Source organism: Methylobacterium sp. C33D (assembly GCF_053345825.1).
Genome location: NZ_JBKFAV010000014.1, coordinates 109,269 through 159,163, shown reverse-complemented (window position 1 = coordinate 159,163; position 49,895 = coordinate 109,269). Strand labels below are relative to the sequence as shown.

The window sequence follows — 49,895 nt, the reverse complement described above, 5'->3', positions numbered from 1 at the left end:
GTGCCCGAGGCGGTGAAGCCCAGCGCCGTCTGGCTGCCGGAGTTCTGGAATTCGACGTCGGCCTGGGCGTTCAGGACGATCTTGGTGCCGGTGCTGTCGACCGAGAAGATCGCGCCGGCGCCGAAGGAGCCGCTGGACGAGGTCGAGGCCGAGCTGACCGCCGAGTTCAGGGCCGCGACGGTGGCGCTGATGCTCGAGGAGGCGGCGACCGTGGCGGAGACCGAGGTGCCGTTGATGGTCAGCAGGACCGTCTGGGAGGCGGTGCTGGCGCTGTAGGCGTTGGCGGCGGTGCCGGTGGTGGAGAGCTGGGTCGAGAGCGCCTGGCTGGCGATCGACTTCGCCTGGCTGACCAGCTTCTGGATCGAGGTGATGCCCTGGTTGGCGGCCTGGATCGACTGGATGCCGTTGGACACGCCGTCGAGGAGGGTGTTCAGGCTCGAGGAGCGTGCGTCGAGGGCCTGGGAGGTGAAGAAGTTGGTCGGGTTGTCGAGGGCGGAGTTGACCGTCTTGCCAGTCGCGAGCCGGTTCTGGGTGGTCGACATCAGCTGGGCGGTGTCCTGCAGCGAGAGCAGGTTCTGGCGCGTCGCAGCCGACAGGGTGATCGAAGACATGATTTGCTATCTTTCTGAGTCAACACGCCGCTTCTGCGGCAATCTCATGAGCAATAATGACGATGTTCGATCAAGCTCAATCTAGAAACAATTCAGAAATTGAATTAACAAAGTAAACAGGTCAATAACGAGTGCCGATATATTAATTTTTCTCCTGGTAGAATACGCTCTGCATTGATCGACCAGTGGTTGATATTTTGCAACCCGAGCCGGGGCAAGCGCAACGAAACCAACCCTACGTGAAGTCAGCAGCGCCTGTGAGCTATGTGGATTTGCTGCATCAGGTAGATGCTCACTCGGCGGACCGCTCAGCCGCGATATGGGACGGCATTCGTTGAGCTGCCGTCGGAAAAGCCAGAGCCGCCTCGCCGAAAGCCGGATCAAGCATTCTTCTTGCTCGGTGCCTGGATGTGAGGCGGTCACTGAAGGTAATGAGTGGCCTTCGACAGTTGGGATATTTGAGACCAAGACCAAAGAGCGAAGCTTGGTTTGCTGCAGCTGTCGCTCAAAAGCAGACCAGCGGGAATCCACCCATCAGAGACGTTCGCCGGGGCGCGGGTCGGCGGCCAACGATGGCCGAAAGCGGAACGACTGCTTCGGAGAAGGGCGGCTGCAAAGACCGACAAACCTCTGCTCACCCAAGGCTGCCACAAAGGTTGACGTTGGCGCATCCACGAAGCGCCGCTTCGTGAGATGCCGGCCGAGTCGAGCGCGCCGAGCGCTGGCCGCTCGGCAAGATCTCGTCTGGTCAGCCCGCGTCGGGGCCCTCTTCTTCGCGCGCTGTCGTGACGGCCTCTAGCGGCTCGACGTGCTCGTCGGGCCGCAGTACCACGACCTTGGTGTTCACAGGCACGCGCTCGTAGAGGTTGATGACGTCCTGGTTGAACATCCGGATGCAACCGGACGAGACGTTCGTGCCGATGGTATGCGGCTCGGTCGTGCGGTGAATGCGGTAGAGGGTGTCCCGGTCTCCGTCGAACAGGTAGAGCGCGCGTGGGCCGAGCGGGTTCGTTAGGCCCGGCGCCATGCCGTTGCGCCAAGGGCCGTTGCGCTCGGGCTCGCGCCGGATCATGTCAGCAGTCGGCGTCCAGCGCGGCCATTCCGCTTTGCGCCTGATCTCGGCGGTCCCGTTCCAGGCGAGACCGGCCTTGCCGACACCGACGCCGTAACGCAGGGCCCGGCCGTTCTCTCGTACGAGGTAGAGAAACTTGTTGCCCGGATCGACGACCACGGTACCCGGCGGCTCGCTGCGCGGGTATGCGACCTCCTGGCGGAAGTAGCGCGGATTGACCTCGCGGATGTCGGTCGCCGGCAGCGGGAAGCGCTCGGTGGGGTTCGCCCCGTACATGGCGAGAAAACTCGGGTGCATCGGCGCGACGCTGGCGATTGCCCCAGCGTCACGATCGGTCGCCATACAACCCGCCGCCAGCAGCGTGAGCGACAGCACGGAAACGCCGCGCAGCGCTCGGGCACGGGACGGGTGCAGGCCGTCGGAGAGGTGCTTCGTCATGGCTCTGTACTCATGTCCAGTCATAGCTTCGCGCTTATTCAACGGCCGTCACATTTTTTGCTGTTCCGATGTCGGGCACAAAGATATTCAGATAATATCCAGAGTAAATTATTTACATAACTCGATCATTTATTTAGCATGAAGGCTGCATCGACAGTGCGTCGACCTTGATAGCTTAGACGAGACGGAGATCTCGCGTTTACCTCTGAAGACGTCCGCGCCGCTTACGCGTGAACCGGCCGCTTCGAGCAAGCGACGGGCATGCTCGGCGACGGGCGGGTCATCGTGGCCCCGACGGCCGACATCGAGGCCCGCTGCAGTCTTCAGCCTTCGTACCAACGGAGAGCAGAGGGTCGAGAGGTGGCGAGCAAGACGGGGGCGACGAGCTCGGGGCCGGGTTGGCGGCCCTTGTGCTGCGCTGTTGTCTGCCCCAACCGTCACACGAGGCGCCCACCAGCTCACAAAGTGACGGTGCTTTACCGGTAGTGGGCTGCCGAGGGCCAAACTCGCCGGCCGGGCTCCCGGCGTTTTTACCGCGGACACGCAGGCCGTGGCTTGAGGCGCGGAACGCCGCGACCTTCCTGGGCGAACCCCAGGATCGATGCGCGCGTCGCTTCAACGAGTCCGGGATCGCGGAAGCCTTCCTGGTGCAAACCGCTTGTCTCCTACTTAATCCTCGTCCTGCCATCTGCGCAGATCAGTTTGGTCATGATAGGCCATTGGGTCCGGCGTTGTGATGAACTCCACCGTCGTGCCCCAGGGCATGCGGCAGTAGCAGACCTTGTTTCCCGGCCCTTTCTCGGTTGCATAGGGAATGGCGCGTGGCGCGGTGAGGGGGGTACCGCCGGCCTTTGCGAAGCGCTCGACCGAGGCGTCGATGTCGTCGGTGTAGAGACCGAAGTGGGTGATGCCGAAATCGCTCGCTCGGACCGGCTGGGCCTGTTCGGGGCCGTGCATCTCGAAGAGCTCGATATCGGGTCCGATTCCGATCCTGACCATCGCCTGCCCACGCACGACTGTTCCAGGGAATGCGCCGACGGCCCGCTCGAATTCGGGCCCCTGCCGCGGCGAGTCCTGCGGTCCGAAGGACTGATAGAGCACTTGGCCGCCCAAAGCTTCCACCAGGAACGATTTTGCTGCTTCGATGTCGGGCACCGTGATGCCGATATGATTGACCCCGCGAGGGACGGGTGCGGTCATGTTGGCTTTCCTTTCGTGATCGATCGCGATCCGCCCGGCCGACGACGACATGGGCGTGGAGTTTCAATTGGTCTTGAGGAAATCGATCAGGGCGGCCGCGACTTCGTCCGGCCGCTCATCCGCGACATAGTGGCTGCACCGCGCAATCGAGCCGCCCGTCACGTTGATCGCGAATTCCTTGAGCATCGGCACCATCTGCGCACCAAATCGCTGGTCTCCGCCGAGGCCGAGAACCGGCATTTCGAGCGGCTGCTTCTTGTACTCGAGCGCAGCCGCATGGTCGGCGCCGAGGGTGCGATACCATTCCATGCCGCCGCGGGTGCGGCCGGGAAGCGCCATCGCTTTCGCGTAGATCTCGATGTCCGCCGGATTGAAGGTGCTGTGATCGTAGAACCGCTCAGCCATGAATGTCGAAACATAGTCGTACTCGCGGCTATGGATCAGACGCTCGGGCAGATCCCGGTTCATATGAAAGCTGAAATGCCAGAGCCTCGCGATCGTCGCCTCCCACCCGGTCCAGCCGGGAAGCGGAACGTCGAGGACAGCGAGATGCGTGACAGCCTCTCGATGACGGGCTGCCTGCGACAAGGCCACCATGCCGCCGATGTCGTGTCCGCACACGGCGTAGCGGTCGTGGCCGAGGGCAACCATGACCTCGTACGCGTCCCGCGCCATCGTCGCCTTGTCATAGCCGTCGCGCGGGCAGGCGGAAAAGCCCGCGCCGCGCAGATCCATGGCCACCACGCTGAAATGCTCGGCCAGCAGCGGCATCACGTGGTGCCATTCCCACCATGTTTCCGGCCAACCATGAAGGAGCAGGATCGGCGGCCCTGAGCCTCCGGTAACGGCGTTGATCGTGATGCCATTCACTGGCACCAGCTGCTGGGTAAACCCTTTCAGAGTTGCGATCATGATCGCTCCCCAATCGATGGTGACGGTCCAGCAAAGCTCACTTTCAGCGCTCAGTGCTCGCTAGAAGCGGCGGCGAACGCGATGTTACGAATCGTCATATCGGCCATGATCGACCAGTCCTTCTCTCCAAGGCCCGCCAAGACAGCTCTGGTAAGTCCCTCGCGGACAGCTTCAAGCATCGGGAGCGTGCGCCCGGTCTGGTTGCCGGCCTCGATTGCCAGGCGCATGTCTTTGAGCGCGAGCTTGGCTTTGAAACCGGGCTCAAATGATCGGTTCGTGATCTGCGCGCTGTAGCTCTCATAGGCGCGGCCCGAGAAAAGCGTGCCCAGGATGAGTTCAAAGAAGTCCGCGCGGTCCAAGCCGACGCTCTCCGTCAGCACGACACCCTCAGCCATCACCTCGATAGCCATGGCAATCATCGCGTTGCAGGCGATCTTGGCAGCGTTCGCGCGCGCGGGATCCTCCCCCAACTTCCAGACCTTCTTGCTGATCGAAGCGAGCAACGGCTCGACCGCGGCAATCGCATCGGCCTTCCCAGCTGCCAGGATGTTGAGCTGGCCGTGCGCCGCTACGTTCGGTCGCCCGAGCACCGGCGCGGACACATAGCCGAGGGCCGCTTTTTCGTGCAGCAACTCCAGTTCTCGCGCGAAAGCGATAGAAATCGTCGATGTGATGACATGGGTCAGCCCCGGTCGCGCCCTTGCGAGCAGCCCGGCATCGAGGATGACCTCCCGAATGGCAGGATCGTCGGACAGCATCGTGAAGACTGCGTCGGCCTGGAATGCATCCGCCGCGAGCGGGACCAGCGTTATCCCGTGAACGCGATCCTGGGCGATCCTGCTACGGTTCCAGGCTCGCACCTCATGGCCTGCCTTCGCCAAGTTCAGGGCCATGGCTGAACCCATGCTGCCGAGACCGATAAACCCGATCTGCATGATCCATCTCTTGCCGTTCAGATGACAGCTGTGCGCGGGATCGGACGCAGGCCATTGAGCCAGCATCAGGCGGAGACCTGCGCCTTCAAATCTCGGCAGGAACCTATACGGTCAGATTTGTTCTTGTAGTGACGAAACTGTATTCCTCGCGTTCAGTTTTGTGCGGGTGTCGCGATGGAATGGAGTGACGTCAGGGTCTTTCTCGCTGTCGCGCGATCCGGCACGCTCGGCGGCGCCGCGCGTTCCCTTCAGACAAGCCATCCGACTGTCGGCAGGCGTCTGCGCGCGCTTGAGCAGGCGATCGGACACACGCTCTTTCAGCGGACTGCGGACGGTCTCGTCCTGACCGAAGAGGGGCACGGGATCATCGCGCTGGCGGAGCAGATGGAAGAAGGCGCGCTGGCCATGGAGCGCCGGCTCGCGGGGCAGGAGCAGAACCTCAAGGGCAGTCTGCGCATCTCATCGGCGGACTGGTTCGGGGCCTATGTCCTGCCTCCCATCTTGGCGGATTTCTCGAAGGCCTACCCCAATGTCGACGTCGAAATCCTGACTGGCACGCGCCTGTTCAACCTCGCACAGCGAGAGGCCGACGTCGCTTTTCGTATCGTGCCGTTCAACACTGCCGATGTCGTACAGCGTCGGCTCTTCAGGCTCGAATACGGCGTCTACATCGCCGAGGAGGCGCCAGACCCCGGATACGGCGATGGGACGGGTTTCCGGCTGATCACCCATGAGACATCGACGGGGCACTTCCCGGACATCGCGTGGCTCATCGAGAGTTTCCCCAACGCGAGACCGGTCCTGCGATCGAATAACCGCAACGTCCAAGGGCGCATGTGTAAGCAAGGCGTTGGCATCGCGGTCTTGCCGCGAGTCGTCGGCACTCAGATCCCTGGTATCCGCAGGCTGGAAATGCCGACGCAACCGCCCGCGCGAGATATCTGGATGGGATATCACCGAGATTTGCGGCGTCTTCGGCGTCTTCGTGCGTTCATTTCGACCGTATCGGACCATCTCGTGAACGCGACCGTATGATGTGCTGCCGCGGTCGGTTATCAGATAGCCGATGCGTGTCGGCGTCGAGCCATGACCACGGTGGATTCCCGCTAGTTATTTGCTAGAACACGAACATATGTATTCTCGATGGGGTCACGATCGGCGCCGATCGTGACCCCATATATCGGCGCGTTTCAAGTGATGCTGCAATGACTTAAGCGGGTTTGTGGGAGGGGCATCATTCGGCGCCGATCCACAAAGGATCGGACGGAGGCCGATGCGAAGTTCCGGAACCACATCTCCTCGGCGCAAGAGAGAGACGGTTCGCAGGGCAAGCCCGAGACCAGTTGCTGGCTGCTCGGGCCCAAGGCTGTCCAGGCCGGATCGCTCCATTGCGACTGGTGTCGCGGTAGGGCGATCGAGCTTGCGGGTCACGACTCGAATGCGGTCCACCCCGTCGACAAAAGGTGGAAAACGCACTTCGGGCAGCGGCGCTTCGCGGACAAGGCGCGGTATGCCCTGGTGATATCCTTGTCGGCGCCCGGGCATGCCGTCGATTTGTCCGCCGAGATATCGAACCTCGTCGCGCTGACGGCGGCCAAGATCCTGATCGGCAGATGATGCGTCACACGACCGTGCCGACGGGCATCCCACCAGCGGTGCGCGGAAGGCCTTCCCACCGAACGCGACAGTACGAGCTTCCGTGCGTGCGAATCGAGACCGGAGAGCGCAATCCACTCCTTCACGAAGGAATGACGGTGCCGATGGCGATCGCGGAAACGTGATTCGGCCAAGCGAGTAGTTCAGGCGTGTTGTATCAGCGTTGTATCGGCCCGCGCCGCGACCGTTGAAAGATGCGCGTCACGCCGAGCTCAAGTGATTGCTCCGGCTCGTGAAAACGGCTTGGAGCGGGTACCGGGAATCGAACCCGGGTATTCAGCTTGGAAGGCTGCTGCTCTACCATTGAGCTACACCCGCGCGGGCGGAGCGTTAGCACGCCGGGACGGCCGTGAGAAGGTGGGGCGGGATCGCCGCCGCGCCGGCGACGTCCCGAATCCGCGGCGTCGCCGGCCGGCTCACAGGCACGGATTCATGACCGGCTCGCGCGGGATGGAGAGCAGGTCGTCGACCTGGGCGCGCAGGCCCGCGGCGCCGCCGGTCCGCAGGGCCTCGTACATGGCCTCCGCGTCGCGGCCGCAGACCGCGCCGGGCCGCTGCTCCGGTTCCGTCGTCCCGTCGCGCGGCGGGACGGCCCTGTCCGGGGCGTTGTCGGCGATGAACCGATCGATGCGCGCGACGGCGGCGCGCAGTTCCTGCTGGAAGTCCGGGTCGGCGCCGTCGTGGCACGCCTGTCCGACGGCGCGCATCGCCTGCAGGATGCCGCGCATGCACAGCACCGCACCCTTGCCGGTCCGATCGACCTTCGTGACGGTGTCGCCGCGCCGGATGGTCTGGATCCCGTCCTCGAGCGCCTCCGCCGATCCCGGTCCGGCCTGCCCGGGAGCCTCCGAGGACACGGCCAGGAACGCGCAGGCCGCGGCGGCGCAGCCGACGATCAGGGATCGCGGTCGGGACGGCGTGCGTGTCGTCGGCCGCATGGATCCGGCGCCGTCTCCGCCGCGCGGCCGGGGAAACATCCGCGCCCGGTCAGCCCAGGCCCAGCGCGGCGCGCGCCTCCGCGGGCGTGGCGACGCGGCGGCCGTGGCGCGCCACCGCCGCCGCGGCGAGGCCGACGAGCTCGGCGTTGCTCGCCGCCAGCCGATCCTTCGTCACCCGGATGTTGTCCTCCAGGCCGGTGCGGACCGCGTCGGCGCCGCGGGCGAGCGCCCAGTCCATCACGGTCGCCTGGTTGCGGCCGATCCCGGCCGCCGTCCAGGTCGCCTCCGGCAGGATCCGCCGGGTCTCGGCGAGCAGGATGTCGAGGAGGTGCTCCTCGGCCGGCATCGCGTTCTGGACGCCCAGGACGAACTGCACGTGCGGGCGCGCGTCGATCAGGCCCGCCTCCACGAGGCGCTTGGCGCCGTGCAGGTGCGAGAGGTCGAAGATCTCGATCTCGGGCCTCACGCCGTACTGCTTCATCTGGCCGGCGAGGTCGGTCACGAGGCTCGCGGAATTCTCGTAGACGATCGTCGGGAAGTTCACCGAGCCAGTCGACAGGGAGGCCATGTCGGGCCTGTGCTTGAGCGAGAGGCCGCGGGCGGCCGGGTCGCGCCCGCGCCCGCCCGTCGAGAACTGGACGATCATCCCCGGGCAGTGCCGGCGCAGCCCCGCCTGCACGGCCGCGAACTTGTCCGGGTCGGAGGAGGGCGACTCGTCGTCGTTGCGCACGTGGATGTGGCAGAGCGTGGCGCCCGCCTCGAACGCCTGCTGCGTCGATTCGATCTGCTCGGGCACGGTGACCGGAACGGCCGGGTTGTCGGCCTTGCGCGGCACCGAGCCGGTGATCGCCACCGCGATGACTACGGGCGCGTCGCTCGGGGATCCTGCCATTCGCCTGTCCTCCCTGCCTCATCGGGCTTCCGCGACCGGGATAGCGCCGCGGGATCCGGATCTGAACCGCCCGGCGCGGGCGGCAGGTCCGTGCGCGGGACATCTCCGGCCGGATGACAGCCTGGACTTGAGTCTTGCGGGCGCTTGCCGCACCTCTCGACCCGCGAGGCACACGATGAACGACACCGTCCTGGTCCTGAACGGGCCGAACCTGAACCTGCTCGGCAAGCGCCAGCCGGAGATCTACGGCCGCGAGACGCTGGCCGACGTCGAGGCCCTGTGCCGCGAGACGGCCGCCGGCCTCGGCCTCGCGGTCGATTTCCGCCAGAGCAACGCCGAGCACGTGCTGATCGACGCGATCCACGAGTACCGCGTCGGCTCCGCCGGCATCGTCATCAACGCGGGCGCCTACACCCACACGTCGGTCGCCATCCTCGACGCGCTGAACACCTGCGAGGTGCCGGTGATCGAGTGCCACATCTCGAACGTCCACCGCCGCGAGGCCTTCCGCCACCACTCCTACATCTCCCTCGCCGCCACGGCCGTGCTGGCGGGGTTCGGCACGCACGGCTACGCGCTGGCGATCCGGCACCTCGCGCATCTGCGGGCCGGCAGACCTGCTTGAGGCGCGGATAGCGCCGCCGTCAGGGTTGACGCTGGCGGAGACAGGGCGGAGGAGGGCGGTCAGGCCTCATTTCCACGCACGCTCCCCGGCCGGACCGGTCCTCGCGGTCCCGGAGAGCGCCCCAAGCGGAGCCGCACGCCGCATGACCAGTCCCTTCCTGCCCCTCGACCGGAAAGTGATCGCCCGCGAGGCGGCCAAGATGTTCCTCGAGATCGAGGCCGTGCTCTTCTACAAGGACGAGCCGTTCAAGTTCACCTCCGGCTGGGCGAGCCCGGTCTACACCGACAGCCGGAAGATCATCTCGTTCCCGCGCCTGCGCTCGACGCTTATGGATTTCGCCACCGCCACGATCGTGCGCGAGATCGGCTACGAGAAGCTGACCCACATCGCGGGCGGCGAGACCGCCGGCATCCCCTTCGCGGCCTGGATCGCCGACCGGATGATGCTGCCGATGCAGTACATCCGCAAGAAGCCCAAGGGTTTCGGCCGCAACGCGCAGATCGAGGGCGAGATCGTCGAGGGCGCCCGGACCCTCCTGGTCGAGGATCTGGCCACCGACGGGCGCAGCAAGGTCAATTTCTGCAAGGCGCTGCGCGATTCCGGCGCCCAGGTCGATCACTGCTTCGTGCTGTTCTACTACGACATCTTCCCCGACAGCGCCGCGCTGATGCAGGAGATCGGCATCAAGCTCCACTATCTCACCACGTGGTGGGACGTGCTGGCGGTGGCCAAGGAGATGGGCACCTTCGACCCGAAGACGCTGGCCGAAGTCGAGAGCTTCCTCAACGCGCCGGCCGCGTGGTCGGCCGCCCATGGCGGCATCTCCGCCTTCGGCCAGTCCTGAGGAGGGATCGCGATGGGCGTCGCCGAGCTGTTCCCCGCCGAGCGCCAGGCCGCGGAGACGGTCGACCGGATCACGATCCGCCGGCCGGATGACTGGCACATCCACCTGCGCGACGGCGCGATGCTGAAGGCGGTGCTGCCCTACACGGCGGCGCAGTTCGCCCGGGGCATCATCATGCCGAATCTCGTGCCGCCGGTGACCACGGTGGCGGCCGCGCAGGCCTACCGGGAGCGCATCCTCGCCGCGTTGCCGGAGGGCCAGGATTTCACGCCGCTGATGACCTGCTACCTGCGGGACGACACCGATCCGGACGAGATCGAGCGGGGTTTCGCCGAGAAGGTCTGGGTCGCCGCCAAGCTCTACCCGGCCGGCGCGACCACGAACTCGCACGCGGGCGTCACCGACCTCCTCGGGATCGCGCCGGTGCTGGAGCGCATGGAGCGGATCGGCATGCCGCTGCTGATCCACGGCGAGGCGACCGACCCGGAGATCGACATCTTCGACCGCGAGGCCGCCTTCATGGAGGGCAGCCTGATCCCGCTGCTCGGCCGGCACCAGGGGCTCAAGGTCACCGTGGAGCACGCCACCACGGCGGAGATCCTCGACGTGGTCCGGGAGCACCGGACCCGGTGCGCGGCGACGATCACCCCGCACCACCTCGTGATCAACCGGACCCATATCTTCCAGGGGGGACTGCGCCCGCACCTGTACTGCCTGCCGGTGGCCAAGCGCGAGCGGCACCGGCTCGCCCTGCGCCGGGCCGCGACCTCCGGCGAGGCCTGCTTCTATCTCGGCACCGACACCGCCCCGCATGTCCGCGGCGCCAAGGAGGCGTCCTGCGGCTGCGCGGGCGTGTTCTGCGGCCCCTCCGCGCTCCAGACCTACGTGCAGGTCTTCGACGAGGAGGGCGCGCTGGACCGGTTCGAGGCTTTCGCCTCCCTCAACGGTGCCCGCTTCCACGGGCTGGAGCCCAATGCCGGGACCGTCACCCTGGAGCGCCGGGAGAGCCGCATCGCCGAGGCCGTCGCGGTCGACGACACGGCGGTGGTGGTGTTCCGGGGCGAGGAGACGCTGCCCTGGTCGGTGGCCTGACCGCCCAGGCTGAGGACAGCGCACCGTCATCGCGAGCGGCGCGAAGCGGCCCAGGGCAGCGCGACATCGGTGATCGTCGCGCGACACGGGATCGCTTCGCTGCGCTCGCGAAGACGGACATCGGCACTCCATCCAATCAGGCAATGCCATCTTTGCCTGGATCCAACCTCCGGTTACCGATCCTCGGTTGATCCGGAGGAGAGTACGATGCAGGACGCGCGACAGGACGGCATCACCGCCATGGGCGCGGTGGACCTCGCGGCCGCCATCCGTGGCCGGGTCGTCTCCTGCGCCGAGGTGATGCGCGCCTATCTGGAGCGGATCCACCGGATCAACCCGCAGGTGAACGCCCTCGTGGGCCTCGCCGACGACGCCGCGCTCCTGCGGGAGGCCGAGGCCGCCGACGCCGCCCTGGCGCGGGGGGATGCCGTCGGGCCGCTGCACGGCTTCCCGCTGGCCGTGAAGGATCTCGACCCGGTCCGCGGGCTGCCGTTCACGCAGGGCTCACCGATCTTCGCCGACCGGGTCGCCGAGACCGACTCGATCATGGTGACGCGCCTGCGGGCCGCCGGGGCGATCTTCATCGGCAAGACCAACATCCCCGAGTTCGGCCTCGGCTCGCACAGCTTCAACCCGGTCTACGGCGCCACCGGCAACGCCTACGATCCGGCCAAGACCGGGGGCGGGTCGAGCGGCGGCGCCGCCGTGGCGGTGGCCCTGCGGATGCAGCCGGTCGCCGACGGCAGCGACCATGCCGGCTCCCTGCGCAACCCGCCGGCCTTCAACAACTGCTACGGCCTTCGCCCGAGCTGGGGCCGGATCCCCGCCGAGGCCAAGGACGTGTTCAGCCCGAACCTCGGCGTGCTCGGGGCGATCGGGCGCACGCCCGGCGACATCGGCCTGATGCTCTCGGTGCTGGCGGGCTACGACCCGCGCTGCCCGAACGCCATCCGGCAGGACCCGTCCGCCTTCGCGAGCCCGCTCGCCCGCGACTTCCGCGGGACGCGGATCGCGTGGCTCGGGGATTGCGGCGGCCAGATCCCGTTCGATCCCGGCGTGCTCGACGTCGGGCGCGCCGCCCTGGCGACCTTCGCGGAGATCGGCTGCACCGTCGAGGAGGCGATGCCGCGCTACGACATGGAGCGGCTCTGGGCGGATTGGCTGGTGCTGCGGGCACTGACGGTCGCGGCGAATCTCCGCCCGTTCTACGACGAGCCCCGACACCGGGCCCTGCTCAAGCCGGAGGCGGCCTGGGAGGTCGAGCGGGGGCTGGCGCTCGGCGCCGACCGGATCATCGCCGCTCTGGAGGGGCGCACCCGCTGGTACGAGACCCTGCGCCGCTTCATGAAGGCCTACGACTACGTGGTCATGCCGAGCGCACAGGTCTTCCCGTTCGACAAGAGCCTGCGCTGGCCCGAGACGGTCGGCGGCCACGCGATGGACACCTATCACCGCTGGATGCAGATCACGATCCCCGCGACGATGTCGGGCCTGCCGGCCCTCGCCGTGCCGGCAGGCTTCGGCGAGGCCGGCCTGCCCACCGGCATCCAGATCGTCGGCCCGAACCACGGCGAACTCGCCTGCCTGCAACTCGGCGCCGCCTACGACGCGGCGAACAGCTGGGTCCGCCGCTACCCGCCGCCGCTGCGGTGAGCGTGCGGTTCCGGCAGGGAACCGGCGTGGAACCGGCCGGATCGCGCGCACGGATGCGTTGACCGCCTCCACGCACTCCGCTAAGAGGCCCGACGCTTCGCGCGCCGACCGTGAGTCCATTCCGGATCATGGGGCCGCCGCGGGGCGGGTTCGGATATCCGATGACCACGGTCCTTATTGTAGCGGTAGCGTCACCGACGGGGCGGCCCTGAGCTAGGGCCGCGATCCGGGCGGTGGCGCATGCAGGGTCCCTCGGGGCCCTTTTTTGTTGCCCGCGTCCGGGCGGGACGGGACTGAGACAGACGGTTATCCGAGGCGAAAGGCATCTTCGGGCGAGGCGGACACCGCCTCACCAGACGGGGGTGCGGGGAGAGAGGACGGGGCAGGGCGGCGATCGAAGGATCGCGGTGGCCCCGGAGAGCGCGAGGAGACGAGCATGGGCGGCGAGGTCATGACCGGGGCCGAGATGGTCATCCGGGCCTTCCAGGATCAGGGTGTCGACACGCTGTTCGGGTACCCGGGCGGCGCCGTACTTCCGATCTACGACGCGCTCTTCCACCAGAACGCCGTCAAGCACATCCTCGTCCGCCACGAGCAGGGCGCCGTCCACGCCGCGGAGGGCTACGCCCGCTCCTCCGGCAAGGTCGGCTGCGTCCTCGTGACCTCGGGCCCCGGCGCGACCAACATCGTCACCGGGCTGACCGACGCGATGCTGGACTCGATCCCGCTGGTCTGCATCACCGGGCAGGTCCCGACGCACCTGATCGGCACCGACGCGTTCCAGGAATGCGACACGGTCGGCATCACGCGCCACTGCACGAAGCACAATTACCTGGTCAAATCGATCGACGACCTGCCGCGCATCCTGCACGAGGCGTTCTACGTCGCGGCGAACGGCCGGCCCGGCCCGGTCGTGGTCGACCTGCCCAAAGACATCCAGTTCGCCTCGGGCCTCTACGAGCGCCCGGAGATCGCGAGCCACAAGACTTACCGCCCGGCCGTGAAGGGCGATTCCGACCGGATCCGCGCGGCCGTCGAGCTGATGGCGACCGCGCGCCGGCCGGTCTTCTACACCGGCGGCGGCGTGATCAATTCCGGCCCTGAGGCCTCGCGCCTGCTGCGCGAGCTCGTCCGCGAGACCGGCTTCCCGATCACCTCGACCCTGATGGGGCTCGGCGCCTATCCGGGCACGGACGAGAAGTTCCTGGGCATGCTCGGCATGCACGGGACCTACGAGGCCAACCTCGCGATGCACGAGTGCGACGTGATGATCTGCGTCGGTGCCCGGTTCGACGACCGGATCACCGGCCGGCTCGACGCGTTCTCGCCCTTCTCCAAGAAAATCCACATCGACGTCGACGCCTCCTCGATCAACAAGGTCGTGAAGGTCGATGTCGGGATCGTCGGCGACTGCGCCTCCGTGCTCGGCGACATGCTGGAGGCGTGGCGCGCCCTGCCGTCGCGGCCCGAGAAGTCGAACCTCGATCCGTGGTTCCAGAAGATCAACGCCTGGAAGGCGCGGGACTGCCTCGCGTACTGGCCGTCGGGCACGATCATCAAGCCGCAATACGCCGTGCAGCGCCTCTACGAGGCCTGCAAGGACCGCGAGACCTACATCACCACCGAGGTCGGCCAGCACCAGATGTGGGCGGCCCAGTACTTCAAGTACGACGAGCCGAACCGCTGGATGACCTCGGGCGGACTCGGCACGATGGGCTACGGCCTGCCGGCGGCGATCGGCACGCAGCTCGCGCACCCTAACGGGCTCGTGATCGACATTGCCGGCGAGGCCTCGATCCTGATGAACATGCAGGAGATGTCGACGGCGGTGCAGTACCGCCTGCCGATCAAGGTCTTCATCCTGAACAACGAGTACATGGGCATGGTCCGGCAGTGGCAGGAGCTGCTGCACGGCTCGCGCTACTCTCAGAGCTACTCGGAGAGCCTGCCGGACTTCGTGAAGCTCGCGGAGGCCTACGGTGCCAAGGGCATGCGCTGCGAGAAGCCGGGCGACCTTGACGCTGCCATCGCCGAGATGCTCGCCTACGACGGCCCGGTGATCTTCGACTGCATCGTCGACAAGACCGAGAACTGCTTCCCGATGATCCCGTCGGGCAAGGCGCACAACGAGATGCTCCTGTCCGACTACCTCGGCGAGACCGGCGTCGAACTCGGCGACGTGATCTCCGAGGAAGGCAAGATGCTGGTGTGAGGGCGGGCGGCCCGGCGTCACCGCCGGGTCGCGATCCGCCGCTGCGGCGGCGATGGGTCGAACGACGAGGACGAGGCCGGCCATGAACGCGATGAACACCCACTACCCCGATGCCGTCCGCGTCGAGCCGGTGAACCGGCACACGCTGGCGGTGATCGTCGACAACGAGCCCGGCGTGCTCGCCCGTATCTCGGGCCTGTTCTCCGGCCGCGGCTACAACATCGAGAGCCTGACCGTCTCCGAGACCGAGGAGGCGCGCCACATCTCGCGCATCACCATCGTGACGACGGGCACGAACGCCGTGATCGAGCAGATCAAGGCGCAGCTCGACCGGCTCGTGCCGGTGCACCGGGTCGTGGACCTGACGCTCCAGGGCAACGCCATCGAGCGCGAGATCTGCCTCGTGAAGGTGAAGGGCGAGGGCGAGCACCGCAGCGAGGCCCTGCGGCTGGCCGCCGCCTTCGGCGCCAAGACGCTGGACGCCACGCTCAACTCCTTCGTGTTCGAGCTGACCGGCGCCACCGAGGAGATCGACCGGTTCGTGCGGCTGATGAGCGTGATCGGGCTGGTGGAGATCTGCCGGACCGGCATCTCCGCGATGGGGCGCGGGGCGGAGCCGCTGTAGGTCTGGCAGGACGGTCTTGCCTGCACGTGTCGCCGTCGGACGGGCATTCGTCCCTGCGTGTACGCTCCTCAACGGCCGATCACGTCTGCTATGCTGTGTTCTCCACAAGGGAGGCATTGCGATGGAAGCCAAGGTCGTCCGATGGGGCGATGACTTCGCCATCAAGCTCACGCCTGTGGAGGCCGAAGAACTCGGCGTCCGTGAAGGCACGACCGTAGAGGTGAAAAGGGTAAGCTCGCCCGCGCCGCGCCCGGTCGTGAACGGGGAGCCCGTCATGACGCTCGCCGAGATGATCGCCGAGATGGAACGCCTCGGCCCGTCGCATCGGCCGGAACTGGTCGACTGGGGCCCAGACGTCGGTGCAGAGATCATCCGTGACGATTGATCCCGAACCGCTCGAAGCCGGCGCCCTCGTTTGGGTCGATCTCAGGCCGAGTCTCGGCCGCGAGCAGGATGGCGTCCGACCAGCCGTCGTCGTGTCGAGCATGGACTTCCACAAGCTGAACGCAACTGCGATCGTCTGCCCGATCACCGGCAACGTGAAACCGTGGCCGACCAAGGTCATCCTGCCGCCCGGCCTCGCGGTCTCCGGTGCCGTCCTGACCGATCAGATCCGGTGTCTCGATCGCGCCAAGCGCGGCTTCCGTCGTGTTGGAGCTGTAACGGACGAAGTTCTGCTCGCCATCCGTATCAAGCTTCATGAGTTGATCGGGATCGCGGTCGTCCCACCGCTCGCGCCGCACCCCAACCAGGAGTCACAGTGACCGCCCGCACCCTCTACTACGCCCCCGGCGCCTGCTCGCTCGCCGCCCACATCATCCTGGAGGAATCCGGGCTGCCCTACGAGGGCATCAAGCTCGACCTCGCCGCAGGCGACCAGCGGCGGCCGGAATACCTGTCCATCAACGATCGCGGCCGCGTGCCGGCCCTGACCGAGGACGGCTGGGTTCTCACGGAATGCGCCGCGATCCTGCGCCACGTCGCCCGTCAAGTGCCGGAGAAGGCGCTGTGGCCCACGGATCTCCGCGAGCAGGCCGCCGCCGACGAGTGGCTCGGCTGGCTCGCCTGCAACCACCACGTGACCTACGCCCATATCCGTCGCCCGGAGCGCTACACCGACGACGAGAGCGCCTTCACGGGCATCAAGGCCAAGGCGGCCAACACCTATGCGGATCTCGCCAGCATGACCGAGGTGCGCCTCTCGCACGGCGGCTGGGCGGTGGGCGACCGGTTCAGCGTGGTCGATGCCTACCTAATGGTCTTCTGGTTCTGGGCCAACGGGCCCGTGCTCCGGTTCGACATGGCCGGCCGCTTCCCGGCCTGGACCGCCCACGCCCGGCGGGTCGCCGAGCGCCCGGCCGTGCAGGCCGTCTTCGCCCGCGAGGGGCTGCCGCTCCCGCGCTGACCCGGTTCGACCGCGGCCCCCCTTGCCGCGGCCGTCGAATCGGCCTATAGCGCGTACCGTACGGTACGGTACGCCATTCGAGATGATGCAGGCCAGCGCCACAGCAGAGCAGGAAGCCCCGTCGGCCCGCCAGCAGGCGGTGCTGGACGTCGTGCTCGGCCTGATGGTCGAGGACGGCGAGCAGCTCACGATGGATGCCGTCGCGCGCCGGGCGAGTTGCTCGAAGGAGACGCTCTACAAGTGGTTCGGCGACCGGGACGGGTTGCTGACCGCGACGGTGCGCTGGCAGGCCTCCCGGGTCCATGCCGGGCACGATTCCGCGCAGGTGCTCGACGGCGCCACCCTGCGGGAGCGCCTGCAGGACTTCGCCGTGACGTGGCTGGAGGTCATCACCGGCCCGACCTCGGTGGCGCTGAACCGGATCGCCATCGCGCATGCGGGCTCGCGCAAGAGCAATCTCGGCGGCATCGTGCTCGCGAACGGGCGCTTCGCCATCGGCGAGCGGGTCAAGCCCGTGCTGGAGGCGGGGCGGGCCGCCGGCCTGCTCACTTTCGCCGACAGCGAGGCCGCCTTCCGCACCTTCTTCGGCCTCGTCGGCCGGGATATCCAGATCCGGCTTCTGCTCGGCGAGACCCTCGACCTCGACGGGGCCGGGATCCGGCGCGATGCGGGCCGCGCCGTCGAGCAGTTCCTGGCCCTCTACGGCCGGGCCAAACCCGACCCGAAACACCGAACTTAAGAGGAGACAGACATGCGGGTGTATTACGATCGCGACGCCGACCTGAACCTGATCAAGGGCAAGAAGGTCGCCATCGTCGGCTACGGCAGCCAGGGTCACGCCCACGCGCTCAACCTGCGCGATTCCGGCGTGAAGGACATCGTCATCGCCCTGCGCGAGGGCTCCGCCACCGCCAAGAAGGCGGAAGCCGAGGGCTTCAAGGTCCTGTCGGTCGCCGAGGCCGCCCGTCAAGCCGACGTGGTGATGATGCTCACCCCCGACGAGCTGCAGGGCGACATCTACCGCGAGTCCCTCGAGGGCAACATGAAGCAGGGCGCCGCGCTCCTGTTCGCCCACGGCCTCAACGTCCACTTCAACCTGATCGAGCCGCGCAAGGACCTCGACGTCCTGATGGTCGCCCCCAAGGGCCCGGGCCACACCGTGCGCTCCGAGTACCTCCGCGGCGGCGGCGTGCCGACCCTGATCGCCATCGCGCAGGACGCGTCCGGCAACGCCCACGACCTCGGCCTGTCCTACGCCTCGGCGAATGGCGGCGGCCGCGCCGGCATCATCGAGACGACCTTCAAGGAGGAGTGCGAGACCGACCTGTTCGGCGAGCAGGCCGTGCTCTGCGGCGGCCTCGTCGAGCTGATCAAGGCCGGCTTCGAGACCCTGGTCGAGGCGGGCTACGCCCCCGAGATGGCCTATTTCGAGTGCCTCCACGAGGTGAAGCTGATCGTCGACCTCATCTACGAGGGCGGCATCGCCAACATGAACTACTCGATCTCCAACACGGCCGAGTACGGCGAGTACGTCACCGGTCCGCGCATCGTCACGCCCGAGACCAAGGCCGAGATGAAGCGCGTGCTGAACGACATCCAGTCGGGCACCTTCACCCGCAACTGGATGCTGGAGAACAAGGTCAACCAGACCTCGTTCAAGGCGACCCGCGCCAAGCTCGCCGCCCACCCGATCGAGGAGGTCGGCACCAAGCTCCGCGGCATGATGCCGTGGATCTCCGAGAAGGCGCTGGTCGACAAGACCCGCAACTGATCGCTCCGGATCGCGCGGCCCGGCTCTGCCCGGCCGCACTTGGGTGGGGGGCCGGTCACGCGAAGGCGTGGCCGGCCCTTCGCGTTCTGGGTTGCCGGACATGGGGCGTCCCGGCCATAAGCCCCTCAGCGGTCCCACCCCTACGAGGACCGCGGCACGGGAGGGACCAGCCATGGCATCGCTCTATTCCGACGCGCACCGGGCGCTGCAGGAGGAATTCGGCACCACCAAGCTCGCCGTGCGCCTCGACGAGGACTGGGTCCACGAGACGGTCCAGCCGGACGAGGCCGCCTTCATCGGCTCCCGCGACATGTTCTTCCTCTCGACCGTCGATCCGGACGGTATGCCGACCGTCTCCTACAAGGGCGGCCCCACGGGCTTCGTGAAGGTTCTCGACCCGAGCACCCTGGTATTCCCGGGCTTCGACGGCAACGGCATGTTCTACTCGATGGGCAACATCGAGGGGCAGGCCAAGGTCGGCCTGCTGTTCATCGATTTCGAGACGCCGCACCGTGTCCGCGTGCAGGGCCACGCGACGCTGCTGCGCGACGACGCCCTCATGGCCGCGTACACCGAGGCCAAGTACTTGGTGAAGGTCGCGGTCACGAAGATCTGGGTCAACTGCCCGCGCTATATCCACAAGTACAAGAAGCTCGAGCAGAACAAGTACGTGCCGCGGCCCGGCCGCGAGACGCCGCTCGCCGCCTGGAAGCGCCTCGACCTCGCGGGCGACGTGATCAGCGACGCCGACAAGGCGCGCGTCGCCCAGGAGGGCAGGCTGGAGATCTCCGAGTACGAGGCGCTGATGGCCCGCGGCGAGGCCTGAGCCGCTACCGCGCCCGCGCCACGATGAACACGCGCGGGAAGGCGAGCAGGCGCCGCCCGTCGCTGCGCGGCGGGTAGGCCCCGTCGATCGCGCGCGCGTAGGCGTCCAGGAAGCCGGCCTTCGCGTCGGGGTCCAGCGGCTCGAGGAAGGGCCGCAGGCCCGTGGCGCTCACCCAGTCCACGATGGCGGCGGCGTCCGCCATGCGGTGGTGATAGGCGGTGCGCCAGACATCGACGGTGGCGGCCGACGGCGCCAGCAGGTCGTAGTACGCCGCGGGCTCCAGCATGCGCCCGAGGCGGCCGGCCACGGCCGGGTCGCCGATCGCCGCCGCCCACGGGCCGGACGCCGCGACCTCCCGCATCAGCCGGTGGGTCGGCTCGGAGAGGTTGTCGGGCATCTGCACGGCGAGCACGCCGCCCGGCGCGAGGAGGCCGAACAGCCGCGGCAGCAGGCTCGCGTGGTCCGGCAGCCATTGCAGGACGGCGTTGGCGTAGATCAGGTCCGGCGCGCGCTCGGGCTGCCAGGTCGCGGCGTCGGCCAGCGCGAAGGACAGGCCCGGGAGCCGCGCCCGGGCGCTCTCCAGCATGGCGGGCGAGGTGTCGAGCCCGACCACCTCGGCGTCCGGGAAGCGCGCCGCGATCAGCGCGGTGGAGTTGCCCGGCCCGCAGCCGAGATCGACGGCCAGATCCGGCGCGTCGAGGGGCACGCGGGCGAGGAGTTCGGCGGCGGGACGTGTCCGCTCGTCCTCGAAGCGGGTGTAGAGGGCGGGGTTCCAGTCGGCCATCACACCCTCCCGTATCGATCCGTCAGCAGCCGAGCCGGTCGGCGAGGTCGGCCAGATCCCGCGCCGCGTGGGTGACCGGCACCGTCGGCGCGGTCTCGCCGCCGGCCGGGCCGTGCTCGTGCGGGCGGGCGATGTGGGCGGTGGCGAGCCCGTGGCCCGCGGCCGCCGCGAGGTCGTTCGAGTGGGCGGCAACCATCATGGTCTCGCCGGCCGCGAAGCCGAAGGCCGCGACCGCGTCGCGGTAGAGCGCCGGCTTCGGCTTGTAGTCGCGGGAATAGCCGGCGCCGAGGATGGCGTCGAAGATCAGGCCGTTGCGGCGGGCGAGGTCGGCCATCAGCCGGACATGGCCGTTAGAATTCGGTGCCAGGAGGTGCTTCTCGCGCAGGCGCCGCAGCGCGTCCGGCACCTCGGGCCACGCGTCGAGCCGGTGCCACGCCTGGACCAGCTCGCCCTGCACGGCCTCGGACACGCCCGCGATGCCGAACTGCGCCAGCACGCCGGGCAGCGACTCGGCCTGGAGCGTGTCGAGGTCGACGTAGGGCCGGGCGCCGGAGCGTACCGTGTCCATCGAGGGATTGTACCGGGCCCGCCACGCATCCGCGAAGGCGCCGGCATCGAGGCTCGGCGCGACGGGCGCGAGCAGCCGCGCGGCCTCGCGGGCCACGCCGGCGCGCCAGTCGACCAGCGTCCCGAAGACGTCGAAGACCAGCGCGCGGACGGTCACCGCACCGCCTGGAGGCTCGGGCCGCGCCGGACGAAGCCGACGATGTCCTTGACCGCGTTGAGGGTCTGCGCCGCGATGGTCTCGGCCCGGGCGCCGCCGTCGGCCAGCACGGCGTCGATGTGGCCGGGATCGGCGGTGAGGCGGCGCATCTCCTCGGCGATCGGCGCGAGGCTCGTCACCGCGAGGTCGGCGAGCGCCGGCTTGAAGGTCGAGAACTGCGCCCCGCCGAAATCGCGCAGCACGTCCTCGCGGGTGATCCCGGCGAGTGCCGCGTAGATCCCCACGAGGTTGTCGGCCTCTGGCCGCTCCTTCAGGCCCGCCACCTCGGAGGGCAGGGGCTCGGGATCGGTCTTGGCCCGGCGGATCTTCTGGGCGATGGCGTCCGCGTCGTCCGTGAGGTTGATGCGGGCGTTGTCGGACGGGTCCGACTTCGACATCTTCTTGGTGCCGTCGCGCAGCGACATGACCCGGGCGGCCGGGCCGCCGATCAGCGGCTCCGTGATCGGGAAGAAGGCGTCGCCGTGGCCGTGCGCCGTGATCGACGCCGAGAAGTCGGTGTTGAACTTCTGGGCGATGTCCCGGGTCAGCTCCAGATGCTGCTTCTGGTCCTCGCCGACGGGGACGTGGGTCGCCCGGTAGGCGAGGATGTCGGCGGCCATCAGCACCGGGTAGTCGTAGAGGCCGATCGAGGCGTTCTCCCGGTCCTTGCCGGCCTTCTCCTTGAACTGGGTCATGCGGTTCAGCCAGCCGAGGCGGGCGACGCAGTTGAAGATCCAGGCGAGCTCGGCGTGCTGCGGCACCTGGCTCTGGTTGAACACGATCGAGCGCTTGGGATCGATGCCGGCGGCGAGGAAGGCGGCCGTGACCTCGCGGATCTGGCCGCGCAGGGCCTCGGGATCCTGCCAGACGGTGATCGCGTGCAGGTCGACCACGCAGTAGAGGCACTGCGCGTCGCGGTCCTGCATCTCCACGAAACGCTTCACGGCCCCGAGATAGTTGCCGAGATGCAGGTTGCCGGTGGGCTGGACGCCCGAGAAGACCAATTCGGTGAACGCGGCCATCGGCGCCGATCCTGAGCAAGATAAGACCGGGGCTCCGCGCCGTCCGGGCGCGGGGTTACTCGCACCCGCAGGCTGGACCGGTCAAGGATGCGCTCACGGCTCGCGCGAGGGCAGCTTCGCGCTGGGGCAGAGGTCGACCAGGACGCAGCGCCCGCAGGCCGGACGGTGATGATGGCAGACCTTCTGACCGTGCAGCATCAGGATCTCGTGATTGTCGTAGAGGTCCTGCGCGCTCCAGTCGGCGGGGAGCTGCGCCCGCAGGATCGCGTGCGACGGGCCGACATCGACCCGTTTGCCGATCAGCCCGAGGCGCTGGGCGACCCGGTGATGGTGGCTGTCGACCGGCAGAGCCGGCATCCGCAGGGTGGAGAAGGACAGGACCGCCGCGCTGGTCTTCGGCCCGATGCCCGGGATCGCCTGCAGCCATTCCCGCGCGGCCTCGACCTCCAGGTCGGCGAGGAAGGCGAGGTCGAGGCTGCCGCGCCGGTCGCGCAGCGCCCGGAGCACGTCGCGGATGCGCGGCGCCTTCAGCTCCGGCCAGGTCACGCCCGCGATGGCGGCCTCGATCTCCGGCACCTCCGCGTCGATCACGGCCGCCCAGTCCGGGAAGCGCGCCCGCAGGGCCTTGAAGGCCCGGCCGGATTCGGCGTTGCGCGTCCGGTGCGACAGGAGCGAGGAGACGAGTTCGCTGACCGGATCCAGGCTGTGGAAGTACGGGATCGGGCAGCCGTAGACCGGGCAGAGCCGGGCGTGGACGGCGAGCGCCTTCTCGGCGAGGGCCGGATCCGTGACGGCCGGGGCCGGTTTGCGGCGCGGTCGCGGGGCGGTCGCGGTTCTGAGGTCGGCGGCGGGCATGTCGGGCGAATCCGCCAGCCGATGCCCCTGTTCCTGCCGGTACGGGGCAGCGGCGATCTGTCCGCCTCGTCGGGTTCGCGCGCTTCCGGCGGAGAGCAGGGCCGGCGGCGGCGCGCGCCCTGCCCCCTTTCCCGCACGGGAGTAGGGGAGCCGCGCTCGATTCCGAGGCGGTCGTCGGGACCGAAGGGCGGCGCCGCCGGCCCGTGCTCGCCTACTTCACCAGCGCGTAGATGTTCACGTCGAGGCTGTCGTCGGTGCTGTCCTTGAGGTCGGTGGCGTACTCCTCGACGAACCGGTCCTGCACGACGATGTCCTTGGCATCGAGGTAGGCGGTCAGCGTCTCGTAGGTGCTGTCGATCGACTCGTAGGAGCCCTTGTGGGCGAAGCGCAGCGCCTTGCCGGAAGGTGTCGTGCCGAAGCGCAGGCCGTCGGTCTCGGCCGGTGCCGGGCTCGGCGCGGCCGCCACCGGGACCATCGCCTCGAACTCGAAGCCGTCGTCGTCCGTGCGGGTGAAGACCGCGAGCGGCCGGCCAGCCGGCGCGACGCCGAGCTTGGCGAGGTCGGCCTCGATCCGCGCGAAGGCCTGCTTCAGGTTCGGCACGGCCTCCTCCCACTTGGTCTTGCCGGACAGGATCGCGGCGGGCTTGGCCGGGAGGGTGACCTCGTCGACGTCGCCGGGCTCGCCGGCCTTCTCGATGAGCGTGGGCCGGCCGGGGTTCCCCGTGCCCGTGCCCGGGGGCGTTCCCGCCGCCGACTGGCCCGCGGGCGGGGGCGCCACCGACTGCTGCGGGGCCGGGGCCGCGCTCTTGTCCGGGTCGGCGACGGGGTTCGGCGCGGTCGTGGTCGGCAGCGGGTTCGTCTGGGCCGGCGCGGGTGCCGTGGAGGGCGGCGGCGCGGGCTGCTGCTGGGCGGCGATCGGGCCGGCCGACGCGAGCACGAGGGCGGCCGAGAGGGCGACGAGCGGACGAAGGCGGATCACGTAGGCGCTCCGGTCGAGGCCCGCGGATGATCGCGCGGGCTCCCGCCGTGTAACCTAGTGGCGAACGGGACCGCCCGCGAGGGCGCCGCGGACGAGAGCCGCGGGTGCGGCGCATCTGCCACGCCGCGGCACCCCTCGCGCCCGGCGGCCGCTTTTGCGATATAGCCCGCGCCTTCCTCCGATTGCGGGACCGTATGAGCGCACTCGCCCACAGACGCTTCCTGAAGATGCACGGCGCCGGCAACGCGATCGTGGTGCTGGACCTGCGCGGCTCCGCCGCGAAGGTGCGGCCCGAGGAGGCGCGGGCGATCGCGCAGGATCCCGGCTCGACCTTCGATCAGTTGATGGTCCTGCACGATCCCGTGAGCCCGGGCACGGACGCGTTCATGCGGATCTACAACACCGACGGCTCGGAATCGGGCGCCTGCGGCAACGGCACGCGCTGCGTCGCCTACGCGATGCTCGACGACCCGGCCATGGCCCGGCCGGCCGAGGGCGGCCGGCTGATCCTGGAGACCAAGGCCGGCGTGCTCGGGGTGCGGCGCGTCTCCGAGCGGGCCTTCACGGTCGACATGGGCCGGCCGCGGCTCGCCTGGGACGAGATCCCCCTGTCGGAGCCGTTCCCCGACACGCGGCGGATCGAGCTGCAGATCGGCCCGATCGACGACCCGATCCTGCACTCGCCGGGCGCCGTGAACATGGGCAACCCGCACGCGGTGTTCTTCGTGGAGAAGGATCCGGACAGCTTCGACCTCGCCCGGATCGGCCCGATGCTCGAGAACCACCCTCTGTTCCCGGAGCGCGCCAACATCTCGGTGGCGCAGGTAACGGGCCGCGAGACGATCAAGCTCCGCGTCTGGGAGCGGGGGGCCGGGCTGACGCTCGCCTGCGGCACCGCCGCCTGCGCCACCGTCGTGGCCGCCTCGCGCCTGCGGATGATCGGCCGGCAGGCCAGCGTCGCGCTGCCGGGCGGCGAGCTGTTCGTCGAGTGGCGCGCCGACGACCACGTCCTGATGACCGGCCCGGTCGCGCTCGTCGCCGAGGGGACCCTGGCGCCGGAGCTGTTCGACAGCGCGGCCTGATGGCGGTCGAGACCCTCACCTTCGGCTGCCGCCTCAACACCGTCGAGTCCGAGGCCCTGCGGGTCCACGCGGCGGTGGACGGGCGCGACCGGGTGGTGGTGAACACCTGCGCGGTGACCGCCGAGGCCGGGCGGCAGGCCCGCAAGGCGATCCGGCGGATCGCCCGCGAGCGGCCCGGCGCCGAGATCGTCGTCACCGGCTGCGGCGCCGAGGTCGAGACCGAGGCCTACGCGGCCATGCCGGAGGTCGCGCGCCTGGTCGGCAACGCCGAGAAGCTGCGGCCGGAGGGCTGGTCGGCGGCCGCGACCGGCCCGGGCGCCGTCATGGCGGCGCGGGCGGCCGAGCCGACGCGGGTCGAGGCGGTCGCCGGGCACACCCGCGCCTTCGTGCCCGTGCAGAACGGCTGCGACCACCGCTGCACCTTCTGCGTGATCCCGTTCGGGCGGGGCGTCTCCCGCTCGGTGCCGGAGGCGGACGTGATCGCGCAGGTCGAGACCCTCGTGGCGCGGGGCGGGCGCGAGGTGGTGCTGACCGGCGTCGACCTGACCGCCTACGGCCGCGACCTCCCCGGCCCGGCCCCGTCCCTCGGCAGTCTCGCGCGGGCGATCCTCCGGGCGGTGCCCGGCCTCGCGCGCCTGCGCCTGTCCTCGATCGATTCCGTCGAGGCCGACGACGCCCTGCTGGCGGCGATCGCCGAGGAGGAGCGGCTCATGCCGCACCTGCACCTGTCGCTGCAGGCCGGCGACGACCTGATCCTCAAGCGCATGAAGCGCCGGCACCTGCGGGCCGACGCGATCCGCTTCTGCGCGACCGTGCGGCGGCTGCGGCCCGACACGGTGTTCGGCGCCGACCTGATCGCGGGTTTCCCGACCGAGACGGAGGCGCAGTTCGCCCGCTCGCTCGATCTCGTGGCGGAGTGCGGCCTGACGCACCTCCACGTCTTCCCCTATTCCCCGCGCCCCGGGACGCCGGCCGCGCGCATGCCGCCGGTGCCCGCCGAGGCGGTCCGCGCGCGGGCGGCGCGGCTGAGGACGGCCGGCGCCGACGCCCTGCGCCGGCACCTCGACGCCCAGGTCGGCCGCCGCCTCATCGTGCTGGCGGAGCGCGGCGGCGTCGGGCGGAGCCCGGACTTCACCGCGGTGCGCCTGCCGGGCGCCCCCGAGGCGGGGACGTTCCACACCGTCGCCATCGCCGGCCACGACGGGGCGCGGCTCATCGGCGCCTAGCGCCGCCGGCGGCTCAGGCCGGCATCGCCGCGACGGCCTCGGCGACGTGCGGCGGCGGCGGCGCCGTCACCGTAATGGCCTCCCGTTTAGGATAAAGCGGGATCGACAGCGCCCGCGCGTGGAGGTGCAGCGCGCTCCCGCGGGGCGCGCCGCCGTAGACCGGGTCGCCCAGGATCGGCCAGCCGGAGGCCGCGCAGTGCACCCGGAGCTGGTGGGTCCGGCCGGTGACCGGCTTCAGCTCCAGCCAGGTCCGACCCCCGGCGCGGCCGAGCACCCGCCAGTGCGTCAGCGACGGGTCGCCCGCCGGGTCGGCCTTCATCCACCACGAGCGCGGATCGTCCGAGCGGCGCGCCAGCGGCAGGTCGATGCTGCCTTCCGCCTCGACGGGACCACCGGCCACGATCGCCCAGTAGGTCTTGTCGACGGCGCTGCCGGAGAACAGCTTCCCGAGCCGCGCCAGCGCCTTGGCGTGGCGGCCCAGCGCGAGGCAGCCCGAGGTGTCGCGGTCGAGCCGGTGCGCGGCCTCCGGGCGACGGGGCAGGCCGAACCGGAGGGCGTCGAGGTGGTCGGTGAGCGTCTCGCCGCCGCGGGGGCCCGGATGGACCGGCAAACCCGCCGGCTTGTCGATGACGAGCAGCAGGGCATCGCGGTAGAGGAGGCGCGCGCCTATGTCGAAGGCGTTGGACATCCGGATCGGCTAGAGGGTCGGTGTCGGCGGGGCAAGGTGGGGCGAGGACGCGATTTCATGGCGAGCGAGGAGAAGCCCGGCTGGTTCGGACGCCTGTTCGGGCGCAAAGGCCAGCCCGCGCCCGAGGAGAGAGAAGAGGATCAGGGCGAGGACAAGCCCGGGGCCGAGCTGCCGGCCGGGGCGGCCTCGCCCTCCGAGGGGCAGCCGGACTTCGCCACCGCCGCGGACGACGTCGCCCACGTCCCGCTTCCGCCCGAGGAGACCGGGGAGCCGGTCCCGGACGCGGTCGAGGGCGCGGACCTGCTGCCCGTGGAGGGCGAGCCGGAGCGCCCGCCGGCCGGCACCGCCGGCGACGATCCCGCGCACGGCGCCGACCCGGTCGATACCGGCGATATGAACCGGGAGCCGGTGGCGGAGCCGGCTGCCGAAATGCAGCCCGACGACCAACCCGACATCCAGCCGGTCGACAGCGCCGCGGCCCTCGCCCACGACGCCGGCGCCGGGCCGGACCGCGAGCCGGAGGCCAAGGGCTGGTGGAGCCGCCTCACCTCCGGGATGAAGCGGACCTCGTCGGCCCTGTCCGACCGGGTCACGGGCCTGTTCACCAAGCGCAAGCTCGACGCCACGACCCTGGAGGACCTGGAGGACGCGCTGATCCAGGCCGATTTCGGTCTGGAGACCGCGATGCGGGTCTCGGAGGCCGTCGGCAAGGGCCGCTACGAGAAGGGCATCTCGCCCGACGAGGTCCGGGCGATCCTGGCCGCGGAGGTCGAGCGGGCGCTGGAGCCCGTGGCGGTGCCGCTCGCCGTCGACGCGGGCCGGAAGCCGTACGTGATCCTGACGGTCGGGGTGAACGGCGCCGGCAAGACAACGACGCTCGGCAAGCTCGCCTCGAAGCTGCGCGCGGAGGGGCGCACCGTGATGCTCGCGGCGGGCGACACCTTCCGGGCGGCGGCGATCGACCAGCTCAAGGTCTGGGGCGCGCGCACCGGCACGCCGGTGGTGAGCGGCGCGCAGGGCGCTGACGCGGCGGGCCTCGCCTTCGACGCCCTGAAGCAGGCGGGTGCCGCCGGCACCGACGTGCTGCTGATCGACACCGCCGGCCGGCTCCAGAACAAGGCCGGCCTGATGGCCGAGCTGGAGAAGATCGTGCGGGTCCTGCGCAAGCAGGACCCGGAGGCGCCGCACGCCACGCTCCTCGTCCTCGACGCCACGGTCGGCCAGAACGCGCTCAGTCAGGTGGAGCTGTTCTCGCAGGCCGCGCCGGTCACGGGCCTGGTGATGACCAAGCTCGACGGCACCGCCCGGGGCGGCATCCTGGTGGCGCTGGCGGCGAAGTTCGGCCTGCCGGTGCACTTCATCGGCGTCGGCGAGGGCGTGGAGGATCTGGAGCCCTTCGCGGCCCGCGACTTCGCCCGGGCGATCGCCGGACTGGAGAAGGACTAGCACGCGGGCGGCCGCCGCTCCTGGGTGCGCGATGTCATGGACATCGCGCGCTCCGCGTTCCACACACCCCGGCGAATCCCGTCCGACGCCCCCGGCCTACCGTGAGCGCCGCAGCCGAGCCGACCGAGCGTATGCAGATCGAATCCGTCCCCCCGCACCGCCACCTGCCGCCGCTCGTGAAGCTGGCGCTGGAACTCGGGCCGCTGGTGCTGTTCTTCCTCGGCAACGCCTATTCCGAGAAGTTCGGCGTCGCCCCGGACCAGAAGCTGTTCGTGGCCACCGGCGTGTTCATCGCGGCGACCGTGGTGGCGCTGGCGATCCACTACGTGATGGTGCGGCGCCTGCCGATCATGCCGCTCGTGTCCGGCGTGGTGGTGGTGGTGTTCGGCGGCCTCACCCTGGCGCTGCAGGACAAGACCTTCATCATGGTCAAGCCGACCATCGTGAACGCCCTGTTCGGCACCGTGCTGCTCGGCGGCCTGGTCTTCGGGCGCTCGCTGCTGTCGGTGGTGCTCGACTCGATGTTCAGCCTCACCGACGAGGGCTGGCGCAAGCTCACCTTCCGCTGGGGCGTGTTCTTCTTCGTGCTGGCCGCGCTCAACGAGCTGGTCTGGCGGACCCAGACGGAGGATTTCTGGGTCAACTTCAAGGTGTTCGGCATCATGCCGATCACCGTGCTGTTCGCCCTCGCGCAGACGCCGCTGCTGACCCGCTACGAGCGCAAGAAGCCGCAGCCGGAGGCGTGAAGCCCTACTGCGCCGCGGCCACCTTCCCGGCGGCGCGGATCCGCGCGAGCACGCTGGAGAAATTCTCCGGCGTGAGGATGCCGACCAGCTTGTCGCGGATCACGCCGTCCGGCCCGATGATGAAGGTCTCGGGCACGCCGTAGACGCCGAAATCGATCGCCGCGCGGCCGCCGGCATCGGCTCCCACGGCGCTGAACGGCACGCCGTGCCGGCTCAGGAAGCGCTGGCCGGCCTCGGGGTTCGGCTCCTTGTAGTCGATCCCCACGAGCCGGATGCCGGGCTCCTTCGCCAGACGCATCAGCATCGGGTGCTCCACCTGGCAGGGCGCGCACCACGAGGCGAAGACGTTGAGCACCGTGATCTGGCCCTTGAGGTCCGCGCTCGACAGACCGGGCACGGGCGCGCCGTCGGCGGTCAGCCCCGGCACGGCGGGCAGGTCGAAGCGCGGGACCGGCTTGCCGATCATCGCGGAAGGGAGCGCGGCCGGGTCGGCGCCGGAGCGCAGGCGCAGGAACAGCACGGCGGCGAGCGCCGCGAAGACGAGCGCCGGCAGGATCAGCAGCAGCGAGCGGCGGACCGGCGGAGTCCGGCCGGCAGCGTCGTCGAGGGGCGCGCTCATCGCCGGTCCTCGCCGAAGCCCTTGAGGGCGCGCCGCTGCGCCCGGCGGTCGCGCAGGGCGTTGCCCACGAGGGCGACCATCACCGCCGCCGTGAACGCGTAGGCGGCCAGGATGAAGCCGCCGTGAGACCCGAGATCCATCGCGGTCCTCCTAGACCGGCTGCCCGACCGGGATCGCGGCCGGTGTCGGGGTGAGGCGCGGCTGGGCGCGGTCGAGGCCCTCGGCCTCGCGGATCGTCAGCGTCCGCACCCGGCGGCGCATGATCTCGGTGCGCATCGCGTAGAGGTGCAGCGTCATCCCGCCGAGGGTCGCGGCGCCGATCATGACCAGCAGCGGGTGGAGCATCGAGGGGTCGATGGTCGAGCCGCCCATGCGCAGGATCGAGGCCGGCTGGTGGAGGGTCGACCACCAGTTCACCGAGAACTTGATGATCGGCAGGTTCACGGCGCCGACCAGCGTCAGGATCGCCACCGCGCGGGCGGCGCGGTTCGGATCCTCCAGGGTCCGCCACAGGGCGATGATGCCGCAGTAGATCAGCAGCAGGATCAGCATGGAGGTGAGGCGCGCGTCCCAGACCCAGTAGGTGCCCCACATGGGCTTGCCCCACAGCGACCCGGTCACCAGGCAGATCAGCGTGAAGGCGGCGCCGATCGGCGCGGCCGCCCGCTGGGCGACGTCGGCGAGCGGGTGGCGCCAGACCAGGGTGCCGATCGCCGACACGCTCATCGCGCCGTAGAAGAACACGCCGAGCCACGCCGCCGGCACGTGGATGTACATGATCCGCACGGTCTCGCCCTGCTGGTAGTCGGGCGGCACCACGAAGAAGGTCTGGTACAGGCCGACGGCCAGCGTGCCGAGCGACAGGGCCGTCAGCCACGGCACGAGCGCCCCCGACCACCGCATGAAGTGGCTGGGATTCGACAGGCGGGTCCAGAGGGAAGGCGTCATCGCGGCAGCTGTCTCGGACATCGTCAGGGCGGTCTAGCCCAGGGTGCGGTGCAGCAACAATGCGGGTCGGCGGCGCAGGCGGCGGGGGCGCCGGAACGGGATCGTGCGCCGGGCTGGAACCCGAGACGGCGTCGGATCCGACGCGCTGCTGTGGACTGCGCCGACAACCGGCCGTCTTCCTGAGACGTCCGCGACGCGCCTCCTCTCCCGTGCGGAAGGGGGGCCGCGCCGCGCCCGCACGCGTCCGACGATGACGCACCTCCGGAGCCGCAGGTTCTCACCCCTGAACCTTGCGCATCGCGGGCGGATTGCGCATATAGGTGTGAACAAAAAGAGAACGAAAGAGCGTCCCCGATAATAGCTGTGGACGACGCGACCTCATCCTCTCGGAACGAGCGCCCCATGCGAACCGCCGACAAGCAGATCGCCGACATCCTCGTCCGCTACGGCGAACCCTTCGGGGGCAATGTCTGGCGCGTCCAGGGGACCGCCGTCATCTACCACAAGACCCTGGAGCGCATCGCCGCCCAGGCCGGCATCGTGTTCGAGCCGCCGACCGTCATCCGGGCCGAGCGCGACGAGGCCGTGATCCTGGTGACCGGCCGCCTGCCCGGCGCGAAGCCCGGCACCGAGCGGGTCGAGTGGTCCATGGGCGAGGCGCTGGTCAACGTGAACTACCGCGTCTCGGGCAAGCAGGCGGCCTACGTCTACGCCATGGCCGAGAAGCGCGGGAAGGACCGCGTCATCCTCAAGCTCATCGAGCTGCACGGCCTCGTCTACTCGGAGGAAGAGGCCGACGAGTTCCGGGCCCACCAAGTCCCGGTCCGGGCCGTCGACGAGGATTTCGAGGAGGCGCCCGCCTTCGACGAGGTCACCGAGGCCGAGGGCGACCTCAAGCGCCGCATCGACGAGGCCGAGACCATCAACGCGGTCACCGACCTGATGCTGGACGGCGCCACCCAGGCCGTCCTGGCGACGATGCCGCCCGGCACCCGCGACGAGGTGCGCGACTACGCCAAGGCCCGCCTCGTAGCGCTCGGATGGCCGAAGCGCGCCGGACGCCGCAGCGCCGCCTGATCCCGCTCACCCCACCGAAGGAGACCGCCATGCATCGCGCGACGAGCCGCCGCACCATGAAGGCCCGCCGGGACTCCCACCGCGGCTGGAGCATCGAGACCCTGTCGTACAGCCCGACGCGGATCGTCCGCCTCGGCGCCGAGAAGGTCGCGATCCTGTTCCCCCCGGTCGAGCCCGGCGCGGCCTGGCAGCTCTACCCGCATCCCGACACCTTCCCGGGGCTCAACTTCGAGGGGCTGCCCGAGCCGCTGCGCCCCGAATTCCTCGCCTTCCCGGACCTTCCGGAGGTCGAGCGGTTCCTGGGGATCCGCGACGCCGCGCCCGCCGCCCTCGCGGCGTGACACGGGCTCTCAGGGCGCCGGCCACGGCGCGCCGCGATGGAGCGCTCCGGCCTCGTCGGTGAAGGCGCCGTCGGGGCCGTGCAGGATCAGGGGCGGCAGCAGGCTCGGCACCGCGCGGCTGCCGCGGGTCGCCGCGATCAGCACGCGGATCGCGGGCACGTCGCCGCGGGGATGGACCGGGCGGATCGTCAACCCACCGTAGCGGCCCTCTAGGGCGTCGAGGCAGGCCGGGAGGGCGTCCGCCCGGTGGATGAGGCCGAGCTGGCCGCCGGGCCGCAGGATCGCCGTGCAGGCGCGGATCCAGGCGTCGAGATCGCCGCCCGCGAAGGTGTGGGCGGCCGCGCGGCCCGGATGCGGCGAGGCGCGGTGGCCACCGGCGGCGAAGAATGGCGGGTTGGTCAGCACCACGTCGAAACTGTCCGGACGCAGACCGGCGGCGCGGCGTTCCGCCGCGGGGGCCAGCATGTCGGCGACCACGATCTGCGCTTCGATGCCGTTGAGGGCCGCGTTGGCGCGGGCCAGCCCGGCGAGCGTCGGGTCGCGCTCGATCAGGGTCGGTCGGAGGCCCGGCACCAGGGCCGCGCAGGCGAGGCCGACGGCGCCGGTCCCGGCGCCGACGTCGCAGAGCCGGTCCCCGGCCCGCGGCGTGAGCAGCCGCGCGAGCAGCACCGCGTCGGTCCCGGCGCGGTGTGCTCCCCGCGGCGGCTGGTGCAGGCGCAGGCGGCCGCCCAGGAAGCGATCGGCGCCGCCGTCGGCCTCGGCCGTCACGGCTGGCGCAACTCGTGGGCGATGCCGGCATCCGTCAGCAGGCGGCGGGCCTGCGCCTCGCGGTCGCGCGGGACGAGAAGGCGCTGGCCGAAGACGCCGATCGACCCCTCCATCAGGCTCATGTGGCTGTCGGCCACGAGGACCGGGATCTCGGCCGCCTCGAGGATCGAGCGGGCGAACCCGATCAGCACGACGTCGTTGGCCCGGATCAGCTCGATCATCGCGGCTGGGCTCCGGAACGGGCGGGGATCGGCGGTTTCGTCGCGCGAGATCCGCGCTGGCGACACCCCATATCCGGTCGGCGACGATGTTGCGGCGCCGCGGGGCGCGTGCGAAGGGATCGCCCGCCCCCTGCGGGGCGACCGGTCTGGAGGTCACGGATCTTGGGTATGGCCCTCTCCATCGAGAATCCGAAGCCCGAGGCGGAGGCGGGGCTCAACGACCTCGTCGCGCTGGTGGCCGACGGCATGGCGCGGGTCAACACCACGATCCTGTCGCGGACGGGATCGGACGTGGCGATGATCCCCGAGGTCGCCAACCACCTGATCGCCTCCGGCGGCAAGCGCCTGCGCCCGATCCTGACCCTGGCCTGCGCCCAGCTCTGCGGCTACGCGGGCGCCACCGACGGCGACGTGAAGCTCGCCGCCAGCGTCGAGTTCATGCACACGGCGACGCTCCTCCACGACGACGTGGTCGACGAGAGCGACATGCGCCGCGGCCGCGTCGCAGCCCGGATCAAGTGGGGCAACGAGGCCTCCGTGCTGGTCGGCGACTTCCTGCTCGGCCAGGCCTTCCGGATGATGGTGGAGGTCGGCTCGCTGCGGGCGCTCGACATTCTCTCGGCCGCCGCGACGGTGATCGCCGAGGGCGAGGTGATGCAGCTCACCAACGCCAAGAACCTGGAGACCGACGAGGCCGCCTACCTCGCGGTGATCCGCGGCAAGACCGCCGAGCTGTTCGCCGCCGCCTGCGAGGTCGGGCCGGTGCTCGCCGGCCGGCCGGAGGCCGAGCAGGCCGCCGCCCGATCCTACGGGATGAATCTCGGCGTCGCCTTCCAGTTGATCGACGACGTCCTCGATTACGGCGGCACCTCCGCGGAGCTCGGCAAGAACGTCGGCGACGATTTCCGCGAGGGCAAGATCACCCTGCCGATCGTGCTGGCCTATCGCCGGGCCAGCGAGGGCGAGCGCGGCTTCTGGCGTCGCACCCTCCAGCAGGGCGAGATCGGCGAGACCGACCTGGAGACCGCCCTCGACCTCCTGCAGCGCCACGGCGCCCTGGAGGAGACTGTGGCCCGCGCCCACCATTACGGAGCCGAGGCCAGGGCCGCCCTCGCCATCTTCCCGGACGGGCCCGTCAAGGCGGCGCTCCTCGGGGCCGTGGAGTTCTGCGTGGCGCGGGCGCGCTGAGGGCGAGCGCTCTCGGCTCCCGCGTCGACGGCCATCGACCTCCGCCGGCTTGACGGCTCGCGTCGGCCTCAGCGCGCCGCGGGCCCGAGGGCCTCGGCGAGGGCGGGGGCGAGGTCGCGCAGCTCCGCGAGATGCGCGTCCGTCAGGGTGCGCAGCAGCGCCTCGGCGCGCGGCGTCAGCGACAGCTCGCTCCGCCGCCTGTCCTCGACGGCGCGCGTCTTGGTCAGCAGGCCGGCCTCCACCATGCGGGACACCAGCTCGGCGGCGCTGTGGGGCGCGATCAGCAGCTGCTCGGCCAGCAGGCCGACCGTGGCCGGCGCGCGCCCGGCATGGCCCGCCAGCGTCAGCAGGGCCTGATGCTGCTGCGGCGGCAGCCCCGCCCGGGCCGCCGCGGCCTCGCTGAACGCCAGGAAGCGGCGGAGCCGGAAGCGGAAATCCGCCAGCGCCGCGTACTGCTCCCGCGACAGCGCCGCCGGTCCGGGGGCATCGGCCTCCATGATCGCCTCCGTGGTGAGTCTCTCGAGCCGTCGACGCCGCGTCGTATCGAGAGTCCCGCCCCGGCCGCAACGGCCGGGCCGTTGTCAAATATATCGGATTACGACATAAGTTGTCTCGAGGAAGGGAGACCTCGATGAGCGGCGGGACGCAGAGCGGGCACGGGGAGGAGAGGCCGCCGCGCCGGGCGCTGGGGGATTTCAGCGCGGACCGGCGGGTCCTGACGCTGGCCGGCCTGGCCATCGTCACCGGGACGGCCGCGAGCGGCACCGCCTGGGTCCTGCTCACGCTGATCGGCCTCGTGACCAATCTCGCGTGGTACGGCCGGCTCGACACCGCCTTGACCACCCTGGCCGACGCCGCGCCCGGGCCCAGGATGGTGGCGATCCCGGTGATCGGGGCGCTGATCGTCGGCGCCATGGCGCGCTACGGCTCGGAGAAGATCCGCGGCCACGGGATCCCGGAGGCGATGGAGGCGATCCTGATCGGCGGCAGCCGGATGTCGCCCAAGGTCGCCGTGCTCAAGCCGCTCTCCTCGGCGGTGGCGATCGGCACCGGCGGCCCGTTCGGGGCGGAGGGACCGATCATCGTGACGGGCGGCGCGGTCGGCTCGCTCTTCGCCCAGTTCTTCCATCTGAGCGCAGCCGAGCGGAAGACCCTGCTGGTGGCGGGCGCGGCGGCCGGCATGACCGCGATCTTCGGGACGCCCGTGGCGGCCGTGCTGCTCGCCGTGGAGGTCCTGCTATTCGAGTGGCGGCCGCGGAGCCTCGTTCCGGTGACCGTCGGGGCGGTCACGGCGGCCTGCTGGCGGCCGGCCCTGTTCGGCGCCGGCCCGCTCTTCCCCTTCGCCGACAACCCGGTGCTGCCCTGGTGGGGGCTGCCGGCCTGCGCGCTGCTCGGCGTCGCCTGCGGCCTGATCTCGGGCGCGTTGACCCGGGCGCTCTACGCGCTGGAGGACGGCTTCGGGCGGCTTCCCCTGCACTGGATGTGGTGGCCCGCCCTCGGCGCGATCGTGGTCGGGCTGGGCGGCCTCGTGGAGCCCCGGGCGCTCGGCGTCGGCTACGACGTCATCCACGACCTGCTCTCCGGCCACATGCCGGTGAGCGCCGTGGCGCTGATCCTGGTGGTGAAGGCGGTGATCTGGCTCGCCGCCCTGTCGTCTGGCACGTCCGGCGGCGTGCTCGCGCCGCTGCTGATCCTCGGCGGCGCCGTCGGCTGGCTGATCGGCCTCCTGCTGCCCGGCGCCCACGGCTTCTGGGCCCTCGTCGGCATGGCGGCGATGCTCGGCGGCACCCTGCCTGCGCCGTTGACCGGCGTCGTCTTCGCCGTCGAGGTGACCGGCGACGTCGCCGCCCTGGCGCCGCTGCTCGCGGCCACCATGGCGGCCTACGCAGTGACCGTGCTCCTCCTCAAGCGCTCGATCCTGACCGAGAAGATCGCCCGGCGCGGGCAGCACGTGACCCGGGAATACGGGATCGACCCCTACGACCTCGCCCGGGTCGAGGCGGTGATGACCCGCGCGGTCGAGACCCTGGACGAGGGCCTGCCCCTCGCCGAGGCCCTCGCGGCGATCGAGACCGGCGCCCACCACGCCTACCCGGTGATCGACGGCGCGGGCCGGCCCGTGGGCTTCGTCTCGCGCAGCGACGCCCTGCGCTGGACCCTGGAGGAGCGCGACGGCGAAGTCGCGGACGGCACCCTCGGCGAGCGCGTCTCGGACGCCGATCTCGCCGTCGTCCATCCGGGCGACGTGGTCTCGCACGCCCTCGACGTGATGCTCTCGGCCGGGCAGGGGCGCCTGCCGGTCACCGATCCGCGCACCGGCGGCCTCGTCGGGCTGCTGACGCGCAAGGACCTGCTCCAGGTGCGCGCCGCCGTGGTGCGGGCCGAAGCCGAGCGCCACGCGTACTACCGGAAGGGGCGGGGTGAGCGGCGCGCACGGATGGACGCATGACCCTGGGTCCGCACCTTCCCGGCCGGGCCGCCCGCCTCGATCGGCTCGCGCCGGGCAGCTGCTACCTGATCGCCGGCGCGGCCGGGCCGGACCTCGCCCTCGCGGTCCTGCGCGAGGGTCGTCGGGAGGCCCTGCTGCTGAACCGCCGTCACGCCGTCGACGGCCACCTGCCGGTCGTGTCCGAGATCACCCCGGAGGCCGACGTGCTGGCGCTGCGGGGCGCCGTCCTGGCGCCGAGCGGCGCCCTCGCCGACATCGCCTCCGGCCTCACCGCCACGCCGGCCGCGCTCCACCTGGGTGACGGCAGCGCGTATCTGCGCGGACGCGACCGGGACGGCCGGCTCGCGACCTTCGAGGTCGGGAGCGGTCGGGCCAGCGCGATCGATCCCGGCGACCTGCCGCGGGCGCGCCGCTGGCGCGTGATGGTGCCGGAGGCGGGCGGCGTCGTGGCGGTCTACGAGGCGGGGCCCGGCTGAGCGCCGCCCGCGGGCCGGCTCAGCGCAGGAAGGTCGACGCCACCCACCATCCCGGATGGGCGGCGCGCAGGGAAGCGGCGGCCCGGACGGCCGCGCGCCGGTCGGCGAACAGCGCGAACACGGTCGCGCCGGAGCCCGACATCCGGGCGAGGCGGCAGCCCTGGGCGCGGAGCGCAGCGAGCGCATCGCCGATCACCGGCGCCACGGTCAGGGCCGGGGCTTCCAGATCGTTGCGGGCCCCGGCCAGGGCCTGGAGCAGCGGGTCGGTGGCCGCGGCCCGCGGGATCGTCGGATGCGGCGCGCCCGCGAGATCCTGGCCGACGCTCAGGCCCAGCGCCTTGAAGACCGGGGCGGTGGGCACCGGAACGCCGGGATTGATCAGCACCGCCGGCAGCGGTTCGAGCCCGAGGGCCGGACCGATGGCCTCGCCCGCGCCGCGCATCATCCGGGCCCGCGGGTCGAGGCAGACCGGCACGTCGGCACCCGTCTCCCGCGCCACCGCGCCGACGGCCTCGTGGTCGAGGGGCAGCCCGTTGAGGCGCGCCAGCAGGCGCAGGGCCGCGGCGGCGTCCGAGGAGCCGCCGCCGATCCCCGCCGCGACCGGCAGGCGCTTCACCAAGTGGAAGGCACCCGCGCGCAGGCCCGGCACCCGGGCGGCGAGCCCCCGGGCGGCCCGCAGGACGAGGTTGTCGTCCGTCGGGCCGGCGGGGCCGGCGGTGGGGCCGCTGACCGTCAGGCCCAGCGGGGCGGCGGGATCCAGCGTCAGGCGGTCGGCGGTGCCCGCGAAGGCGACGAGGCTCTCGAGCACGTGGTAGCCGTCACCGACGCGGCGGCCGAGCACGTGGAGCGTCAGGTTGACCTTGGCGGGGGCGCGATCGGCGAGCAGGGTCACGGGGTCTCGGTCGGGTCGTGGCGATGTGTCCCGAGGCTCTACAGGCTCGCGGCCCGGAACAACAGCTCAGCTGCCGGCCGCGCCGAACACCCCGTGCGGCCGATAGGGCAGGGCGTCGCCCGGGCGGATGGCGGTCAGGTCCTCGGCGAGTTCCACCAGCCCGTCGCTGCCCGCGAGACTCGACAGGGCGCCGCCGGGCGCCGGCACGGCCTCGGGCAGGCCGTCCGGGCCGGCCCGCAGGCAGACGCGCAGGTACTCGCGCCGGCCGGGGCGCTTCGCGCGGGCGAAGCCGCTGCGGATCGCCAGTTCGGGCGCCGTGTCGCGCGCGCCGGAGAGATGGAGCACCAGGGGACGGAGCACCGCCAGGGCGGTCACGTAGGCGGCGGCCGGGTTGCCCGGCAGCCCGACGAAGGGCGTGCCGGTCACGGTTCCGAGCGCGACCGGCCGCCCGGGCTTGATCGCCAACCGCCAGAAGCTCAGCCCCCCCGAGGCCTCGACCGCCGCGCGGACATGGTCCTCCTCGCCGACCGAGACGCCGCCCGAGGTCAGGATCAGGTCGTGGGACGCCGCCGCCTCCGCCATGCGGGCCCGCAGAGGCCCAGGCTCGTCGCGCAGGATGCCGAGATCGACCGGGACGGCGCCGAGACGTCTCAGGAGCGCGGCGAGCATCGGCCGGTTGGCGTCGAAGATCCCGGCCGGCGACAGGGGCCGACCGGGCGGCGTCAGCTCGTCGCCGGTCGAGAACAGCGCGACCGTCAGGGGCGTCCGCAGGGGCAGCGCGGGCAGGCCGCAGGCGGCCGCGAGCGCGAGGTGCTGCGGCCCGAGGCGCGTCCCGGCGCGGAGCGCCGTGCTGCCGCGGGCCACGTCCTCGCCGGCCCGCCGCCGGTTGGCGCCCGGCGCCAACCCTTCGGGCAGGATGACGGTGCCGCCGTCGACCCGCACGTCCTCCTGCATGACGACGGTGTCGGTCCCGGCGGGCATCGGCGCCCCGGTGAAGATGCGCACGGCCGCGCCCGGACCGGGATCGGCCGCCGGGTGGCCCGCCGGAACGCGTCCGCCGACGGGCAAGCGCGTCGCGCCGCCGGCCGCGAGATCGGCGGCGCGCAGGGCGTAGCCGTCCACCGCGGCGTTGTCGAAGGGCGGCAGGTCGAGGGGCGCGATCACATCGTCCGCGAGGACCCGGCCGTCCGCTTCCGCGAGCGCGACCGTCTCGGTGCCGGACAGGACCGGGAGTCGCGCCCGGATCAGCGCCACCGCGTCGGCGACCCGCATCGGCGCGGGGGCGGCGTCGAAGCAGTCGGGGCTCAGGCGGCCCATGGCGCTGCCGGATCGGACTGGGGCGAGCGGGTCGGCACGGGCGGCCTCGCGGAGTGTGACGCGCCGACTTGCGGCATCGGCGCCGCGCGATCAAGCCCGGGCCGTAGTCCTGGCGGATCCGATCCTCTAGGCTCCCGGGCATCATGGCGTTCACCGAATCCGTCGCCGCGGCGCTGCCGTGCCAGCGCCACCTCTTCGAGATGCCCGCCGACGTCTGCTACCTCGACGCCGCCGCGTGGTCGCCGCTGCCGCGGGCCGTGCGCGCGGCGGGCGAGGCGGGGATCCTGGTGAAGAGCCGTCCCTGGGACCATCCGCGCACGGCGGTGCCGGCCTGGGCCGAGCGGGCGCGCGCTGCGGCCGCCCGGCTGATCGGAGCGGGCGCGGACGAGATCGCGATCGTCGGCGCGGTCAGCCATGCCATGGCGGTGGCCGCCCGCAACCTGAGCCTCGGGCCTGGTGGGCGCCTGCTCCGCGTGGCCGACGAGTTCCCGTCCCTGCGCTTCGCCTTCGACCGGCTGGCCGACCGGCAGGGTCTGGTGGTGGAGGAGGTCCCGCGCCCCTCGGACGGCGACTGGACCGCGGCGGTCGCGGCCGCGATCGCCCGTCCGGGTGCGCCGCCGCTCGCCCTCGCTACCCTGACCCCGCTGCACTGGACCGACGGCGGCCTGATCGACCTCGATCGGCTCGCCCCCATGGTCCACGCCGCCGGCGCGGCCCTGGTGATCGACGCCACGCAGGCCGCGGGCGCCGTGCCGGTCGACGTCGCCCGGTGGCGCCCGGATTTCCTGGCCTTCCCCACCTACAAATGGGCCCTCGGACCCTACGGTCTCGCCTTCCTGTACGCCGCGCCGCACCGGCAGGACGGTGCGGCCATCGAGGAGAATATCGGGAACCGGCCGCCGGCCGTCGGCGCGCGCCGCTACGACAGGGGCGAGCTCAACGATCCGGTCGCGCTGTTCATGGCGGTGACCGGGCTGGAGCAGATCGCCGCGTGGGGCGTGCCGGCGGTCGCCGCCCGGCTGCGGGGGCTGACGGACCGCTTGGCGGACGGGGCCGCCGACCTCGGCCTCACGCCGATGCCGCGGTCCCTGCGGGCGCCCCACGTCCTGGGTCTGCGGCCGCCCGCGGGCCTGCCGACGGGCCTGGTCGATCGCCTGCAGCGGGACCGGGTCTACGTGAGCGAGCGTTCCGGCGCCCTGCGCATCAGCCCGCACGTGTGGACGGACGGGGACGACCTCGCGCGCTGCCTTGCCGCACTGTCCGAGGCCGTCCGGGGGATCACCTGAGACCGTCCGGAAACGGACGCTCCGGCATGCGTGCCCGGCCGGAGGAACGAGGATGCTGCGTTGCCGGTCGGTTCCCGGCGCCGGTGAACAGGCACGGCAGCGCGCCGACACGGAGACCGTCCACCCCCACATGACCGACTCGATGCCGCGTTCCGGCGATCGGCTCTTGGGCGCCGGCCGCCTCCGTCTGCCCGGACCGATCCGCGCCATCTTATCGGGGCGGTTCGCCGTGATCCTGTCGGGCGAGCTGACCCAGAGCCTGTTCCACTTCCTCCTCAACATCCTGCTGGTGCGCGCGCTCGGCGCGCACGATTACGGCCTGTTCGCCATCGTTTTCGCGGTCGGGGCCGTCGGCATCACCTACATCCGGGCCCTGGTGGCGGTCCCGGCGACGATCCACGTCGCCCGGAGCCTGGGGCGGCCGGCGGCGCTCGGCTACGACGTGATGTTCGGCTCGGGCGCGGTGCTGGTCTCCGGCCTCATGGCGGCCGGCGTCGGCGTCGCCCTGATCCCGGTGATCGGCCTCGGCGCCCTCGCGGCCGGGGCCTTCGTGGGCCTCTACGCCTTCCGCAGCTACCTGCGGATCGTGCTCCTCGCCCGCGGCCGGCCCCGGATCGCCGGCCTGAGCGATCTCGTCTACGCGGTCTGCGGCGGTCTCCTCGTCGCGCGCTGGCTGACCGGCGAGGGCACGGCCCTTCTCGACCGGGCCTTCGCGGCGATCGCGCTCGCCCACGCGGTCGCGATCGCCGTGGCCTACGCGGCGCTGCGCGAGCGGATCCGCTTCGCGCTGCACGCGCGGGCGCGCGCCCGCTACCGGGCGATCTGGCGGACCCTGGCGTGGTCGCTCGCCGGCGTCACCAGCCTGACGGTCCAGGGACAGGGCCTGACCCTGCTGCTGGCGCTCCTGGCCGGACCCGCCGCCTACGCGCCGATCGCCGCCACGATCGTGCTCTACGCGCCGCTGCGCATCCCGGCGAGCGCGCTGCTCAACATGATCCTGCCGGAGATCAGCCGGCTGCTCGCGGCCGGGCAGGTGGACGCCGCCCGCCGGCTCGTCGTCCGCAACGGGATCCTCCTCGGCGGCGGCTGCCTCGCCTACGGGGCGGTGATGGCGGCCGTCTTGCCGCTGGTCGAGGACATCCTGTTCAAGGGTCGGTTCGCCGCGCAGCCGATGGGCTTAATCGGACTCGGCGTCTGGGCGGTGGTGACCGTGTCGCTGCTCTACGCGATCCCGCGCGCCTATCTCGAGGCCTCGGCGGCGTTCCGGACCATCACGGCGGGGGCGGTGGCGAGCGCCGCCCTCGGGATGGCCGTGATGGTGCCGGCGCTGCTGCTGCTGCCGCCCGCCACCGCGCTCCTGGGCCTGCTGGCCTCCGAGATCGCGACGCTGGTCTGGTCGGTCTCGGCGTTCCGGACCCTGGCACGGCCCCTCGGCGCCCGGTGACCGGAGCGCCCGACTCTCAGCGCAGGGCGAGCAGGGCCGGCGCGAGCTTCCGCAGCGCGGGCGTCCTGCTGTAGACCCAGAGCGGGTCGTGCTGGACCACGTCGGTGCACAGGCCGCGCTTGAACTCGAAGACGGGCCGGTTCGCCGCCGGATCGATGCCGCCGAAATCGAAGACCCGGCAGCCCTCTTGCTTCGCCCGCTCCACGAAGCGCCAGACAGCGAGGGTCGCGGCACCCGTCGCCCGGGCCCGCTCGTTCGAGGCCGTGTAGAAATCCGTGCAGCGGCTGTCCGACAGGTGCGCGATCCGGACGAGGACGCGCTGGCCGTTCTCGCGGACGTCGAGGAACAGCAGGTGATCGTCCTCGGCCGCGATGTCGCGGTAGGCCTGCGGCTGCAGCGTCGTGGCGAAGCCCTTGCGCTCGCGCAGGGCCGCGAACATCGCGGTGAAATCATCGAAGGCCTCGAGGCGCTCGGCCCTGTCCTCGAGGAAATGCGTCGTCACCTCGGCGTTGCGCTCGGCCTTCCGCAGGGCCTTGCGCCAGCGCGGCTCCATGCCGGCCTGGATGGCGTCGAGGTCCTGGGTCAGGTCGAGCTCGAGGGTGTGGTCGGGCGCGCCGATCACCGGTGCGAAGCCGTGCATCAGCAGCGCCAGCGTCGCGTCGCGGCTCTCGAACTGCTCGTAGTCGACGGCGAGGAGGTCGAGCCGGCCGAGCGCGAGGTGGTCGATGAACGCGCCGAACACCGCCTCCGCGCGATGCGCGCCCGCGGCGGTCAGCAGCGGGCCGCCCTGGACGTGGATGAACCGCGCCGGCCCTCTGCGGCGCGTCTGCCACTGGACGAAGGCGAGGTCCGCGCCGTCGCCGGACACGACCGCGCGCCGCACCTCCAGGCCGCGCCGCGCCTTGTAGGTGCCCCAGGGCGTGGCGCAGTAGATGTTGGCGCCCGGGCAGGCCCAGACCCGCCGGTCCCAGTCCAGGGCATCCGCAGTCTCCTGAACTGCGAGCTTGGCCGCCATGTCGCTCCCCGTCCTCGCTCCTCGCCCGGCCCGGGCAGGGTGTCGCGGGCCGCACGCCTCATCGGTCAGGCGCGCCCGCTTTGCATCCTCGCGGAGCCGATCGTCCACAGGGTGACGGAGGCCGAGCGGGTCTGTGCCCGCTGCGTCGATGAGGGGACGCGCCCGGGCCGGTCGCCGCGCGGTGCCTGCGGCACGCTCGGCCGCGGCGCTTGGCCACGGACCGCGGGCACTCGGAAGGTCACACCGGTCTCGCCCCGGGCAACCGCGTCCACGGCCGGCGCCCGGTCCGGACCGACGCCGGTCCGGCTGTCACCGACGGGATTCCTAGGCGGCCGGTCGCGCCGGCGCCTCCGCGGCGCGCGACGGGTCCGTCGCCGGCGGACGGCGCAGCGTGGTCCGGACCATGGCCTCGATGCCCTCCGCGGCCGAGGCCTCCGAGAACAGGCTCAGGTAGCGCGCCCGGGCCGCCCGGCCGAACTCGCGCCAGCGCGCCGGGTCCGCGACCAGATCCGCCAGCACGGCGGCGATCGGCTCCGGGCCGCCCGGCGGGACGATCCAGCCGGTCTTCCCGTCCTCGACCACCTCGGGCAGGCCGCCGATCGCCGTGACGAGCGGCGGCACGCCGTAGGACATCGCCTCGATCGCCACGCGGCCGAGGGATTCGGGCCGCTGCGACGGCATCGTGACCACGTCGGCCCAGCGGTAGAGGGAGGCGGGATCGGCGACGAACGGCTCGAGCGTGACCTGCGCGGCGAGCCCCGCCTCGGCGATCCGCCTGACCAGGGCCTGCTCGCGGGCCTCGTCCTCGAAGGCGCTCCCCACGATGCGCAGCGCGATCCGCCGACGGACGGGCTCCGGCAGGGAGGCCAGGGCCTCCACGAGGACGTCCTGCCCCTTGATCCGGCTGATCCGGCCGAGCATCAGCACCCGGAGCGGGCGGCCGCCGTCGTAGGCGCTCCGATTGGGCTCGTCGGGACCCGCGATCCCATTGTAGACGACCCGGGCTGTCGAGCCGGGGGGCAGGGCGTAGGCCCGCTCGGTGGCGCGCGAGTTGAACACCACGTTGGCGCCGCTCCAGCGGATCAGCCCGCGCAGGACCCTCAGCACAGCGCCTTCGGGGATCTCGTGGACGTGGACGATGCTCCGACCCGGCGCCAGGCGGGCGGCCAGCAGGTAGTCGGCCACCACGGTGGTGTTGATGTAGACGAGGTCGCTCGCGCGGATGCGGCGCCATGCACGGAACATCGCGATGGGCAGGGCCATCAGGCCGAGGGTTGCGAGGCACGCCAGGTTCTTGCGCCGCAGGATCCAGAGGGGCGCGATCACGATGTCGCTGGCGAACGGCGCGAGAGCGGCCACGATCGGCCCGTGCCGCGGCAGCACGACGTCGATCCGCGCGCCCGGATGGGCGGCCCGGATCGTGCGGACGGTCTCGATGAAGCAGCGATCCGAGCCGTACAGCTCGAATCCCTGGTGGACGCACGTGATCCGAAGCCCCGCCGCGGCGTTGCCGATGGCCCGCGGCGCGGGGGCCGCAGCACGATCGCTGTCGCGCGCCGCCGCAAGTCTCGAACTATCTACCATAAGATGATTTCTGTATCGAATAAACAACTAGCAGTTGTAGTCTGTGGGCGCTGCGATTGTATCCTTCGGGTTTACAATAGGGCCGAAGGATTGGGAAGGAAGGTTCATGCCTGACCGCGCACCGAAACTACTTATTCTCGGCACGCGCGGGATCCCGGCCGCCCACGGTGGTTTCGAGACTTTCGCGGAACGTCTCGCACTCTACTTGGCCGGGCGCGGCTGGCAGGTCGGCGTGTACTGCCAGCGGGATGTCGAGACGGTGCGGGAGCGCATCGCCTGCAGCACCTGGAACGGCGTCGAACGGATCACCGTGGAGATCGGCCTGCGCGGCCCCGCGGCGACACTCGCCTTCGACGCGATCTGCGCCCACGATGCCGGGACTCGCGGGGGCGTCTGCCTCGTGCTCGGCTACAACGGCGCCGTGTTCCTGCCCTACCTGCGGGCGCGGGGCCGGCGCATCCTGACCAACATGGACGGGATCGAGTGGCGCCGGCCGAAATGGTCGCTGCCCGTGCGCGCCTTCTTCTACGTCAGCGAGTGGATCGCCGCGTGGTCCTCGCAGCGCCTGGTGGCCGACCACCCGGTCATCGCCGATCACCTCGCGCGTCGCAGGCCGCGCGGCGCCATCGCCACCATCCCGTACGGCGGCGATCCCCCGGCCGCGGATGTCGGGCCGCCGCCCCTCGGCCTCGCGCCGGACCGCTACCTCATCTCGATCGCCCGCATCGAGCCGGACAACAACATCCTGACGCTCGTCGAGGCCTTCTCGCGCCGTGCCCGCGGCGTGCGGCTGGTGGTGCTCGGCACGCTGCGGGTCGGCAACCCGTACCATCGCGCCGTGGAGGCGGCCGCCTCGCCGGAGGTGCTGTTCCCCGGCGCCATCTACGAGCCCGAGCAGGTCCAGGCCCTGCGGGTCCACGCGCGGGCCTATCTCCACGGCCACACGGTAGGCGGCACCAACCCGTCGCTGGTCGAGGCGCTCTGGGCGGGCAACGCCGTAGTCGCCCACGACAATCCGTTCAACCGGGGCACGGCCGGGGACGCGCAGTTCTATTTCTCGGATCCGGACAGCTGCGCGGCGGCGATCGAGCGCGTGCTCTCCGACGCGGCCGCGGTCGCGGCGGCCCGCGCGGCGGCGCGGGCGCGCGCCGAGCAGTTCCACTGGGACGCCGTGCTGGCCGCCTACGAGGACGCGCTGCGCCGTGTCGGCGGCTACCCGCCGGCCGCGGACGGCGCGGGGCGTGACACCGCGGGCGCGCCGGTCAGCACCACGGCCGATCCCCGATGGTAGGCCCCAGCCGGCGGTCGGTGCTCGCCGGCGCGTTCGCGGCAGGTGCGGGCGTCCGACCCGTCCAGGGCAGTCCCGCGCCGATCGCCCTGCGTCGGGGTATCGCCCTCTGGCCCTGGTTCTCGCTGACCACCGAGTACCCGCCCCCGCGGACCGACTACGCGTGGCCGCCCTTCCAGGCCGACCGGCCGGTGCCGACCCGCGACGACCTCACCCGGATCGCCGGGTTCGGCTTCGACTTCGTGCGGCTGCCCCTCGATCCCGGGCCGTTCGTGGCCTTCACGGGGTCGCGGCGCGCCGAACTCCTCGGTACGCTGTCGGCGGCCGTCGACGCGGCGCTGGCCGCCGGTCTGCGCGTCCTGGTCAATGTCCAGGCGAACGCCGCGACCCACCATTACACGCCGGACGCGTTCTACGGCTCGGACCGGGCGCCGCTCCTCGCCGCCTCTCGCGATCTCGTCGGTGACCTCGCGCGCCTGTGCGCGCGGAAGGGCACGGACCGCGTGGCCCTGGAGCCGGTCAACGAGCCGCCGCAGGCCTGCGGTGCGGGCGCCTGGAACCGGGTGCAGGACGGGCTCCTGGCGGCGGCCCGAGCGGCCGCGCCGGCGCTCACCCTCGTGGCGACCGGTTCCTGCGGCAGCCTCGTCGCCGGCCTGACGGCTCTGGATCCGGCCGCGCTCGCGCGGTTCGCGCCGCTTCTCTACACGTTCCACTTCTACGAGCCGTACCTGTTCTCCCACCAGGGGGCGACCTGGCTCACCGAGGAGCCGTTCTACCGCTGGCTCACCGCCGTGCCCTGGCCCGGGAGCCGCGGCACGCTGCGCGAGACCCTGGCGGCGGTGCGGGCGCGCATGGAGGCCGATCGCACGGTGCCGCAAGCCGAGAAGGCGCGCGACCGCGCGGTGATCGAGGCGAAGCTGCACGAATATTTCGAGGCCGCGCCCGGTCCGGCCTACGTCGCCGACGCGATGGCGCCGGTGGCGACCTGGGCGGACCTCTGCGGGATCCCGCGGGGGCAGGTGCTCATGGGCGAGTTCGGGGCCCTGCGCACCGATGCCCGGTTCACGGCGTCCCGGGCGCCGGACCGGGCCGCCTACATCCGGGACGTGCGGCTCGCGGCCGAGGCGAACGGGTTCGCGTGGTCGTTCTGGAACCTGTTCGACGGCCTCGGCCTCATGGACGACGCGCACGTCGCCGATCCTGCCCTGATCGCGGCGCTCGGGCTGCGGACTCGGCCGTGAGAGCGCCGACGATCGGGCCCTCGCCCGCCCGCTCTCAGCCGCGGCGCGGCAGAGGCGGGAACAGGACGATGAGCATCAGGGCGAACTTGGCGAGCAGGGTCGTCTTGCCGGCGAGGCCCTCGAACGTGTTCACGAGGATCACGAAGGCCAGGATCGGCAGCCAGACGCCCCGCCGGCAATCCCGCGCGATCTCCGCGAGGTAGAGCCCCACCGCGATTACCAGCACCGCCGTGACCAGGATGCCGTGGTAGAGCACGGCCGAGATGATCGAGTTCTCGATGCCCCATTCCAGGCCGTAGATCCGCCGCAGCGTGTTCACCTGCAGGAAGTCGGGGGCGAGCAGGAGCTGCCGGAACGGGATCGCGTCGAACACCGTGAGCATGTCGACCCGGGCCTGCGCGCTGCCGCCGTCCGAGACGAACCGGTCCAGCAGCGTGTCGAAGAACCCGGCCGCGGCGAGGACGGCGACCAGCACGGGCAGCAGGGTCAGGGCGAAGCACGCGCAGGCCGCCGCCGCCAGCGGGACGCGGCCGGTGCGCAGGGTGCGGTTCAGGCCCACGAGCCCGACGGCGCCGCCGAGGATCAGCGTCGTGACCGTGGCCGAGCGGCCCCCGAACGTGACCAGGGCGACGAGCTGGAGGACGATCATGGCGGCGCGCGGCATCGGCGCCAGGCGGCCGCCGCCCTTGGCCAGCGCCAGGATGTAGCACGCCGTCATGGTCGCGTTGGCCAGCGGGTGGCCCTGGAGCGCCGCCGAGCGGGTGTCGGACTCGAACGCCACGCCGTCGAACCGGTAGGGGAAGAAGCGCTGGCCGCTCGCGAGCTCGAACAGGCCGAGCAGGGCGTTGGCGAGCATAACGAGGTGGAAGATCGTCTCCAGCCGCCCGAGCGTTGCGGCGTCCCGGTCCATCAGGAGGATCGGGACGAGCCCGGCGAGCACGAAGGTGTCGATGGAGCCGGCTAGGCCGGCACCGCCCCGGGCCGCGATCAGCGCGAGGAGCAGCACGCCGCAGGCGGCCAGGAGCACGCTGGCCGGCCGCCGGTTGAGCGCTCCGGCCACCGGGATCACCGGATTGCCCGCGCGCACCAGGGTCCAGCCGATCAGGACGACCGCCAGGTAGGTGGCAGGGTGGATCTTCGAGGCGGCCGAGCCGGTGATCCCCTCGTAATTGAGGCCCAGCACCCACAGGAGGCCGCCCGAGACCCCGACGAGGAGCAGGGCCCAGACCGACAGCGCCATCGATTCCGCCCGCAGCAGGGCGCGCAGCACCGGACCCGTGCGCGCCGCCGGATCGTGGCGGCGCGCGAAGCCGGTCTGCCGGACGGTCCTCACGCCTCGCGCCGGGTGAGGAGCAGGGAGCCCGAGATCGGCCGGCCCAGCGCCTCCGACGTGTCGACGAGATCGATCAGGTCGCGCTGGCGCGTCGCACCGTTGCAGGCGACGAGCAGCAGCCGGTCGGCGGCGGCCGCCAGGGGCCCGAGGCGCAGGTTCTCGGTCAGCACGCCGCCGTCGACGAGCACGAGGTCGAAGCGTCCCTTCACGCCGGCGATGAAGCGCTCGACATTGGCGGGCGTCAGAGCGTCGCGCAGGGGCTTCTCGGTGTCGCCGAGCCCGATCCGACGGGCGCCGGAGGCCGGGTCCGTCCGGGTCACCGCGTTGAGGCTCTGCTCGCCCCGGAGCACGTCGAGCAGGCCGCCGGCGCCGGAGCCGTCCGCCCGAAGGTCGGCGTCGACGCGCAGGACCCGGTCGCCCCGCGCGACGGCCACCGCGGCGAGCAGCCCGATCACCGCCTGCCGCTCCGCCTCGTCGGATTCGCCCGAGGTGACGAGCAGCGCCAGCGCGTGGCCGCGGGTGCCGGAGGTCGCGGCCAAGTGGTCGAGGGTGACGCTCGCGGCGGTCGCGCTCGCGCCCCGCGGCCGCAGGCCGGGCAGCACGGCCACGACCGGGGCGTGTGACAGCCGCTCCAGCTGCCGCGGCGAGAGCACGGTCGGCGCGAGGTATTCCCGCGTCAGCGCGAGGCCGGCGCCGAGGCCGAGGCCGCCCGCGAGGGCGGCGGCGACCAGGATCAGCCGCGGCGGCCAGCTCGGATCCTGCGGCGGCCGCGCCGCGGTGATGATCCGGGCGTTCGAGCTGTCGATGCTGGTCTGCTCCTTGATCTCCCGGGCGCGCACCAGGAAGGCGTTGTAGACCGAGCGCGCCGCGTCGACCTCGCGCTCGAGCTCGCGCTGCTGCACCGACGACTGGGCGTTCACCGCCGACTGCCGCTGCAGGCGCTCCAGCTCCGCCGCGAGGGTCCGCTCGTTGGCCTGGGCGCGCTGGGCCTCGGTCTCGGCGGCGCCCGCGATGCGGTTCAGCTCGGCGTCGATCAGCCGGCGGACGTCCTGCATCTGGGCGCGCACCGCGGCGATGAACGGGTGGCGCTCGCCGAGATTGGTGCGCAGG

General features: G+C 71.3%; 51 protein-coding genes and 1 tRNA gene (1 of these 52 only partly in view). 26 read left to right on the top strand and 26 right to left on the bottom strand.

Features of this window, described 5'->3' with window-relative positions; genetic code table 11:
* The 5 genes from ACLBXO_RS13665 to ACLBXO_RS13645 form a co-directional block, all read right to left on the bottom strand.
* The coding region (locus ACLBXO_RS13665) for a flagellin N-terminal helical domain-containing protein (RefSeq protein WP_447685688.1) at positions 1 to 611 on the bottom strand (611 nt) is incomplete at its 3' end.
* A 748-nt stretch (positions 612 to 1,359) separates the two neighbouring features.
* The gene (locus ACLBXO_RS13660) at positions 1,360 to 2,121 is read right to left on the bottom strand and encodes a L,D-transpeptidase (RefSeq protein ID WP_447685687.1); all 762 of its coding nucleotides are present in this window, start codon (positions 2,119 to 2,121) and stop codon (positions 1,360 to 1,362) included.
* A gap of 669 nt (positions 2,122 to 2,790) precedes the next feature.
* A complete protein-coding gene (locus ACLBXO_RS13655; RefSeq protein WP_331312955.1) occupies positions 2,791 to 3,321 on the bottom strand; it encodes a VOC family protein in 531 nt (176 codons plus the stop codon).
* Positions 3,322 to 3,384: 63 nt separating this feature from the next.
* Positions 3,385 to 4,233 carry an alpha/beta fold hydrolase gene (locus tag ACLBXO_RS13650; RefSeq protein WP_331312954.1) on the bottom strand — a complete coding sequence of 283 codons (849 nt, stop codon included), beginning with the start codon at positions 4,231 to 4,233 and terminating at the stop codon, positions 3,385 to 3,387.
* 50 nt (positions 4,234 to 4,283) lie between these two features.
* The gene (locus ACLBXO_RS13645) at positions 4,284 to 5,168 is read right to left on the bottom strand and encodes an NAD(P)-dependent oxidoreductase (RefSeq protein ID WP_447685686.1); all 885 of its coding nucleotides are present in this window, start codon (positions 5,166 to 5,168) and stop codon (positions 4,284 to 4,286) included.
* A 174-nt stretch (positions 5,169 to 5,342) separates the two neighbouring features.
* Between ACLBXO_RS13645 and ACLBXO_RS13640 the strand changes: the two genes are divergently transcribed.
* Complete coding sequence (locus tag ACLBXO_RS13640) at positions 5,343 to 6,203, top strand: LysR family transcriptional regulator (protein ID WP_447685685.1); 861 nt, start codon at positions 5,343 to 5,345, stop codon at positions 6,201 to 6,203.
* A gap of 865 nt (positions 6,204 to 7,068) precedes the next feature.
* On the opposite strand, the gene ACLBXO_RS13635 is transcribed toward ACLBXO_RS13640, so the two are convergent.
* From ACLBXO_RS13635 to ACLBXO_RS13625, 3 genes are all read right to left on the bottom strand, one after another.
* Positions 7,069 to 7,142: transfer RNA gene (locus ACLBXO_RS13635), tRNA-Gly, on the bottom strand.
* Between the two features lie 98 nt (positions 7,143 to 7,240).
* Complete coding sequence (locus ACLBXO_RS13630; RefSeq protein ID WP_331312951.1) at positions 7,241 to 7,762, bottom strand: hypothetical protein; 522 nt, start codon at positions 7,760 to 7,762, stop codon at positions 7,241 to 7,243.
* Positions 7,763 to 7,811: 49 nt separating this feature from the next.
* A complete protein-coding gene (locus tag ACLBXO_RS13625; RefSeq protein WP_447685684.1) occupies positions 7,812 to 8,654 on the bottom strand; it encodes a 3-keto-5-aminohexanoate cleavage protein in 843 nt (280 codons plus the stop codon).
* Positions 8,655 to 8,829: 175 nt separating this feature from the next.
* Between ACLBXO_RS13625 and aroQ the strand changes: the two genes are divergently transcribed.
* From aroQ to ACLBXO_RS13565, 12 genes are all read left to right on the top strand, one after another.
* Positions 8,830 to 9,279, top strand: a complete 450-nt coding sequence (aroQ, locus tag ACLBXO_RS13620; RefSeq protein ID WP_091977797.1) for a type II 3-dehydroquinate dehydratase — start codon at positions 8,830 to 8,832, stop codon at positions 9,277 to 9,279.
* Positions 9,280 to 9,421: 142 nt separating this feature from the next.
* Entirely contained in the window at positions 9,422 to 10,123 is a 702-nt protein-coding gene (locus ACLBXO_RS13615) for an orotate phosphoribosyltransferase (protein WP_331312948.1), read from the top strand.
* A 12-nt stretch (positions 10,124 to 10,135) separates the two neighbouring features.
* A complete protein-coding gene (gene pyrC, locus ACLBXO_RS13610) occupies positions 10,136 to 11,215 on the top strand; it encodes a dihydroorotase (RefSeq protein ID WP_447685683.1) in 1,080 nt (359 codons plus the stop codon).
* A 207-nt stretch (positions 11,216 to 11,422) separates the two neighbouring features.
* Entirely contained in the window at positions 11,423 to 12,868 is a 1,446-nt protein-coding gene (locus ACLBXO_RS13605; RefSeq protein WP_447685682.1) for an amidase, read from the top strand.
* A gap of 436 nt (positions 12,869 to 13,304) precedes the next feature.
* The gene (locus tag ACLBXO_RS13600) at positions 13,305 to 15,080 is read left to right on the top strand and encodes an acetolactate synthase 3 large subunit (RefSeq protein WP_447685681.1); all 1,776 of its coding nucleotides are present in this window, start codon (positions 13,305 to 13,307) and stop codon (positions 15,078 to 15,080) included.
* Between the two features lie 82 nt (positions 15,081 to 15,162).
* Complete coding sequence (gene ilvN, locus ACLBXO_RS13595; protein WP_091712806.1) at positions 15,163 to 15,705, top strand: acetolactate synthase small subunit; 543 nt, start codon at positions 15,163 to 15,165, stop codon at positions 15,703 to 15,705.
* A 121-nt stretch (positions 15,706 to 15,826) separates the two neighbouring features.
* A complete protein-coding gene (locus ACLBXO_RS13590) occupies positions 15,827 to 16,090 on the top strand; it encodes an AbrB/MazE/SpoVT family DNA-binding domain-containing protein (RefSeq protein WP_331312944.1) in 264 nt (87 codons plus the stop codon).
* Positions 16,080 to 16,469, top strand: coding sequence for a type II toxin-antitoxin system PemK/MazF family toxin (locus ACLBXO_RS13585; protein WP_331312943.1), 390 nt, complete (start codon positions 16,080 to 16,082; stop codon positions 16,467 to 16,469). Before ACLBXO_RS13590 ends, ACLBXO_RS13585 begins: the two co-directional genes overlap by 11 nt.
* Positions 16,466 to 17,110 carry a glutathione S-transferase family protein gene (locus ACLBXO_RS13580; RefSeq protein ID WP_447685680.1) on the top strand — a complete coding sequence of 215 codons (645 nt, stop codon included), beginning with the start codon at positions 16,466 to 16,468 and terminating at the stop codon, positions 17,108 to 17,110. The genes ACLBXO_RS13585 and ACLBXO_RS13580 overlap by 4 nt, the downstream gene beginning before the upstream one ends.
* 82 nt (positions 17,111 to 17,192) lie before the next feature.
* Entirely contained in the window at positions 17,193 to 17,849 is a 657-nt protein-coding gene (locus tag ACLBXO_RS13575; protein ID WP_447685679.1) for a TetR/AcrR family transcriptional regulator C-terminal domain-containing protein, read from the top strand.
* Positions 17,850 to 17,861: 12 nt separating this feature from the next.
* Positions 17,862 to 18,881 carry a ketol-acid reductoisomerase gene (gene ilvC, locus ACLBXO_RS13570; RefSeq protein WP_331312940.1) on the top strand — a complete coding sequence of 340 codons (1,020 nt, stop codon included), beginning with the start codon at positions 17,862 to 17,864 and terminating at the stop codon, positions 18,879 to 18,881.
* 172 nt (positions 18,882 to 19,053) lie between these two features.
* Positions 19,054 to 19,707 carry a pyridoxamine 5'-phosphate oxidase family protein gene (locus ACLBXO_RS13565; protein ID WP_447685678.1) on the top strand — a complete coding sequence of 218 codons (654 nt, stop codon included), beginning with the start codon at positions 19,054 to 19,056 and terminating at the stop codon, positions 19,705 to 19,707.
* Between the two features lie 4 nt (positions 19,708 to 19,711).
* Here the strand turns inward: ACLBXO_RS13565 and tam are convergent, their stop codons facing one another.
* The 5 genes from tam to ACLBXO_RS13540 form a co-directional block, all read right to left on the bottom strand.
* Positions 19,712 to 20,491 (bottom strand): trans-aconitate 2-methyltransferase, encoded by a 780-nt coding sequence (gene tam, locus ACLBXO_RS13560; RefSeq protein ID WP_447685677.1) that lies wholly within the window; start codon positions 20,489 to 20,491, stop codon positions 19,712 to 19,714.
* Between the two features lie 22 nt (positions 20,492 to 20,513).
* Positions 20,514 to 21,215 carry a haloacid dehalogenase type II gene (locus tag ACLBXO_RS13555; protein WP_447685676.1) on the bottom strand — a complete coding sequence of 234 codons (702 nt, stop codon included), beginning with the start codon at positions 21,213 to 21,215 and terminating at the stop codon, positions 20,514 to 20,516.
* Positions 21,212 to 22,276 carry a tryptophan--tRNA ligase gene (gene trpS / locus ACLBXO_RS13550; RefSeq protein WP_447685675.1) on the bottom strand — a complete coding sequence of 355 codons (1,065 nt, stop codon included), beginning with the start codon at positions 22,274 to 22,276 and terminating at the stop codon, positions 21,212 to 21,214. Before trpS ends, ACLBXO_RS13555 begins: the two co-directional genes overlap by 4 nt.
* A 93-nt stretch (positions 22,277 to 22,369) precedes the next feature.
* Complete coding sequence (locus ACLBXO_RS13545; RefSeq protein WP_447685674.1) at positions 22,370 to 23,131, bottom strand: endonuclease III domain-containing protein; 762 nt, start codon at positions 23,129 to 23,131, stop codon at positions 22,370 to 22,372.
* Between the two features lie 211 nt (positions 23,132 to 23,342).
* Positions 23,343 to 24,110 (bottom strand): GyrI-like domain-containing protein, encoded by a 768-nt coding sequence (locus ACLBXO_RS13540; RefSeq protein ID WP_447685673.1) that lies wholly within the window; start codon positions 24,108 to 24,110, stop codon positions 23,343 to 23,345.
* Positions 24,111 to 24,304: 194 nt separating this feature from the next.
* Here ACLBXO_RS13540 and dapF point away from each other — a divergent pair, with 194 nt between their 5' ends.
* Entirely contained in the window at positions 24,305 to 25,192 is an 888-nt protein-coding gene (gene dapF / locus ACLBXO_RS13535) for a diaminopimelate epimerase (RefSeq protein WP_447685672.1), read from the top strand.
* Entirely contained in the window at positions 25,192 to 26,418 is a 1,227-nt protein-coding gene (mtaB, locus tag ACLBXO_RS13530) for a tRNA (N(6)-L-threonylcarbamoyladenosine(37)-C(2))-methylthiotransferase MtaB (RefSeq protein ID WP_447685671.1), read from the top strand. The genes dapF and mtaB overlap by 1 nt, the downstream gene beginning before the upstream one ends.
* A gap of 13 nt (positions 26,419 to 26,431) precedes the next feature.
* Here mtaB and ACLBXO_RS13525 read toward each other — a convergent pair whose 3' ends face one another.
* Positions 26,432 to 27,106, bottom strand: a complete 675-nt coding sequence (locus tag ACLBXO_RS13525; RefSeq protein ID WP_331312932.1) for an RluA family pseudouridine synthase — start codon at positions 27,104 to 27,106, stop codon at positions 26,432 to 26,434.
* 57 nt (positions 27,107 to 27,163) lie between these two features.
* Between ACLBXO_RS13525 and ftsY the strand changes: the two genes are divergently transcribed.
* Together ftsY and ACLBXO_RS13515 are read left to right on the top strand one after the other, a co-directional pair.
* Complete coding sequence (gene ftsY / locus ACLBXO_RS13520) at positions 27,164 to 28,552, top strand: signal recognition particle-docking protein FtsY (protein ID WP_447685670.1); 1,389 nt, start codon at positions 27,164 to 27,166, stop codon at positions 28,550 to 28,552.
* Between the two features lie 131 nt (positions 28,553 to 28,683).
* The gene (locus tag ACLBXO_RS13515; RefSeq protein ID WP_331312930.1) at positions 28,684 to 29,298 is read left to right on the top strand and encodes a septation protein A; all 615 of its coding nucleotides are present in this window, start codon (positions 28,684 to 28,686) and stop codon (positions 29,296 to 29,298) included.
* A 4-nt stretch (positions 29,299 to 29,302) separates the two neighbouring features.
* Here ACLBXO_RS13515 and ACLBXO_RS13510 read toward each other — a convergent pair whose 3' ends face one another.
* Genes ACLBXO_RS13510 through ACLBXO_RS13500 form a run of 3 tightly spaced genes read right to left on the bottom strand, consistent with a single transcriptional unit; the run spans position 29,303 to position 30,865 of the window.
* On the bottom strand, positions 29,303 to 29,917 hold the full coding sequence (locus tag ACLBXO_RS13510) for a DsbE family thiol:disulfide interchange protein (RefSeq protein WP_331312929.1): 615 nt from the start codon (positions 29,915 to 29,917) through the stop codon (positions 29,303 to 29,305).
* A complete protein-coding gene (gene ccmD, locus ACLBXO_RS13505; protein WP_331312928.1) occupies positions 29,914 to 30,057 on the bottom strand; it encodes a heme exporter protein CcmD in 144 nt (47 codons plus the stop codon). Before ccmD ends, ACLBXO_RS13510 begins: the two co-directional genes overlap by 4 nt.
* Positions 30,058 to 30,067: 10 nt before the next feature.
* Complete coding sequence (locus ACLBXO_RS13500; RefSeq protein ID WP_447685669.1) at positions 30,068 to 30,865, bottom strand: heme ABC transporter permease; 798 nt, start codon at positions 30,863 to 30,865, stop codon at positions 30,068 to 30,070.
* 402 nt (positions 30,866 to 31,267) lie between these two features.
* Between ACLBXO_RS13500 and ACLBXO_RS13495 the strand changes: the two genes are divergently transcribed.
* Together ACLBXO_RS13495 and ACLBXO_RS13490 are read left to right on the top strand one after the other, a co-directional pair.
* On the top strand, positions 31,268 to 31,942 hold the full coding sequence (locus tag ACLBXO_RS13495) for a hypothetical protein (protein WP_056531636.1): 675 nt from the start codon (positions 31,268 to 31,270) through the stop codon (positions 31,940 to 31,942).
* Positions 31,943 to 31,971: 29 nt separating this feature from the next.
* On the top strand, positions 31,972 to 32,283 hold the full coding sequence (locus ACLBXO_RS13490) for a hypothetical protein (protein ID WP_331312926.1): 312 nt from the start codon (positions 31,972 to 31,974) through the stop codon (positions 32,281 to 32,283).
* Positions 32,284 to 32,292: 9 nt separating this feature from the next.
* On the opposite strand, the gene ACLBXO_RS13485 is transcribed toward ACLBXO_RS13490, so the two are convergent.
* Positions 32,293 to 33,051 carry a tRNA1(Val) (adenine(37)-N6)-methyltransferase gene (locus ACLBXO_RS13485; RefSeq protein ID WP_447685668.1) on the bottom strand — a complete coding sequence of 253 codons (759 nt, stop codon included), beginning with the start codon at positions 33,049 to 33,051 and terminating at the stop codon, positions 32,293 to 32,295.
* Positions 33,048 to 33,272: a putative signal transducing protein gene (locus ACLBXO_RS13480; RefSeq protein ID WP_331312925.1), complete on the bottom strand. Its 225-nt coding sequence runs from the start codon at positions 33,270 to 33,272 to the stop codon at positions 33,048 to 33,050. Before ACLBXO_RS13480 ends, ACLBXO_RS13485 begins: the two co-directional genes overlap by 4 nt.
* Before the next feature lie 168 nt (positions 33,273 to 33,440).
* Between ACLBXO_RS13480 and ACLBXO_RS13475 the strand changes: the two genes are divergently transcribed.
* A complete protein-coding gene (locus ACLBXO_RS13475; RefSeq protein ID WP_331312924.1) occupies positions 33,441 to 34,460 on the top strand; it encodes a polyprenyl synthetase family protein in 1,020 nt (339 codons plus the stop codon).
* A gap of 68 nt (positions 34,461 to 34,528) precedes the next feature.
* Here the strand turns inward: ACLBXO_RS13475 and ACLBXO_RS13470 are convergent, their stop codons facing one another.
* Positions 34,529 to 34,957 (bottom strand): MarR family winged helix-turn-helix transcriptional regulator, encoded by a 429-nt coding sequence (locus ACLBXO_RS13470; RefSeq protein WP_331312923.1) that lies wholly within the window; start codon positions 34,955 to 34,957, stop codon positions 34,529 to 34,531.
* 134 nt (positions 34,958 to 35,091) lie between these two features.
* Here ACLBXO_RS13470 and ACLBXO_RS13465 point away from each other — a divergent pair, with 134 nt between their 5' ends.
* Together ACLBXO_RS13465 and ACLBXO_RS13460 are read left to right on the top strand one after the other, a co-directional pair.
* Positions 35,092 to 36,909, top strand: a complete 1,818-nt coding sequence (locus ACLBXO_RS13465) for a chloride channel protein (protein WP_447685667.1) — start codon at positions 35,092 to 35,094, stop codon at positions 36,907 to 36,909.
* Positions 36,906 to 37,385 carry a hypothetical protein gene (locus ACLBXO_RS13460; protein WP_447685666.1) on the top strand — a complete coding sequence of 160 codons (480 nt, stop codon included), beginning with the start codon at positions 36,906 to 36,908 and terminating at the stop codon, positions 37,383 to 37,385. Before ACLBXO_RS13465 ends, ACLBXO_RS13460 begins: the two co-directional genes overlap by 4 nt.
* A gap of 19 nt (positions 37,386 to 37,404) precedes the next feature.
* On the opposite strand, the gene ACLBXO_RS13455 is transcribed toward ACLBXO_RS13460, so the two are convergent.
* Together ACLBXO_RS13455 and ACLBXO_RS13450 are read right to left on the bottom strand one after the other, a co-directional pair.
* Positions 37,405 to 38,277, bottom strand: a complete 873-nt coding sequence (locus ACLBXO_RS13455) for a 4-(cytidine 5'-diphospho)-2-C-methyl-D-erythritol kinase (protein WP_447685665.1) — start codon at positions 38,275 to 38,277, stop codon at positions 37,405 to 37,407.
* 66 nt (positions 38,278 to 38,343) lie between these two features.
* Positions 38,344 to 39,594 (bottom strand): molybdopterin molybdotransferase MoeA, encoded by a 1,251-nt coding sequence (locus tag ACLBXO_RS13450; RefSeq protein ID WP_447685664.1) that lies wholly within the window; start codon positions 39,592 to 39,594, stop codon positions 38,344 to 38,346.
* 143 nt (positions 39,595 to 39,737) lie between these two features.
* On the opposite strand from ACLBXO_RS13450, the gene ACLBXO_RS13445 reads away from it, so the two are divergent.
* Both ACLBXO_RS13445 and ACLBXO_RS13440 read left to right on the top strand, forming a co-directional pair.
* A complete protein-coding gene (locus tag ACLBXO_RS13445; protein WP_447685663.1) occupies positions 39,738 to 40,880 on the top strand; it encodes an aminotransferase class V-fold PLP-dependent enzyme in 1,143 nt (380 codons plus the stop codon).
* 229 nt (positions 40,881 to 41,109) lie between these two features.
* The gene (locus ACLBXO_RS13440) at positions 41,110 to 42,324 is read left to right on the top strand and encodes a hypothetical protein (RefSeq protein ID WP_447685662.1); all 1,215 of its coding nucleotides are present in this window, start codon (positions 41,110 to 41,112) and stop codon (positions 42,322 to 42,324) included.
* A 16-nt stretch (positions 42,325 to 42,340) separates the two neighbouring features.
* Here the strand turns inward: ACLBXO_RS13440 and ACLBXO_RS13435 are convergent, their stop codons facing one another.
* Together ACLBXO_RS13435 and ACLBXO_RS13430 are read right to left on the bottom strand one after the other, a co-directional pair.
* Positions 42,341 to 43,339, bottom strand: coding sequence for a lipid II:glycine glycyltransferase FemX (locus tag ACLBXO_RS13435; protein ID WP_447685661.1), 999 nt, complete (start codon positions 43,337 to 43,339; stop codon positions 42,341 to 42,343).
* Between the two features lie 324 nt (positions 43,340 to 43,663).
* Positions 43,664 to 44,923, bottom strand: coding sequence for a glycosyltransferase family 4 protein (locus tag ACLBXO_RS13430; protein WP_331312917.1), 1,260 nt, complete (start codon positions 44,921 to 44,923; stop codon positions 43,664 to 43,666).
* Positions 44,924 to 45,029: 106 nt separating this feature from the next.
* On the opposite strand from ACLBXO_RS13430, the gene ACLBXO_RS13425 reads away from it, so the two are divergent.
* Positions 45,030 to 46,214 carry a DUF1972 domain-containing protein gene (locus tag ACLBXO_RS13425; RefSeq protein ID WP_447685660.1) on the top strand — a complete coding sequence of 395 codons (1,185 nt, stop codon included), beginning with the start codon at positions 45,030 to 45,032 and terminating at the stop codon, positions 46,212 to 46,214.
* Positions 46,208 to 47,452 carry a glycoside hydrolase family 5 protein gene (locus tag ACLBXO_RS13420; RefSeq protein ID WP_447685659.1) on the top strand — a complete coding sequence of 415 codons (1,245 nt, stop codon included), beginning with the start codon at positions 46,208 to 46,210 and terminating at the stop codon, positions 47,450 to 47,452. Before ACLBXO_RS13425 ends, ACLBXO_RS13420 begins: the two co-directional genes overlap by 7 nt.
* Positions 47,453 to 47,486: 34 nt before the next feature.
* Here the strand turns inward: ACLBXO_RS13420 and ACLBXO_RS13415 are convergent, their stop codons facing one another.
* Positions 47,487 to 48,785 carry a VpsF family polysaccharide biosynthesis protein gene (locus tag ACLBXO_RS13415; RefSeq protein ID WP_447685658.1) on the bottom strand — a complete coding sequence of 433 codons (1,299 nt, stop codon included), beginning with the start codon at positions 48,783 to 48,785 and terminating at the stop codon, positions 47,487 to 47,489.
* Positions 48,782 to 49,895 carry the 3' portion of a GumC family protein gene (locus tag ACLBXO_RS13410; RefSeq protein ID WP_331312888.1) on the bottom strand. Its footprint extends 992 nt past the window's final position, so only the last 1,114 of its 2,106 coding nucleotides appear in the window; its start codon lies off the right edge, out of view; its stop codon occupies positions 48,782 to 48,784. Before ACLBXO_RS13410 ends, ACLBXO_RS13415 begins: the two co-directional genes overlap by 4 nt.

Excerpts from the sequence above, each read along its gene's own strand:
- ACLBXO_RS13660 (WP_447685687.1), bottom strand. The coding sequence starts at position 2,121 with ATGACGAAGCACCTCTCCGACGGCCTGCACCCGTCCCGTGCCCGAGCG.
- ACLBXO_RS13655 (WP_331312955.1), bottom strand. The coding sequence starts at position 3,321 with ATGACCGCACCCGTCCCTCGCGGGGTCAATCATATCGGCATCACGGTG.
- ACLBXO_RS13650 (WP_331312954.1), bottom strand. The coding sequence starts at position 4,233 with ATGATCGCAACTCTGAAAGGGTTTACCCAGCAGCTGGTGCCAGTGAAT.
- ACLBXO_RS13645 (WP_447685686.1), bottom strand. The coding sequence starts at position 5,168 with ATGCAGATCGGGTTTATCGGTCTCGGCAGCATGGGTTCAGCCATGGCC.
- ACLBXO_RS13640 (WP_447685685.1), top strand. The coding sequence starts at position 5,343 with ATGGAATGGAGTGACGTCAGGGTCTTTCTCGCTGTCGCGCGATCCGGC.
- ACLBXO_RS13630 (WP_331312951.1), bottom strand. The coding sequence starts at position 7,762 with ATGCGGCCGACGACACGCACGCCGTCCCGACCGCGATCCCTGATCGTC.
- ACLBXO_RS13625 (WP_447685684.1), bottom strand. The coding sequence starts at position 8,654 with ATGGCAGGATCCCCGAGCGACGCGCCCGTAGTCATCGCGGTGGCGATC.
- aroQ (WP_091977797.1), top strand. The coding sequence starts at position 8,830 with ATGAACGACACCGTCCTGGTCCTGAACGGGCCGAACCTGAACCTGCTC.
- ACLBXO_RS13615 (WP_331312948.1), top strand. The coding sequence starts at position 9,422 with ATGACCAGTCCCTTCCTGCCCCTCGACCGGAAAGTGATCGCCCGCGAG.
- pyrC (WP_447685683.1), top strand. The coding sequence starts at position 10,136 with ATGGGCGTCGCCGAGCTGTTCCCCGCCGAGCGCCAGGCCGCGGAGACG.
- ACLBXO_RS13605 (WP_447685682.1), top strand. The coding sequence starts at position 11,423 with ATGCAGGACGCGCGACAGGACGGCATCACCGCCATGGGCGCGGTGGAC.
- ACLBXO_RS13600 (WP_447685681.1), top strand. The coding sequence starts at position 13,305 with ATGGGCGGCGAGGTCATGACCGGGGCCGAGATGGTCATCCGGGCCTTC.
- ilvN (WP_091712806.1), top strand. The coding sequence starts at position 15,163 with ATGAACGCGATGAACACCCACTACCCCGATGCCGTCCGCGTCGAGCCG.
- ACLBXO_RS13590 (WP_331312944.1), top strand. The coding sequence starts at position 15,827 with ATGGAAGCCAAGGTCGTCCGATGGGGCGATGACTTCGCCATCAAGCTC.
- ACLBXO_RS13575 (WP_447685679.1), top strand. The coding sequence starts at position 17,193 with ATGATGCAGGCCAGCGCCACAGCAGAGCAGGAAGCCCCGTCGGCCCGC.
- ilvC (WP_331312940.1), top strand. The coding sequence starts at position 17,862 with ATGCGGGTGTATTACGATCGCGACGCCGACCTGAACCTGATCAAGGGC.
- ACLBXO_RS13565 (WP_447685678.1), top strand. The coding sequence starts at position 19,054 with ATGGCATCGCTCTATTCCGACGCGCACCGGGCGCTGCAGGAGGAATTC.
- tam (WP_447685677.1), bottom strand. The coding sequence starts at position 20,491 with ATGGCCGACTGGAACCCCGCCCTCTACACCCGCTTCGAGGACGAGCGG.
- trpS (WP_447685675.1), bottom strand. The coding sequence starts at position 22,276 with ATGGCCGCGTTCACCGAATTGGTCTTCTCGGGCGTCCAGCCCACCGGC.
- ACLBXO_RS13545 (WP_447685674.1), bottom strand. The coding sequence starts at position 23,131 with ATGCCCGCCGCCGACCTCAGAACCGCGACCGCCCCGCGACCGCGCCGC.
- dapF (WP_447685672.1), top strand. The coding sequence starts at position 24,305 with ATGAGCGCACTCGCCCACAGACGCTTCCTGAAGATGCACGGCGCCGGC.
- mtaB (WP_447685671.1), top strand. The coding sequence starts at position 25,192 with ATGGCGGTCGAGACCCTCACCTTCGGCTGCCGCCTCAACACCGTCGAG.
- ACLBXO_RS13525 (WP_331312932.1), bottom strand. The coding sequence starts at position 27,106 with ATGTCCAACGCCTTCGACATAGGCGCGCGCCTCCTCTACCGCGATGCC.
- ftsY (WP_447685670.1), top strand. The coding sequence starts at position 27,164 with ATGGCGAGCGAGGAGAAGCCCGGCTGGTTCGGACGCCTGTTCGGGCGC.
- ACLBXO_RS13515 (WP_331312930.1), top strand. The coding sequence starts at position 28,684 with ATGCAGATCGAATCCGTCCCCCCGCACCGCCACCTGCCGCCGCTCGTG.
- ACLBXO_RS13510 (WP_331312929.1), bottom strand. The coding sequence starts at position 29,917 with ATGAGCGCGCCCCTCGACGACGCTGCCGGCCGGACTCCGCCGGTCCGC.
- ccmD (WP_331312928.1), bottom strand. The coding sequence starts at position 30,057 with ATGGATCTCGGGTCTCACGGCGGCTTCATCCTGGCCGCCTACGCGTTC.
- ACLBXO_RS13500 (WP_447685669.1), bottom strand. The coding sequence starts at position 30,865 with ATGACGCCTTCCCTCTGGACCCGCCTGTCGAATCCCAGCCACTTCATG.
- ACLBXO_RS13495 (WP_056531636.1), top strand. The coding sequence starts at position 31,268 with ATGCGAACCGCCGACAAGCAGATCGCCGACATCCTCGTCCGCTACGGC.
- ACLBXO_RS13490 (WP_331312926.1), top strand. The coding sequence starts at position 31,972 with ATGCATCGCGCGACGAGCCGCCGCACCATGAAGGCCCGCCGGGACTCC.
- ACLBXO_RS13480 (WP_331312925.1), bottom strand. The coding sequence starts at position 33,272 with ATGATCGAGCTGATCCGGGCCAACGACGTCGTGCTGATCGGGTTCGCC.
- ACLBXO_RS13475 (WP_331312924.1), top strand. The coding sequence starts at position 33,441 with ATGGCCCTCTCCATCGAGAATCCGAAGCCCGAGGCGGAGGCGGGGCTC.
- ACLBXO_RS13470 (WP_331312923.1), bottom strand. The coding sequence starts at position 34,957 with ATGGAGGCCGATGCCCCCGGACCGGCGGCGCTGTCGCGGGAGCAGTAC.
- ACLBXO_RS13465 (WP_447685667.1), top strand. The coding sequence starts at position 35,092 with ATGAGCGGCGGGACGCAGAGCGGGCACGGGGAGGAGAGGCCGCCGCGC.
- ACLBXO_RS13460 (WP_447685666.1), top strand. The coding sequence starts at position 36,906 with ATGACCCTGGGTCCGCACCTTCCCGGCCGGGCCGCCCGCCTCGATCGG.
- ACLBXO_RS13450 (WP_447685664.1), bottom strand. The coding sequence starts at position 39,594 with ATGGGCCGCCTGAGCCCCGACTGCTTCGACGCCGCCCCCGCGCCGATG.
- ACLBXO_RS13445 (WP_447685663.1), top strand. The coding sequence starts at position 39,738 with ATGGCGTTCACCGAATCCGTCGCCGCGGCGCTGCCGTGCCAGCGCCAC.
- ACLBXO_RS13435 (WP_447685661.1), bottom strand. The coding sequence starts at position 43,339 with ATGGCGGCCAAGCTCGCAGTTCAGGAGACTGCGGATGCCCTGGACTGG.
- ACLBXO_RS13430 (WP_331312917.1), bottom strand. The coding sequence starts at position 44,923 with ATGGTAGATAGTTCGAGACTTGCGGCGGCGCGCGACAGCGATCGTGCT.
- ACLBXO_RS13425 (WP_447685660.1), top strand. The coding sequence starts at position 45,030 with ATGCCTGACCGCGCACCGAAACTACTTATTCTCGGCACGCGCGGGATC.
- ACLBXO_RS13420 (WP_447685659.1), top strand. The coding sequence starts at position 46,208 with ATGGTAGGCCCCAGCCGGCGGTCGGTGCTCGCCGGCGCGTTCGCGGCA.